Source organism: Neobacillus niacini NBRC 15566, assembly GCF_001591505.1.
Classification (GTDB): Bacteria; Bacillota; Bacilli; order Bacillales; family Cytobacillaceae; genus Neobacillus; species Neobacillus niacini.
Genome location: NZ_BCVA01000006.1, coordinates 57,672 through 115,342, shown reverse-complemented (window position 1 = coordinate 115,342; position 57,671 = coordinate 57,672). Strand labels below are relative to the sequence as shown.

64 protein-coding genes, 1 pseudogene and 3 riboswitches (2 of these 68 cut by a window edge) are annotated in these 57,671 nt (G+C 38.8%); of the genes and pseudogenes, 14 read left to right on the top strand and 51 right to left on the bottom strand.

Annotated features, from left to right (window positions below):
• The 6 genes and pseudogenes from BANA01_RS07810 to BANA01_RS07785 form a co-directional block, all read right to left on the bottom strand.
• A protein-coding gene (locus BANA01_RS07810) for a helix-turn-helix domain-containing protein (protein WP_063252470.1) crosses the window boundary here: on the bottom strand, nt 1–120 show its beginning. The gene continues 654 nt to the left of window position 1, outside the view; only the first 120 of its 774 coding nucleotides appear in the window; its start codon is at nt 118–120; the stop codon falls past the left edge of the window.
• Between the two features lie 738 nt (nt 121–858).
• Nucleotides 859–1,171 (bottom strand): annotated as a pseudogene (locus tag BANA01_RS07805) (GyrI-like domain-containing protein); the annotation flags it as partial.
• Nucleotides 1,170–1,835: an LbetaH domain-containing protein gene (locus tag BANA01_RS07800; protein WP_235847081.1), complete on the bottom strand. Its 666-nt coding sequence runs from the start codon at nt 1,833–1,835 to the stop codon at nt 1,170–1,172. The gene BANA01_RS07800 and the pseudogene BANA01_RS07805, both read right to left, overlap by 2 nt.
• 158 nt (nt 1,836–1,993) lie before the next feature.
• Nucleotides 1,994–2,983, bottom strand: coding sequence for an NHL repeat-containing protein (locus BANA01_RS07795; RefSeq protein WP_034676597.1), 990 nt, complete (start codon nt 2,981–2,983; stop codon nt 1,994–1,996).
• A gap of 286 nt (nt 2,984–3,269) precedes the next feature.
• Nucleotides 3,270–3,767 (bottom strand): hypothetical protein, encoded by a 498-nt coding sequence (locus BANA01_RS07790; protein ID WP_034676595.1) that lies wholly within the window; start codon nt 3,765–3,767, stop codon nt 3,270–3,272.
• A 194-nt stretch (nt 3,768–3,961) separates the two neighbouring features.
• Nucleotides 3,962–4,963: an LLM class flavin-dependent oxidoreductase gene (locus BANA01_RS07785; RefSeq protein WP_034676592.1), complete on the bottom strand. Its 1,002-nt coding sequence runs from the start codon at nt 4,961–4,963 to the stop codon at nt 3,962–3,964.
• A 353-nt stretch (nt 4,964–5,316) separates the two neighbouring features.
• On the opposite strand from BANA01_RS07785, the gene BANA01_RS07780 reads away from it, so the two are divergent.
• Together BANA01_RS07780 and BANA01_RS07775 are read left to right on the top strand one after the other, a co-directional pair.
• Nucleotides 5,317–5,928: a cell wall hydrolase gene (locus tag BANA01_RS07780; RefSeq protein ID WP_034676590.1), complete on the top strand. Its 612-nt coding sequence runs from the start codon at nt 5,317–5,319 to the stop codon at nt 5,926–5,928.
• A 174-nt stretch (nt 5,929–6,102) separates the two neighbouring features.
• Nucleotides 6,103–6,531, top strand: coding sequence for a DUF2383 domain-containing protein (locus BANA01_RS07775; protein ID WP_063252466.1), 429 nt, complete (start codon nt 6,103–6,105; stop codon nt 6,529–6,531).
• Between the two features lie 66 nt (nt 6,532–6,597).
• Here BANA01_RS07775 and BANA01_RS30530 read toward each other — a convergent pair whose 3' ends face one another.
• The 10 genes from BANA01_RS30530 to BANA01_RS07730 form a co-directional block, all read right to left on the bottom strand.
• Nucleotides 6,598–6,729: a hypothetical protein gene (locus BANA01_RS30530; protein ID WP_268875058.1), complete on the bottom strand. Its 132-nt coding sequence runs from the start codon at nt 6,727–6,729 to the stop codon at nt 6,598–6,600.
• Nucleotides 6,730–6,858: 129 nt separating this feature from the next.
• A complete protein-coding gene (locus BANA01_RS07770) occupies nt 6,859–7,689 on the bottom strand; it encodes a GNAT family N-acetyltransferase (protein ID WP_034676528.1) in 831 nt (276 codons plus the stop codon).
• Nucleotides 7,690–7,723: 34 nt separating this feature from the next.
• Nucleotides 7,724–8,341 (bottom strand): nucleotidyltransferase domain-containing protein, encoded by a 618-nt coding sequence (locus BANA01_RS07765; protein WP_034676526.1) that lies wholly within the window; start codon nt 8,339–8,341, stop codon nt 7,724–7,726.
• A 145-nt stretch (nt 8,342–8,486) separates the two neighbouring features.
• Nucleotides 8,487–8,903, bottom strand: coding sequence for a FosM family fosfomycin resistance protein (gene fosM, locus BANA01_RS07760; RefSeq protein ID WP_063252465.1), 417 nt, complete (start codon nt 8,901–8,903; stop codon nt 8,487–8,489).
• A gap of 65 nt (nt 8,904–8,968) precedes the next feature.
• The gene (locus BANA01_RS07755; protein WP_052106428.1) at nt 8,969–10,006 is read right to left on the bottom strand and encodes a DUF3231 family protein; all 1,038 of its coding nucleotides are present in this window, start codon (nt 10,004–10,006) and stop codon (nt 8,969–8,971) included.
• Nucleotides 10,007–10,034: 28 nt separating this feature from the next.
• Nucleotides 10,035–11,072, bottom strand: coding sequence for a DUF3231 family protein (locus BANA01_RS07750; protein WP_063252463.1), 1,038 nt, complete (start codon nt 11,070–11,072; stop codon nt 10,035–10,037).
• Nucleotides 11,073–11,140: 68 nt separating this feature from the next.
• Nucleotides 11,141–11,644: a CBO0543 family protein gene (locus BANA01_RS07745; protein ID WP_235847080.1), complete on the bottom strand. Its 504-nt coding sequence runs from the start codon at nt 11,642–11,644 to the stop codon at nt 11,141–11,143.
• A gap of 244 nt (nt 11,645–11,888) precedes the next feature.
• Nucleotides 11,889–12,305, bottom strand: a complete 417-nt coding sequence (locus BANA01_RS07740) for an NUDIX hydrolase (protein WP_063252459.1) — start codon at nt 12,303–12,305, stop codon at nt 11,889–11,891.
• 55 nt (nt 12,306–12,360) lie between these two features.
• Nucleotides 12,361–12,579 (bottom strand): hypothetical protein, encoded by a 219-nt coding sequence (locus BANA01_RS07735; RefSeq protein ID WP_063252457.1) that lies wholly within the window; start codon nt 12,577–12,579, stop codon nt 12,361–12,363.
• 51 nt (nt 12,580–12,630) lie between these two features.
• The gene (locus tag BANA01_RS07730) at nt 12,631–12,813 is read right to left on the bottom strand and encodes a hypothetical protein (protein ID WP_063252455.1); all 183 of its coding nucleotides are present in this window, start codon (nt 12,811–12,813) and stop codon (nt 12,631–12,633) included.
• A gap of 155 nt (nt 12,814–12,968) precedes the next feature.
• On the opposite strand from BANA01_RS07730, the gene BANA01_RS07725 reads away from it, so the two are divergent.
• Nucleotides 12,969–13,352, top strand: coding sequence for a hypothetical protein (locus BANA01_RS07725; RefSeq protein ID WP_063252453.1), 384 nt, complete (start codon nt 12,969–12,971; stop codon nt 13,350–13,352).
• A gap of 96 nt (nt 13,353–13,448) precedes the next feature.
• Here the strand turns inward: BANA01_RS07725 and BANA01_RS07720 are convergent, their stop codons facing one another.
• From BANA01_RS07720 to BANA01_RS07710, 3 genes are all read right to left on the bottom strand, one after another.
• Complete coding sequence (locus BANA01_RS07720) at nt 13,449–13,916, bottom strand: SRPBCC family protein (protein WP_063252452.1); 468 nt, start codon at nt 13,914–13,916, stop codon at nt 13,449–13,451.
• 113 nt (nt 13,917–14,029) lie between these two features.
• Nucleotides 14,030–14,398, bottom strand: a complete 369-nt coding sequence (locus BANA01_RS07715; protein ID WP_063252550.1) for a VOC family protein — start codon at nt 14,396–14,398, stop codon at nt 14,030–14,032.
• 133 nt (nt 14,399–14,531) lie between these two features.
• Nucleotides 14,532–16,640: a transglycosylase domain-containing protein gene (locus BANA01_RS07710; protein WP_063252548.1), complete on the bottom strand. Its 2,109-nt coding sequence runs from the start codon at nt 16,638–16,640 to the stop codon at nt 14,532–14,534.
• A gap of 230 nt (nt 16,641–16,870) precedes the next feature.
• Here BANA01_RS07710 and BANA01_RS07705 point away from each other — a divergent pair, with 230 nt between their 5' ends.
• Entirely contained in the window at nt 16,871–17,881 is a 1,011-nt protein-coding gene (locus tag BANA01_RS07705; protein WP_063252450.1) for a DUF3231 family protein, read from the top strand.
• 64 nt (nt 17,882–17,945) lie between these two features.
• Here the strand turns inward: BANA01_RS07705 and BANA01_RS07700 are convergent, their stop codons facing one another.
• Nucleotides 17,946–18,146 (bottom strand): Fur-regulated basic protein FbpA, encoded by a 201-nt coding sequence (locus tag BANA01_RS07700; protein ID WP_063252448.1) that lies wholly within the window; start codon nt 18,144–18,146, stop codon nt 17,946–17,948.
• Between the two features lie 181 nt (nt 18,147–18,327).
• On the opposite strand from BANA01_RS07700, the gene BANA01_RS07695 reads away from it, so the two are divergent.
• Nucleotides 18,328–19,446 (top strand): AbrB family transcriptional regulator, encoded by a 1,119-nt coding sequence (locus BANA01_RS07695; protein WP_235847079.1) that lies wholly within the window; start codon nt 18,328–18,330, stop codon nt 19,444–19,446.
• 289 nt (nt 19,447–19,735) lie between these two features.
• On the opposite strand, the gene queE is transcribed toward BANA01_RS07695, so the two are convergent.
• The 3 genes from queE to queC are packed head-to-tail and all read right to left on the bottom strand — an operon-like array spanning nt 19,736 to nt 21,600.
• Entirely contained in the window at nt 19,736–20,464 is a 729-nt protein-coding gene (gene queE / locus BANA01_RS07690; RefSeq protein ID WP_063252447.1) for a 7-carboxy-7-deazaguanine synthase QueE, read from the bottom strand.
• Entirely contained in the window at nt 20,461–20,940 is a 480-nt protein-coding gene (queD, locus tag BANA01_RS07685; protein WP_063252445.1) for a 6-carboxytetrahydropterin synthase QueD, read from the bottom strand. The genes queE and queD overlap by 4 nt, the downstream gene beginning before the upstream one ends.
• A 3-nt stretch (nt 20,941–20,943) precedes the next feature.
• The gene (queC, locus tag BANA01_RS07680; RefSeq protein ID WP_063252443.1) at nt 20,944–21,600 is read right to left on the bottom strand and encodes a 7-cyano-7-deazaguanine synthase QueC; all 657 of its coding nucleotides are present in this window, start codon (nt 21,598–21,600) and stop codon (nt 20,944–20,946) included.
• A gap of 211 nt (nt 21,601–21,811) precedes the next feature.
• A riboswitch (PreQ1 riboswitch) is annotated at nt 21,812–21,858 on the top strand.
• 114 nt (nt 21,859–21,972) lie between these two features.
• On the opposite strand from queC, the gene queF reads away from it, so the two are divergent.
• Nucleotides 21,973–22,473 carry a preQ(1) synthase gene (queF, locus tag BANA01_RS07675; RefSeq protein WP_063252441.1) on the top strand — a complete coding sequence of 167 codons (501 nt, stop codon included), beginning with the start codon at nt 21,973–21,975 and terminating at the stop codon, nt 22,471–22,473.
• Between the two features lie 107 nt (nt 22,474–22,580).
• Nucleotides 22,581–23,111 (top strand): DnaJ domain-containing protein, encoded by a 531-nt coding sequence (locus tag BANA01_RS07670; protein WP_063252439.1) that lies wholly within the window; start codon nt 22,581–22,583, stop codon nt 23,109–23,111.
• Between the two features lie 209 nt (nt 23,112–23,320).
• Here the strand turns inward: BANA01_RS07670 and BANA01_RS07665 are convergent, their stop codons facing one another.
• The 4 genes from BANA01_RS07665 to BANA01_RS07650 all read right to left on the bottom strand — a co-directional run bounded on the left by BANA01_RS07665 (nt 23,321) and on the right by BANA01_RS07650 (nt 26,408).
• On the bottom strand, nt 23,321–23,746 hold the full coding sequence (locus BANA01_RS07665) for an OsmC family protein (protein WP_063252437.1): 426 nt from the start codon (nt 23,744–23,746) through the stop codon (nt 23,321–23,323).
• An 89-nt stretch (nt 23,747–23,835) separates the two neighbouring features.
• A complete protein-coding gene (locus tag BANA01_RS07660; protein ID WP_063252435.1) occupies nt 23,836–24,843 on the bottom strand; it encodes an aliphatic sulfonate ABC transporter substrate-binding protein in 1,008 nt (335 codons plus the stop codon).
• Nucleotides 24,844–24,871: 28 nt separating this feature from the next.
• Nucleotides 24,872–25,633, bottom strand: a complete 762-nt coding sequence (locus tag BANA01_RS07655) for an ABC transporter permease (RefSeq protein ID WP_063252433.1) — start codon at nt 25,631–25,633, stop codon at nt 24,872–24,874.
• Complete coding sequence (locus BANA01_RS07650) at nt 25,566–26,408, bottom strand: ABC transporter ATP-binding protein (protein ID WP_063252431.1); 843 nt, start codon at nt 26,406–26,408, stop codon at nt 25,566–25,568. Before BANA01_RS07650 ends, BANA01_RS07655 begins: the two co-directional genes overlap by 68 nt.
• A gap of 180 nt (nt 26,409–26,588) precedes the next feature.
• On the opposite strand from BANA01_RS07650, the gene cysK reads away from it, so the two are divergent.
• Both cysK and BANA01_RS07640 read left to right on the top strand, forming a co-directional pair.
• The gene (cysK, locus tag BANA01_RS07645) at nt 26,589–27,500 is read left to right on the top strand and encodes a cysteine synthase A (RefSeq protein ID WP_063252429.1); all 912 of its coding nucleotides are present in this window, start codon (nt 26,589–26,591) and stop codon (nt 27,498–27,500) included.
• Nucleotides 27,501–27,758: 258 nt separating this feature from the next.
• Nucleotides 27,759–27,944 (top strand): hypothetical protein, encoded by a 186-nt coding sequence (locus tag BANA01_RS07640; protein ID WP_063252427.1) that lies wholly within the window; start codon nt 27,759–27,761, stop codon nt 27,942–27,944.
• Nucleotides 27,945–28,016: 72 nt separating this feature from the next.
• Here BANA01_RS07640 and BANA01_RS07635 read toward each other — a convergent pair whose 3' ends face one another.
• The 20 genes from BANA01_RS07635 to BANA01_RS07540 form a co-directional block, all read right to left on the bottom strand.
• Entirely contained in the window at nt 28,017–28,292 is a 276-nt protein-coding gene (locus BANA01_RS07635) for an aspartyl-phosphate phosphatase Spo0E family protein (protein WP_063252425.1), read from the bottom strand.
• 200 nt (nt 28,293–28,492) lie between these two features.
• Nucleotides 28,493–30,205, bottom strand: coding sequence for an assimilatory sulfite reductase (NADPH) hemoprotein subunit (cysI, locus tag BANA01_RS07630; RefSeq protein ID WP_063252423.1), 1,713 nt, complete (start codon nt 30,203–30,205; stop codon nt 28,493–28,495).
• A gap of 28 nt (nt 30,206–30,233) precedes the next feature.
• A complete protein-coding gene (locus tag BANA01_RS07625) occupies nt 30,234–32,039 on the bottom strand; it encodes an assimilatory sulfite reductase (NADPH) flavoprotein subunit (RefSeq protein ID WP_063252421.1) in 1,806 nt (601 codons plus the stop codon).
• 100 nt (nt 32,040–32,139) lie between these two features.
• Complete coding sequence (locus BANA01_RS07620) at nt 32,140–32,865, bottom strand: sirohydrochlorin chelatase (RefSeq protein ID WP_063252419.1); 726 nt, start codon at nt 32,863–32,865, stop codon at nt 32,140–32,142.
• A 21-nt stretch (nt 32,866–32,886) separates the two neighbouring features.
• On the bottom strand, nt 32,887–33,663 hold the full coding sequence (cobA, locus tag BANA01_RS07615; protein ID WP_063252417.1) for a uroporphyrinogen-III C-methyltransferase: 777 nt from the start codon (nt 33,661–33,663) through the stop codon (nt 32,887–32,889).
• 30 nt (nt 33,664–33,693) lie between these two features.
• On the bottom strand, nt 33,694–34,293 hold the full coding sequence (gene cysC, locus BANA01_RS07610; protein ID WP_063252415.1) for an adenylyl-sulfate kinase: 600 nt from the start codon (nt 34,291–34,293) through the stop codon (nt 33,694–33,696).
• A gap of 11 nt (nt 34,294–34,304) precedes the next feature.
• Nucleotides 34,305–35,453 carry a sulfate adenylyltransferase gene (gene sat / locus BANA01_RS07605; RefSeq protein ID WP_063252413.1) on the bottom strand — a complete coding sequence of 383 codons (1,149 nt, stop codon included), beginning with the start codon at nt 35,451–35,453 and terminating at the stop codon, nt 34,305–34,307.
• Between the two features lie 144 nt (nt 35,454–35,597).
• A complete protein-coding gene (locus BANA01_RS07600; protein ID WP_063252411.1) occupies nt 35,598–36,656 on the bottom strand; it encodes an inorganic phosphate transporter in 1,059 nt (352 codons plus the stop codon).
• A gap of 15 nt (nt 36,657–36,671) precedes the next feature.
• Nucleotides 36,672–37,388: a phosphoadenylyl-sulfate reductase gene (locus BANA01_RS07595; RefSeq protein WP_063252410.1), complete on the bottom strand. Its 717-nt coding sequence runs from the start codon at nt 37,386–37,388 to the stop codon at nt 36,672–36,674.
• Between the two features lie 72 nt (nt 37,389–37,460).
• A riboswitch (SAM riboswitch) is annotated at nt 37,461–37,562 on the bottom strand.
• Nucleotides 37,563–37,700: 138 nt separating this feature from the next.
• On the bottom strand, nt 37,701–38,750 hold the full coding sequence (locus BANA01_RS07590) for an anthranilate phosphoribosyltransferase (RefSeq protein ID WP_063252408.1): 1,050 nt from the start codon (nt 38,748–38,750) through the stop codon (nt 37,701–37,703).
• Nucleotides 38,734–39,507, bottom strand: coding sequence for a uroporphyrinogen-III C-methyltransferase (cobA, locus tag BANA01_RS07585; RefSeq protein WP_063252406.1), 774 nt, complete (start codon nt 39,505–39,507; stop codon nt 38,734–38,736). The genes BANA01_RS07590 and cobA (BANA01_RS07585) overlap by 17 nt, the downstream gene beginning before the upstream one ends.
• Before the next feature lie 18 nt (nt 39,508–39,525).
• Entirely contained in the window at nt 39,526–40,371 is an 846-nt protein-coding gene (locus tag BANA01_RS07580; RefSeq protein WP_063252404.1) for a formate/nitrite transporter family protein, read from the bottom strand.
• Between the two features lie 93 nt (nt 40,372–40,464).
• Nucleotides 40,465–40,788, bottom strand: a complete 324-nt coding sequence (gene nirD, locus BANA01_RS07575; RefSeq protein ID WP_063252403.1) for a nitrite reductase small subunit NirD — start codon at nt 40,786–40,788, stop codon at nt 40,465–40,467.
• A 19-nt stretch (nt 40,789–40,807) separates the two neighbouring features.
• Nucleotides 40,808–43,201 carry a nitrite reductase large subunit NirB gene (gene nirB / locus BANA01_RS07570; RefSeq protein WP_063252401.1) on the bottom strand — a complete coding sequence of 798 codons (2,394 nt, stop codon included), beginning with the start codon at nt 43,199–43,201 and terminating at the stop codon, nt 40,808–40,810.
• Between the two features lie 216 nt (nt 43,202–43,417).
• Complete coding sequence (locus BANA01_RS07565; RefSeq protein ID WP_063252399.1) at nt 43,418–43,618, bottom strand: CLC_0170 family protein; 201 nt, start codon at nt 43,616–43,618, stop codon at nt 43,418–43,420.
• Between the two features lie 21 nt (nt 43,619–43,639).
• Nucleotides 43,640–44,857, bottom strand: a complete 1,218-nt coding sequence (locus BANA01_RS07560) for a Ger(x)C family spore germination protein (protein ID WP_063252398.1) — start codon at nt 44,855–44,857, stop codon at nt 43,640–43,642.
• Nucleotides 44,838–45,950: a GerAB/ArcD/ProY family transporter gene (locus BANA01_RS07555; RefSeq protein WP_063252396.1), complete on the bottom strand. Its 1,113-nt coding sequence runs from the start codon at nt 45,948–45,950 to the stop codon at nt 44,838–44,840. The genes BANA01_RS07560 and BANA01_RS07555 overlap by 20 nt, the downstream gene beginning before the upstream one ends.
• Nucleotides 45,898–47,565 (bottom strand): spore germination protein, encoded by a 1,668-nt coding sequence (locus BANA01_RS07550; protein WP_411833533.1) that lies wholly within the window; start codon nt 47,563–47,565, stop codon nt 45,898–45,900. Before BANA01_RS07550 ends, BANA01_RS07555 begins: the two co-directional genes overlap by 53 nt.
• Before the next feature lie 147 nt (nt 47,566–47,712).
• Nucleotides 47,713–48,267, bottom strand: a complete 555-nt coding sequence (locus BANA01_RS07545) for a competence protein ComK (protein WP_063252394.1) — start codon at nt 48,265–48,267, stop codon at nt 47,713–47,715.
• Between the two features lie 564 nt (nt 48,268–48,831).
• On the bottom strand, nt 48,832–50,202 hold the full coding sequence (locus BANA01_RS07540) for an MATE family efflux transporter (protein WP_063252392.1): 1,371 nt from the start codon (nt 50,200–50,202) through the stop codon (nt 48,832–48,834).
• A 195-nt stretch (nt 50,203–50,397) separates the two neighbouring features.
• Between BANA01_RS07540 and BANA01_RS07535 the strand changes: the two genes are divergently transcribed.
• Together BANA01_RS07535 and BANA01_RS07530 are read left to right on the top strand one after the other, a co-directional pair.
• Complete coding sequence (locus BANA01_RS07535) at nt 50,398–51,612, top strand: MFS transporter (protein WP_063252390.1); 1,215 nt, start codon at nt 50,398–50,400, stop codon at nt 51,610–51,612.
• A 70-nt stretch (nt 51,613–51,682) separates the two neighbouring features.
• Nucleotides 51,683–51,880, top strand: coding sequence for a hypothetical protein (locus BANA01_RS07530; RefSeq protein WP_063252388.1), 198 nt, complete (start codon nt 51,683–51,685; stop codon nt 51,878–51,880).
• A 65-nt stretch (nt 51,881–51,945) separates the two neighbouring features.
• Here the strand turns inward: BANA01_RS07530 and BANA01_RS07525 are convergent, their stop codons facing one another.
• On the bottom strand, nt 51,946–52,752 hold the full coding sequence (locus BANA01_RS07525) for a histidinol-phosphatase (protein WP_063252542.1): 807 nt from the start codon (nt 52,750–52,752) through the stop codon (nt 51,946–51,948).
• Nucleotides 52,753–52,936: 184 nt separating this feature from the next.
• Between BANA01_RS07525 and BANA01_RS07520 the strand changes: the two genes are divergently transcribed.
• Nucleotides 52,937–53,371, top strand: a complete 435-nt coding sequence (locus tag BANA01_RS07520) for a hypothetical protein (RefSeq protein WP_063252386.1) — start codon at nt 52,937–52,939, stop codon at nt 53,369–53,371.
• A gap of 30 nt (nt 53,372–53,401) precedes the next feature.
• Here the strand turns inward: BANA01_RS07520 and BANA01_RS07515 are convergent, their stop codons facing one another.
• The gene (locus BANA01_RS07515; protein WP_063252384.1) at nt 53,402–55,228 is read right to left on the bottom strand and encodes an APC family permease; all 1,827 of its coding nucleotides are present in this window, start codon (nt 55,226–55,228) and stop codon (nt 53,402–53,404) included.
• Nucleotides 55,229–55,355: 127 nt separating this feature from the next.
• Nucleotides 55,356–55,497: riboswitch (cyclic di-AMP (ydaO/yuaA leader) on the bottom strand.
• An 80-nt stretch (nt 55,498–55,577) separates the two neighbouring features.
• On the opposite strand from BANA01_RS07515, the gene BANA01_RS07510 reads away from it, so the two are divergent.
• Complete coding sequence (locus BANA01_RS07510) at nt 55,578–55,703, top strand: hypothetical protein (protein WP_063252382.1); 126 nt, start codon at nt 55,578–55,580, stop codon at nt 55,701–55,703.
• A 132-nt stretch (nt 55,704–55,835) separates the two neighbouring features.
• Nucleotides 55,836–57,155 (top strand): YheC/YheD family protein, encoded by a 1,320-nt coding sequence (locus BANA01_RS07505; RefSeq protein ID WP_063252381.1) that lies wholly within the window; start codon nt 55,836–55,838, stop codon nt 57,153–57,155.
• Between the two features lie 14 nt (nt 57,156–57,169).
• Here BANA01_RS07505 and BANA01_RS07500 read toward each other — a convergent pair whose 3' ends face one another.
• Entirely contained in the window at nt 57,170–57,415 is a 246-nt protein-coding gene (locus BANA01_RS07500; RefSeq protein WP_063252379.1) for a glutaredoxin family protein, read from the bottom strand.
• A gap of 29 nt (nt 57,416–57,444) precedes the next feature.
• A protein-coding gene (locus BANA01_RS07495; protein WP_063252377.1) for a metallophosphoesterase family protein crosses the window boundary here: on the bottom strand, nt 57,445–57,671 show its end. 262 nt of this gene lie beyond the right edge of the window; the window shows 227 of its 489 coding nt (coding positions 263–489); its start codon lies beyond the right edge, outside the window — the gene reads right to left on this strand; the stop codon is at nt 57,445–57,447.

The window sequence follows — 57,671 nt, the reverse complement described above, 5'->3', positions numbered from 1 at the left end:
TTCTGGGAAAAATTCGTCTAATTCTCCGGTTGTTTTAGGAGATTCTTTAAGGATATCAAGAATTTCCCTGCGGATTGGATGCCCTAGTGCTTTGAATACGCTAGAGAGTTCTTCACTCATTACATCGTCCTTTCAGTATCGATTACAAAACACGTGACTAAAAAGTCACATTTAAATCAAGTGACCAAATAGTAACATGTTTTTCCTTATTACGTCAAGACCAGAGATTTAATCCTTTTAAATTTGCGATAGATCAAAATAAACAACAAAACCCCGTCTATACAAGACGGGGTTTTGTTCATTCAATTATTTTTTTCAACTTAGTTCATCTTTACCTTAAAAAGGTTCAAATTTATGCAATAAATCCTTTACCAATTAAATTAATGTGAGCTTTTTGTCTAAGTAGTCTAATCTTCTGATTTTTGGTTAATCTTCTCCAGATCCTTACTTTGAAATACATAAAAAGCCCTCCCAACTATGATTGGAGCCCCTCCAAATACTTCTACACATTTCTACTTTTTTATCTATTGAACACGAATTTTAATTTTATTGTAGGTATGTTTTTATTCTATCAAACAATTTGTTGATTGAAAATTTAAAAAGGTCGACCAATTCTAACGTAAAACTACAAATTTCACCGTTAATTTCACAGTAACTATATTAAACAATAGAATATTACTAGAAATTCTTCCATTCATGTCGAAATGTATTTTGAATATTATGAAAATATATGTCAATATTGTGAACTTTAAATGAAGAAAAAAAGCCCTTCAGTTGTGTAACTGCGGGCTTATCTCACACTGATACTTGTTATATAAAAGGAAAATCTGTCCATCCGTGCTGAGTTATACTAAATTTCTATTCATTTTTCGAGGTTACCGGCACCCAAATTTCGCTCCGTAAAATGGAGAAGTTACTTCTTTATGTTCGTTTCACAACATTTCTGGACCAACTGCTAGTTGATAGTTCGAGGACGGATACCATTCTGAGTAAATACGCCCCCATACATTCTGCAGCGTATTAGGAAATGGTCCAACCGCTTCAAATACTGCCCAAGTTAAGGCAGGTACTTCCAGTTTCGAGTAAACCCTCAGGGCATTCCTTAGTGGTTGCCACTCCAATATGATGATCTAGCTTCCCCTTTTTCCTCCATTCGTCCTTCTGAAAAGTTAACAGGCTAAGCCGCAGGTACATTTATTTTTTCCAAAAAACAGCGAATATGCCGAAGGAAATTCCTGATTTACTCGTTGTACCTCTTTTGCAAACTCCTCCTCGGTTTTCGGGACGGAAGCTAGAGAATTCGCCTTATCCTGGGTTTCAATGTTCGCTCCAGGCGGTACAAAGCTGTTTGGTTTCAGCTCGACTCCATTGGTAACCACCGCTCCAGATGAAATAAAGCTTCCATCCCCAATGATGGCGTTATATACGATTGCTTTAAAGCCAACGAATACCTCGTTTTCTATTCGGCACGGACCATGGACCAAAGCACCGTGCGCAACAGAAACTTGATTTCCAATGTATATGGAATACTTTATATTGTCTTTCTCAAAATATTTATTTTTTAAGCCATGAAGGATCACACCGTCTTGAAGATTACTATTGCTTCCAATATAAAAAGGAGTTCCTTCATCAGCCCTGATACTGACGAATGGTCCAATGTAGGTATTATTTTGAATGGTTACATCACCGACAACATACGTAAAAGGACTTAAAAATGCTTGATTATGAATAACTGGAAACCGAGGATACGGATTTACCGAAGTTGGCGGATTATAGCCGACATAGTAACTATAGAGATTAAAAGGTCCATTTTGATATCCCTGTTGATTCCACAATCTTATCTCTCCTTTCATTTTGAAGTCGTTAATATGTATGTTGATAATGGTGACATATGAATTAATTTATTTACTATTTATCACCAAGAAGACGGCAACATAGTTGCTGCCCTCTCCTTAGCGATATGAATTGTCCCGTTTCTACTAACTCTCTCCATTTATCCGTGATAAACCAAGGTTGCATGGTCCGTTTTTCTAAATGTTAAGAACCAAGGTACGCCTAATGGTCCGCTATTTAAAAATGGTGGTACGATTTCTACAAACTCTTTTGTATCAATGTCGTACACTCGTACAGACCCTGTAAATTGACCGTTAGGTTCCCCAGTTTCATTATCAATAGGACCATTAATTGGAACATATAGGTTTCCATTTGGTCCGAACAAGATAGCTGCTGCAAAGGCGCGTGCTTGTCCTACTGCATATAAGTCTATTTGGTCGATAAGCTGTCCCATTTGGTTGAAGATTAATATTTTGTCGTTATCGTTCGCGTCTCTACGAAAACTTGTGACGTAAAGATTTCCGTCAGGACCCCAAACTAAACCTTCAGGACGATGAAGATTGTTTTCTTCGCTGGAAGTGATAAATTCTCCAAGGTATTCCCCTGTTACCGGATTAAAACGCAGAACCCAGCCGTCTAGCCCATTAAAAATATTGACGACAGAGACATACAGTAAGCCATCATGCGGACCGATGACTACACCACGAGGAAAGAACGGTGCAAAGAATTCAGGGTGCAAAAGGTTGCGTTGAAATTCGCCAGTACTTCCGTTGTATTCCCTTAACTCGCCTGGCTGATTGTTAATGTCGAGAAAGTCTGCCACAAATAGTGAGTTATTGTTCGAGAGGATAATCCCACGGGGGGCAAATGAAGCAGTAAAACCAACAGAACTGACGAGTTCACCTAAAAACGCACCCGTTTGACCATTGTATTTTAAGATATTCCCAGGTTCATTAACATCAGTTTCAACGTTTTGATTCGAAACAAGTAAATTCCCTTCCGGATTGAATAAAAGTCCACGTGGACCGTTTAGACCGCCGCTGCCTGATGGGACAAATACACCGAGGAACTCCCCAGTCAACGCATCGAATCTCTTAATCGTGTTATCCAAGCCATCACCAATAAAAAGATACTCTCTTCTTAATCCCATAAAAATCCCTCCTTTCTAGTAAAAATATGAGTGAAAATATTTCACTCTATATAGTCTATGGAGATGAGTACATTATTGAATGGGACAAACTACTTGATAAAATAGCATATTTTAATAGAAATAAAATAAAAAGTGAGAATCGCAGACAACTTATAACGCTAATAGCGAAAGATCACACCACCCAACAAATATACAAAACAACTGCATAAATGGGGTATTTATGTATAAATGGTGCCTGTCACCAAACAGTTTCACCACAACAGCTGTCACCACAACAGCCAGAGTCCTATTCGGACTCTGGCTGTTGTGGTTTTGTTTCTCCATCTTTGGTTTGTTGTTGGTTGGTTTTGAAGATGTCTTTTGATAAGGCGTTTAGTTTGTTTACGAATCGGTTGAATCCAAATCCTACGAAGAAGGCGAAGCTTATTTGTGCATATGGGGTATCTTCGAAGTCGACGAATTCGATTAGTAAGATACCACTTTGGATTAAGGTGACTGCTACGATGGCAGTACCTGTTGCGAATATTGGGTAAAAAATGTACATAATCCATTCCCTATAGTCGTTTAATTCATCTTTCATGTAATGAGAACAAAACATATATAAATGTCGCAGCGAGCCTCCAATAGCCCCAGCGAAGAAGTAATATAAAAAGATTTTAATGTCATTAATAAATGGCAATGATTCATCAAGTGCTCCCGTCCATACAATCCCTATTGCTATGAAGCTCCCAAAAAACAACAAAGAAAGATATAGTAAAATACCGGCTTTTAACCAATTATTCACCCAAATCACCCCGCTTGTGTTATTCCATCCTATGTGAAAACGCCTAAGGGCGTGACTCTATAGATTTTTATGAGCGAATGATTGCTATGTTAAAAATTCTACAGAACAAAAAAACTGACGTATGTAACACGTCAGCCTTCTATTTATCATCAATATGTCGGAAAAAATTCCGTGAACCAAAATGATCGGAGAGTTTACTTCCCTTCCACCACTTCTTTAAATATTTCATAAGAACGTTTTTGTTTTTCTGGATCATAAATATACGAAACTGCCATGATTTCATCAACCGCATAGTAATCTTGGAAGCTTGTCAGCTGCTCTCGGATGGTTTCTTTGCTTCCGATTAACGTTACACTGGACATAGACTTTGCCATTTCCTCTTCCATTGGAGTCCAAATTCCATCCATGCTTTCCACAGGTGGCTGCAATGGGTTTCGTGAACCACGGACAACGTTTAGGAAAAACTGATGCATGGTGGTTTGTAAGGTTTTAGCCTCTTGGTCCGTTTCCGCTCCTATGACATTCAAACATACCATCATAAATGGTTTGTCAAGGTACTCAGATGGCTGGAAACGCTCGCGATAAATTTTAATTGCCTCTCCCATGAATTTTGGTGCAAAATGTGAAGCAAATACATAAGGCAGGCCCAAGCTTGCCGCTAAATAAGCCGAATCTGTGGATGATCCGAGAATATAAATTGGAACATTGGTTTCTACACCTGGATAGGCTTTTACATAACCTTGGTGATCTTCTGGTCCAAAATAAGTAAGCAAAGCCTGTACATCTTCAGGAAAAGTATAAACCGAATCATTTTTTGAGCGGCGCAACGCGTTCGCGGTCATCATATCTGTTCCAGGAGCGCGGCCAAGTCCCAGTTCTACTCGATTCGGATAGATGGTTGCCATGGTGCCGAATTGTTCTGCTACGACAAGCGGCGAATGGTTTGGCAGCATAATTCCACCAGATCCTACCTTGATGGTTTTGGTATGCTCTAATGTATGTTTAATTAGGATTGCTGTAGCTGAACTAACAAGTGTTGGAGAGTTATGGTGTTCGGCAATCCAGTAGCGTTCGTAGCCCATTGCCTCAGTTGCTTGGGCTAGATCAACCATTTCCTCAATTGCTTGTTGCGAAGTTCGTCCTTCGCGAATTGGAGCTAGATTTAAAACGGATACAGGTATATTAAATGTTCCCATTATTTATTATTCGTCCTCTCTTTGTAAAGGTATGTTTCTATAGTAACAATAGAAGTAAAAGAAACAAACTCATTTGCTTTCCTTGCTAATGCTAAAATTTTCCTGTGCTTCTTCCAATAAAATAATTCGCGTTGATGAATTCAGACACATCATTTGACCTGATTTCTATAAGCTCGTTTGGCTTTATAGGTCCTTTCAAAGTATCGCCTATTCTACCATTTTGGAATATCCTACCATAAATATCTCCGACTTCTAATTGTCTTCTCTATGTAATTTAACTGTAATACTATTCTATTTTTTCAATTCATAGTAATAGAGTTAAATACATTAAACCAACTTGGAGGACTAAAATAATGAAAAAACTATTCACTTTATTAACTCTTGCCGCTTCACTTCTATTCGCAACCCCCGCATTTGCTTATACGGTTAAACCTGGAGACACAATGTCAAAAATTTCAAGAGAGCATCATATTACCCTTCAGGAATTAGCTGATGAGAATCCTCAAATTTCCAATTTAAATCTCATTTACCCTGGTCAGGAGATCAATACAGATAAAACAATTAAGTCTATTGCACCAAAAACGGTAGAACCTGTGAACGTAAACCTATCAAACGAAGAAATAGATTTGCTTGCACGTTTAGTTAGAGCAGAGGCACAAACAGAGTCTTTAGAGGGAAAGATTGCCGTCGCATGTGTAGTTCTTAACAGAGTCGAAAGTCCTCAATTTCCAAACAGCATAAAAGAGGTCATCTATGCCCCTGGTCAATTTCAACCAGTACAAAATGGTGAAATCAACAAACCGGCTGATGAAGAATCTATTCAAGCTGTTAACGCGGCCCTTTCTCATCAAAGGCAATTAGTTCAGGGGGCATTATTTTTCTACAATCCTGCTATTGCAACCAGCCGTTGGCTTGATTCAAGATCCACCACACATGTAATTGGACAACATGTATTTAAAATGTAATCACATCTTAAATAAACAGAGAAAAAGCACTGCTGCTACAGTACTTTTTCTCTTCTAACATTAAATCGATAACAATTTCTCCACCGACACAGTATTTCTTACATTATGAATAAAATTGGATTATTCGTATACTACAGCCTACAAACTGCATAATAAGTTTGAGGAGCTGATAAAATGACGAATGAGACAGTTATTGAGGAATTAAATACCTTATTAAGAGGTACGTATATGGGGATTCGCTCGTTTGAACACTATATCCAAAAGACTGAAAATAATGAATTAAAAAGTGTCTTTCAAGCTATGCAGCAAGAGGTTAAACTGAATGCTCAAAAACTTGCGGAGCGGATTCAAAACCTTGGCGGTGTTCCAGCTGACGATGAAGGCTTCTCTGGATCGATGCATAGTTTCATGCACAAAGCCATGCTTCCGAATGACACAAAGGAAATGATAGAAGACGCTGTGGAAGGATTAGCTCAATATGGTGTTGAATATTCTGAAGAACTTGTCAGGGGTGACCTTGACCCAGAGAGCAGGCTGCTTGCTGAAGAAGTTATTGACACAAGTCGTAGACAAGTCCAACAACTGCAACATTTACTTCACTAGTATAGAAAATTGACGTGTGTCATCCACACGTCAATTCTTCTAGCTTTATTAGTAGATCTAGTAATCCTAAAACCATATCCTTTTATAATAATCATATTCAAATAAATCCATGTTTTCATCAATATCTCTTTTTGGGGCACACTCTTCGCAAGGTTCTTCTGACTTGTTATGTTCACATTGTTCTACTAAAAGTTCCATGGTTTGTTCCCCTCCCCTAGTTCTTACTATTATTATAATGTAAACGATTACATTTGTCTTCTAATAATTTCTGGAAAATAAAATAATAGTAGAGTAGGGGGTTCACTTTTTAGGGCAGGCCCCCCCTTTTTATTCGGTCACTTTATAGTAATCCTGTGAATGATAGCTTCTAAATCCACATGATTCGTAAAGCCCCAAGGCATGGGCATTTTTAGCCTCCACCTCTAAAAATATCTCGAATCCATTTTCGTCCTGCATTTTTACGACTTTGGATAGGGCTTTTCTGCCGATTCCCTTCCCTTGCAGTTCAGGAAACACAGAAAATCCATATATCCAAGACTCACCATTCATTTCAGACAGTCGCATTTTCCCAGCAATTCTGCCTTCCGCCTCAATAATTAGTCTTTTGTCAGTATCAAGGTCTTTGGTTTCTTGTTTATACTGTCGTGCTTCCTTTTCATTTAACCCAAAGCATTGAACATCAAGCTGGATTTCCGCCTCAAAATCTTCTTCTGAAATAGAAGGTCTTACCGTAACGGTAGGATCATCAAGTAAATCCGATGATTTTTCCCATTTCATTTGATACTCTATCATTGCTAACGTGCATGGTACGTTCTTTAAAAATTCCTTTGCTGATTGAGATTCAGTTGGAGCATTTAATAAAATGGTCCTAGCCTCGCGTTTCTTTGCTTCCTCAAATGCTTCTTTAAGAAGCTTTGAAAAGATTCCTCTTCTGCGGTAATCCGGGTGTACCATTCCGCAAATTTCTACCTTATTACCGAAATAATAGCTCCCAAGGAATCCAACAAGCATCCCATCTTCATAATGGAAAAAGTCTTCCTTACGCTTTTCTGACCTGCTTTCTAGCATATCAAAATTAAGCTTTAACTGAAGCTTTCCTTCTTTTTCACAAAGTTCCTGAAGCGTCTTTATATTTTTCAATTCTTCTTTTGTTAGCATATTTCTACTCCTTTACATTCTAGCTTCATTCAAATTATTTAATTCCCTTTTGTAAATAAGTAACCCAAGGATGTCCTTGTGGGAATTGTTGCAGTAAAGAGCTTGAGAGCCATTCTTTTTCTTGTGATGTTAGGATCGGAAGCATGGTTTGAAGATCATCAAAATCCCTACCACGAATCTTTGATGAACCTCCCTTATACAGAAGCTGGATTTCTGGACTTAAATAAGGAATTCCGTCATATGTTCTTACGATTAATTCGTTCACAGGCTTTTTGATGGACTTTTCTCTTCGATAAATCCAATTCTCGTCTTCAGTATCTACTAACATGATTTGAAAAGCCCAAGATGAGTTATGACTTTTACTAACCCAAACATCAGTTGTGTGTGCTAAGTACTCTCCCTCATTCCAGGGCAAAAGTACTCCACCTTCTGCTTTAAGTACTTTCCATTCCCTGCTTAAAAGCTGGAAGGCAGCTTGATGTTGGTCTCGAAGAATGATTACATCGATATCACTATGTTCCCTGCTCTTTTTACCTAAATGTATATCTAATGCCCAGCCCCCTGCCAAACACCAGGTAATAGGAATTTCAGAAAAAAGGCTTACGATGTTAGAAACATTTAATGGCTTCCAATTCTTAAAATCTGTTCGCATTCCTAACCACCCTAGTTAACTGCGATTTCTATTAATCTTTAATCAAACCATTCTGGTTTGCTGAGGATTAATTCCATTTATCATTATAATTGTTTTATTCTAAATAATGAAACAAAAAAAGTAACTCTGGACGGAGAAAGTCTTATTAATAAAATTCCATATGCTTTTTCTCTTGTTTATAATAATTTAATCTGTCCTGCAATGTACCTGTATGGAATTCAAATTTATGGCCATCTGGATCAGTAAGGTAAATGGATTTTTTATCCTTACTATCTCTTAATCGGCCAGTTAAAATGTTGACTCCTAATGTCTCTAATTTTTTATACATGATTTCAAAATCCTCTTCCTCAATTGAAAACGCAATATGGGTATAGGATTGGCTAATTTCATTACGTGGTATATCTTTTTCAACATTTAACGCGAGCCACATTCCCTTTAAATCAAAATAGGCTGTGCTTCTCCCCTTAACTAACAACTTTGCCTCAAACACATTTTGATAAAACTCTATTGATTTTTCTAAGTCACTTACAGAAAATAAAAAATGATTAATACCTTTTATCATCTCTTTCCCCCTTAATTACCCCATATAAAAAAGGATAGATTTGGAATCTACCCTCCCTTACTAATTTACTTTTCCTGTTTATTATTTTCAATACCTTCTTTTTTCCCTTTGGTTAATGTTCTACGGTCACTTGCTTTCGGTGGTTCTTCCATCCAGCCATTTTCAATCATAAGATTAACACCGTCTTCCGCAAATCGAACGAGTTCTGTGGTCATGGCCATATATTTTTCTGCAATATCCGCTCTGGATGTTACACTTAAAGCGGCACCATAAAAGGAAATGGCAATCTGGGACGATAGTTGGACTTGATACATCATCCACTTATCTGAAAAAGGTGAAGTTGTCGAGTCGGTAATATGGGATTGCCAGGATACAGGACAATTGAGCATTTCCTCACGAAATATTTTATCAAATGCAGTAATATGTTTAGTGGAAATTTCCATGCCCCTTTGAATGTATTGGCGAACCTTCTTTGAAGCAGCCACTTGACTAAAACCAACTTTTAATGCTATATGCATATGCATTTTATTCATATTAAAGGTAATATCGCCTATTTCAATTCCCGTTAACGGTCGACGTTCCCCAAACCAGCCCGTTAAAAAACTTTGATGTTTAATAAAGTCAATATTTTCTGGCGGGGTCAGGACAGGCGGTCGTGAGAATAACCCTTTGGTGAGCAGAGCGTCGATGATTTTTTCAAATAACGCCATCGTTTCCGTATTACAGGTAATAAAATATTGACGCAGATCAGCACGAATAGAAGTACTCACAGAAAGAGCATAACCAGTTAGCCCTTGGAGCGTCATTATGTACATATAGTATAAATAGAAAGGATCTTGGAAAAGTCGTGGTGCATGGATATTTACATCCTCCTCCGTAAAACCCTTTGGAAGCGGATAATTTTCTTCCTTAAAAAACTCCTTCACTTTTTCAACATGTCTTTCTGATAGCTCAAGGGATGTTTTATATATCTCAATAATATCTTCGTCTTCTAAGTGTTCAAGAGCGTATTGTATAAAACAAATCGACATGGTTTCAAACATAAATTGCGTCCATAAACTTGAAATCTCTGGAGCCGTCAAAGCTATTCGGTTTGGTTCCATCTAATTCATCCTTTACTTTTAAAAAGTCTTATTTAGATGCCAATTCATCACGGTCAATGGCTTTTGGAGGCTGTTCCATCCATCCATGTTCAATCAAAATATTTGCTCCGTCCTCGACAAATAAAGAAACCTCAGAAAGTGCCTTCATATACATCAAACCAATATCTCTTCTACCATTTACGGCCATGGAATTGGCAAATGAACGAATTTTAATCGCAAACATATCTACTTTATGGAATACCATGATTCGATCCGAAAAAGGCGAAAAGGTAGACGCAGTAACTAAATGGTCGATTTGGGATGGAAACGGTAGATTTTCCTTATGAAGTTTATCCTGGAATGTCTGGACTTCCCGGTCGGTAATCGCTTTTCCTCTTATAAGGAATTGTCTCACTTTCTCCTTTTTTGCTACTTGGCTAAAACCAATTAATAAGGCTTTACTCGTAATATTGTTTTCTATATTATCATATAGATGAGTAATTTCTAATGCATGTAATTGTCGTACATCGCCAAAAAAGCCATTTAAATAGTTTTCTTTCCTAATAAAGTCTACTTTTTTAGGCACTGGAATGGTTGGCGGCCTCATGATATATCCTTTTTCTATTAAAACATTGTTAATCTGACCCAACAGGATGGTGGTCGTTGAATTACAATGGATGAAAAATTCTCTTACATCCTCTCTCATCACCAACGGAATGGCAATCGCGTATAAACTTAATCCCGCTTTGGCAGCATATTTCAAATAATGCACATAAAATTGGTCTTCGAATAAACGAGGGGCACCGAGATTTACGTCATCTTGAGTAAATCCTACAGGTATTGGAAAGTTTTCTCTTTTTAAAAACTTCTCAATCGTCGTCATAAAGTCAACAGTGAGAGCAAGACCATTTTCTATCAGTGTTTTAATATCCTCGTCTTCCACATTCTTTAGAAAATACAACAAGATCTTGTGAGACATACTATTCCCTACATAGGTAGCCCAAAGCTTACCCATTTCGACAGCAGTAAATGGGTTTTCGGGTGCTAATTTATCTGCTCTAATATTAATTGGTTTCATTAAATCCATGTTTAATCCCCTTAACCTAATTTTTCCTTTAGTTTTTTCTACATTCCGTAATATATTCTCAATTTTTGTTAATATATTGGTATCTTAAAATACATAACAAAGAATAAAATGATTGGTATGGAGAGGATTAATGCTACTATTGGGTATTTATAATGTAGAAGAAGCATAAAAAAAACAATTAAGTTGAAAATAACGGACCAAGCCATTGTCCAGCCGTGATGATGCTCGATTAAGTCAAGATAATGCAAATTTATGTATTCTACTAGTGAGAATAAAGTCACCCAAAATAGTAACCACAAAGCCTTTTTCATTGTCTTTTCTGGTAAATTTCCTAGATAAATCAACACAGATGCAGGATATGCGACAAACATAATTAATAATGAAACAGTTAGATGATTAGGCAAGAGATTTTGACCAAACATCGTCTCCTTGTACTCCCACATTAGATAGTTTTTACAAAGGAAATTATAAAGCAAATCACCAAACCAAAAGAATAATATGGTGGAATGGTATTTAGTCCAGTTCCTCCAATCACCCCATTTCAATCCTGCAATGAGAAACAAGCTATTCAAAAACAAGTGCACCCAATCAGCTCCGTTTTTTCAAGATAATATTCTAAGCCAATTATTTTTGTGTTATTAAATGGTTCGATTAACTCCTGTTACAAACAATCAATTATTTTAATTTATTATTATCTGGAAATTATTTGGATATTCTCTAATTGTGAAATTAAACCTTAGCTCACAAATAAACAAAAAAGCGCTTCTGAATGAAACAGAAACGCTAGCATCAAAGCAACGCCCGATATTAATTCGATTACAACACTTCCGCTTTACGAATGCTATCCTTTAAATAACTAGGTGCTTGCGGATGGTTTAAAATTTCCTCTGTGGACAGCCACCATACATTTTCTATCTCATCTTGACTTTTAGGAAATGCCTCCCCTGTGGAATATTCACAAAGAAAAACAATATTTATAACATGATCACCCTTCTCATTTACAAATGATGTATTATGAACATAGTGGAGCTTGTTTTTCACCGTTATACCAACTTCTTCAGCAATTTCCCTCTTTACACTTCTTTCCAATAAATCTAATGAGTTCCCTTCTTGATCGACTGTCCCACCAACAAGAGAAAGCAGCCCTCCTGCATGTTCCTCTTTTTTGCTTCGTTCTATAATCAGCCACCTATCAGTCTTCCTAATTGCACCTTCTACATTAACAATAAACATTTCTGCTCCTTTCAAAAACTAAATGACTTGCTCTGGTTCCAAACTTGATCCTTCGTTAACCTTTCTGTCTCTTTTGATACGATTCTCCAATAAAAAAAGTAACAATAATCGCTATAATAAATGGGATGACAGAACCACCCGTTGAGAAGGTTGTTGCCGTTTCTTCATAATATTGAAACATTAACCATTTAATCTCAAACCAATTGCCAACGGAAATTAGTAAAAAACTTATCAGAAAAAAAGATATTAAACCCACGATCACTGTTCTTAACAAAACGAATACAGCCCCTCTTTATATTTATAATTTTACTTATGAATCCTAAATTTATTGCAAACTTAATATGAAATACATAAACGAAAAAATAAGGAAGAAAGTTAAAACAGAACCCAAGACTGTTTGATTATGAGTACTTTTTTCTTCTTTTATATTTTTAATAAAAAAAACCAAATTAACAAACCACAATACGCCAAGAAATGGTGTTATAAAAAAAGGTAGAGCTTCTTCCATACCAGCCTGCCTCCCTTTTTGCCATTCTATCAGTTATTCGCTATAAAACTGAATTTTTCCTTTTTCCACCAATTAAAGAATAGACAATGGTATTTAAACTTGATAAGATGTCTAATAACATAATTCATTTTTTATTGAAAAAGGAGCTACACATAATGTTTTTGAATAAGCTTCAACAAGAGGAGAAAGAAGCGTTTCTAGAGTTAGCTTATATAATGGCCACCGTTGATGGGAATTTCTCAATATTTGAAAACCCTGTTATCGCCAAGTATCAGAAGGAAATGGATCTTGAGGACTATAAAATCAAAGGATTAGCGATAGATGATATTCTTAAGGTTTTTAAAGAAGAACGCTCCAAACATATTGTTCTTACAGAAATTCTTCGCCTTGTCTATTCAGACGGAATTGTTCATGAAACAGAACTAAAATCCATTACGTTAATTAAAAAGCACTTTGGTTTCGATGCCAATAAATATGCGAATTTTAAGGATTGGATTGAAGGCATAAAAGAATTAGCTAATTATCCAGAGTATGAATAGGTAAGAACTAAAAAAAGCAACGCTCATGATGTGACCCCAAAAAGTTAGATTTCACTCTAACTTTCGGGGTGAAGTACATCAACGTCGTTGCTTTTCTTATTTTCTACCTTTTCTCATAAGATAAAGGTTTTTCTTTATTTCCTTTTCAACACTCTGGAAAAAGTTTTCTATCCCCTTGTTTGCTCCTCCACTAATGATTCGCTCTGCTATCCCAGAAAGGGTTCCAGTGACATTCACTTCAGCCTGGATATCGAGTAGTGTGCTTCCTGATTGGTCATTCAAGTATAAATGTGCAATTCCGCTGATTTCCCCTAAATTACCTTTTCCCTTTAGAAGCAGATGATAATAAGACGATGGCTGCTCTTTATCCAGCGTAACCTCGAGTGTTAAAACATCTTTTAGTGGTCCTATTTTAATATCGATTTCCGCTTGATATTCTCCATTTGTGTTTTGCAAAAATGTCCTGCAGTTTGGTATGGCCTTCATGAGTACCTTTTCATCCTTGATGTACTTCCAAACCATTTTCCTCGGCAGACTAAAAGTATATTGGTATTCAATTTTCAAAAAATCCCCCCCCCATTTTGAAGGTCTTAAAGATAAAATACCTACTTAACTAATATTCATTTCACAAATGAATATTCAAAGTTTATTTTTATGGTAAAGGGGGGCATTTATTTCTATTTATTCCATTCCAGTATTTCAATACGGTTGCCAAAGGGGTCTGCTGTATAAAAACGATTGGCTCCCGGAAGGTTATGGTCTACAATTACATCTATTCCATTATCCATTAAATGCTTTTTCAACGCTTCAATGTTTTCTACCTCAAAGGCAGGATGTGCTTTTTTCGCTGGTGTAAAAGGTTCCTCTACACCAATATGTATTTGCGTGTTACCAGTTCGAAACCAAACGCCGCCGCGCTTTTTCAATTCTTCAGGTTTTTCCATTTCCTCAAATCCAAGAATATCTATAAAGAACTGCCTCGCTGAATCTTCACAACCTTTAGGAGCTGCTAGTTGAATGTGGTCAATGGCTTTAAAACGATACATAAATCGAAACTCCCTTCTTAATAAATGTTCCATTAACACATTTCGCCGCATCTTCATAAAATTCCTTCTATACCTTTGCAGCATAATGGAAACAAAAAAAATAAGGGCAGGTAACACTGACCCGCCCTTTACTTTATTCATCCTCATCTTCGTCATTTTCATCTTCTTTATCTTTGTCTTTCTGTTTTTCTTTATCTTTCTTTTTTTCTTTTTCCTGATCTCCCTTGTTTTTTTCCTTATTGCTATTTCCTTTATTTTTGTTTCGTTTTTCTTTTTCCTGCTCTTTTCTTACCCTTTCCTCTTTTTCTTTCCTTTTTTTGATTTCAGTTTTGTATTTTTTTTCAATACTTGATAGTTCAAATTTTTCATCAGATAGCTCTGACTTTGCTTTTGAAACTATTTCTTTAAAAATAACGGGTGTGGTTCCACTGCTTGCTGTTGCTAAGTAGTGACTTTCATCGGTTTGATCATAACCGAGCCAAACGGCTCCTACAATGTCAGGCGTATAACCAACAAACCAATGATCCTTTGTTCCCGCCTCGTTAGCAAATGGCAGCTGTGTAGATCCTGTTTTTCCAGCAACATCAACACCATCTATGGAAGCATTCTTCCCAGTCCCTTCTTCCACAACACCTTTAAGCATGTACGTGATTTTTTGAACAATTTCTGGTTTTGTCACAGTAGTGGAATTACTCTTCCATTTAGCAATGACCTTTCCTTCTGCATCCTCGATTTTTTGGATAGAGTGTGCCTCCGTCATGGTTCCATTATTAGCGAAAGTGCTATAGGCTTGTGCCATTATTAATGGTGATGTTCCGTCGTGCATACCACCAAGAGCAATCCCCAGTGAATAGTCTTCTTTTTGTAAAGGAATACCGAATTTCTCCACCGACTTCGTGCCCTTTTCTAAGCCAATCTCATTTAATAACCAAACAGGAGGAACATTGTACGAATTCAGGACAGCATCATACATCGTTACCTGACCTCGATATTGCTTATCAAAATTCTTAGGCTGGTATCCTCCGATATTTACCGGCCTATCTTCTAACAAATCAAAGACGTCATAGCCTTCTTCTAATGCAGGTGTATAAACAGCTAATGGCTTCATGGTCGAACCTGGCTGTCTAATTAATTGCGTGGCCCGGTTATATCCTAAAAAGGTATGCTCACCTCTGCCTCCAACTAATGCCTGAATGCCTCCATTTTTAGGATTGATGAAAATGGCCCCGCTTTGGAGCAGCTGATCCTCTGGACTCGCTGGGAAAAGATTATCATTCTGATAAACTTCCTCTGTCGCCTTTTGAAAAGTCGGATTTAATTCTGTAAAAATATGAAGTCCACCCGAAAGGATTTCATTTTTTGTAAGTTGATATTTCGTCATTGCCTCTTCTATAATATGGTCTACATAATAAGGATATTTTCCATCATACTCATCTTCTACGTTTTCCTCATTTAACACCACTGGCTGTGCTTTAGCTTTTTCAACATCAGAGGCATTAATATATCCTTCCTGCTCCATCAAGGATAAAACTAGATTTCGCCGCTCAATTGATTTTTCCATATTCTTAAATGGTGAGAGTATGGAAGGTGCTTTAATTAATCCAGCAAGCATGGCGGACTCACTTAAGGATAGTTCACTTGCCTCTTTTCCAAAATAAGTTTTAGCCGCCCGTTGGATACCCCATGCGCCCTCACCGAAGTAGATCTGATTTAAGTATCCCTCCATAATTTCGTCTTTGGAATATGTGCGTTCAATCTTTTTCGTAATGATTAGTTCCTTAACCTTTCGAGTATACGTCCGTTCGTGAGTCAAGAATGCATTCTTCGCTAACTGCTGTGTTACCGTACTGCCGCCAGCAACAATGTCACCACTGAACATATTTTTGACGAAAGCCTTTATAATCGCGAAATAATTAATTCCATTATGCTTGTAAAAACGTTGATCTTCTGTAGCAACAACAGCATGAATCATTACTTTCGGAATTTGTTTAATTCCGACACCTTCAATACTGGAGTTGGAAACTTTACTAGCTATCTCTCCTTTTTGATCATAAATAATCGTTGGCTGCGGTGCTGGCTTATTTAATTTGCTCACATCGCTCGTCCAAATAAAGACATTTACGATGAGGAGTCCGCATAGGGCAGCAATCATCCCAATTACAATCATTTTCTTCGCAATACCTTTTGAAAACAATTGTCTCCAATCCCATTTAGACGTTTTTCTTTGCTGTCTTCTTTCCATTCGTCCCACGTCTACTCCACCTCTTAAACCTAAAATTAACTAATTTCTTTTTTCCCCTCAGTCATCATACTCACATAATGAATGTTTTGGATAGGGTCCATTTACATCCTTCGTTTTCACTACTATTCCTTTTGCCCGTACTTTTCAATTTTTTTCACCCAATTTACATACATATATTTTTTTATAATGGAAATGATGGAAAGAGGAATCCCGTAATTGGAGGTCGTACAATGGAAATAGACAAGAGAGTAATGATTACATCCGCTGAATTTGCTCAGCTTTGGTCTCAATACATGAATGACAGCGGCAGTATTTGTGTTCTTACCTTTTTTTTAGAAAAGGTGGAAGACCCGGAAATCAAACCAGTCATTGAATTTGCCTTAAATTTATCAAAGAAGCATATTGAGAAATTAACGACCTTTTTTAATGAGGAGAATTATGCAGTCCCACATGGTTTTAAAATAGAAGAGGATGTGGATCTATCCGCTCCTAAGTTATATACGGACAGCTATGTTCTCCAATTTATTCACCAGATGGCAAAGATTGGTCTCACAAATTATTCAGCAAGTGTCTCTTCAGCGGTACGGTCCGACATTACTGATTTTTATTATGAATGTGTTTCTGAAACCATGCAATTGTACAAAGTTTCAAAGGATCTGTTATTGGAAAAAGGTCTTTATGTGAGATCACCTCATTTACCAATGGAGAAAGTTGAAATTGTCAATAAACAAGCGTTTCTTTTCGATATAATCGGAGAAAAAAGACCATTAATCATAGCAGAGGTAAGCAATCTCTATGCAAACGTCCAGCGAAACATTTTAGGAGTAGCTACTCTTATTGGATTTAGCCAGGTAGCGCAGGATAAGGAAGTTATTCAATTTATGCTAAGAGGAATTGACATTGGTAAGAAACATATTAAATTATTTGGAAAAAAATTAGAGGAATGTAATCTTCCCGTTCCAGCAAATATATCTGCAGAAGTAACAACAAGTACATCGTACACTTTTTCCGATAAATTGATTATGTTCTTTACTGCCGGGTTAATTGGCCTGAGTATTGGCTATTACGGAACTGGTGTGTCTCAAAGTCCTCGAATGGACCTGGGGGTTATGTACAACAGATTATCTTTAGAAATTCAATTATATTCAGAGGATGGCTCTAACATCATGATCAATAATAAATGGATGGAACAACCTCCAATGGCTGTTGATCGTGGCGAGTTAGGTACCGAAAAAATGTAAATAAGTTTTAAATAGGCCGGTCAAATAACCGGCCTTCCTTGCGTTCATCTAAGTATTTACCACATTATTGTTGTAATTGGCTATCTTGGTCTAACTTTCCCTTAGCCAGACTACTGGTTTCTATATATTTGTATTCTTCCTCTAGGTCAGTTAAAGTCCATTCATACAGATGTCGATCTTCTTTTTTAAACACACCCACTTTTAGCAGTTTATCTATAAGGAATTGCCTTCTTCGCTGGACAGCGGTTCGAAGAATATTCTTCATACCTTGTCACCTCCAGATTTTTAGAACTCCTAAGCTCCTCTTCGATTCTAAACGCTTGTAGGTTGTGTGTGTGTCGATTCTTAGCATATTTACCTACTCTTAAAGCAAACTTCATCTTAACTTAATAAAAGAAAATAAATTGTATTTTTATTAATGGTCTACAGTATTAGCAATTTTTGGTATGATAGATAAAAAGATGTTAGCGGGGATGTTTTTGATCAATTATAAAACTAAAAATAATCGTTTTTACATAACAATCTTCATAGCCGCTGCAGGTGGTTTCTTATTTTCACTTTTAGGAATTCCTATTCCATGGCTGCTTGGGCCGATGAGTGCTGTCTTAATTTCTTCTAAAGCAGGGGGATTTGAGGCTTTTTGGCCAAAACCGATCAGGGATGCAGGCTTGGTATTATTGGGATATTCGATTGGATTATCACTGACAAAAGAAGCTGTCATTCAAATAGTTGGAAAACTGCCAATTATGCTGATCCTAACCATTATTCTTATTTCCTTTTGTGCGGGGATTGCTTTTTTTGTATCTAAACTATCCGGTATTGATTACCCTACCGTCCTTACTGGCAGTATTCCAGGAGGACTATCACAGATGATTACTTTTTCAGAAGAGGCAAAGGGGATTGATCTTACGGTTGTTACTTTTCTACAAGTAACTCGCGTGATTATCATAATTTTCTCCGTTCCATTTTTAATTAGCAGCCCATTATTTTATCATTCTTCAGTGGGCTCAAAGCTAGACATTACTGAACAAACGGGATCGCTTTTTCCCAACTTCCTAATTTTTGCGGGATTATGCCTGATATTTGCTTTTATTGGGAAAAAGCTAAATGCTCCTACACCATTTTTATTAGGACCCATTGTTGGAACTGCTGTTTTGACTATTTCCGGTTACAACGGTCCGGAACTGCCCACCTTCCTATTAGATCTATCCCAATTCATGATTGGAAGCCACATTGGTTTAATGTTAAAACCAGAAAAGCTCGAGAATAAAACAAAAATCCTTACTCTTGCGATCGGCAGCGGAATCGTAATGGTATTAGGATCGTTAGGAATGAGCATGCTTCTTGTCCATTTTTACGATATCACTCCTGCCACAAGTTTTTTAAGCCTAACTCCTGGAGGGGCCGATCAAATGGCGATACTGGCACATGAAGTTCAAGCTGATTTATCGATGGTCGCGGGATTCCAATTATTCCGGCTCCTGTTTATCTTTTTTGCTGTACCCCCATTCCTTAGATGGATTTTTAAGAAGAAATTGTTAAAAAATACAGATAAGCCCGCCTAGGTAAATTTAAAGGGAGGAATTCCGCTTATTTAAAAATTATAATAAAAAATGCTTAAACAGACGGAGAGATTCCGCCTATTGACTTGAAAAATTCAAAAATGGCGGATTTTTCTATACATAAGCGGAAAACCTCCCCTTATTTCCCCCAAAACGAGCTTCATTTTGGATTTAACCGAAAAATCTTCGTTTATTCTACTTTTGCTGGTTTGGTTACTTGATTAAGAACAAGACAGCTAATACAACTGGCATTTCGGCATGTATTATAAAAATAGCACCTGGGCTTTATTATTTATACTCCGCGTTTATTCCCCCAAAGCAGGGCATGCAGTTGAGGCAGTACTTTGACATTGTTTAACTGACTGTCTTCGACTACCCGATTGACGAGCCACTCATATTTAATAAGCAGCTTTTGGATTAGCTGTTGATTATTACCATTCGTAAGGTCGTCATTCCCTACCTGCAAATAAAAAGGAATGCCTTCATAACGCTTATGAACCATTCTTGCATATTCGAGATCAACTTCATCGAAAATAACCACTTTTAAACTAACATTATTTTCAAACTGGTTTTCATCTAAATTTATAAAAATAGAATCTAATATTTCAAAATTTGTTTCCATGTTCGAGCTTGGAGGTTTTGGCGAGATCGTTAGTTCATCAATTTTCAAAAACCAGTCCTGCCATCTGCTTCCCTGCGTTTCAATACCAATATTAATCTGCTTTTCTTTTAACAAATCAATCAGTGAATCTAGATTCTTTAAAAGTGCGGGATTCCCCCCTGAGATGGTAACAAAGGAGAAATTGTCCCCGCCAAGGGACTTTAGCTCTGACCATATTTCTTCCGCAGTCATCTGTCTGATATCATCTTTGGCGCTCCCGTCCCACGTGAAGGCTGAATCACACCAGCTGCAGGAATAATCGCAGCCGGCTGTTCGAACAAACATTGTTTTTTGTCCAACCACCATCCCTTCGCCCTGGATTGTCGGGCCAAAAATCTCTAGTACGGGAATTCTCTTCATTCCTCCATCCACTCCCTTCTTGCTTCTGCATAGCAAGTTGGCGTTTCAAAGAGGCGGACAAATTCTACTCTTCCACCGAGGTATTGGTCCTTGTACTCTGCTTTGGTTAATGCTTCTTGCATTTTTTGATAAATCCAGACTACGATATTTTCAGCGGTTGTATTCATCGGCGGCAGCGTTTCATTTAAATAACGGTGATCCAGGTGAATTTCTATTTCATTTTTCCAAATGTCTTTGATATCACCAAAATCCATCATTAACCCTCGGTGATCCACATAGCCGCTAATCCCAAAGACCACTTTATAGGTGTGGCCATGGAGGTTCTTGCACTTTCCTTCATAGCAGTGTAAGTGATGGGCTGCGTCAAAAGTAAATTCTTTACTCACTAAAACACGCTTATTATGATATTTGAGCTCATTAAGCTGGATATCTTCATCTATTTTTTGTAGTTTATCGACGATTCTAAAGCCATACATGTCTTAAAACCTCCCACTTAGAAAATCATCGAGTCCTCGTTTTCTTAACACACATGCAGGACATTCGCCGCAGCCGTCCGAAATCACTCCATTGTAACAGGTTAATGTTTTTTCACGGACAAATTCGAATGCATTTAATTCATCTGCTAATGCCCATGTTTCCGCTTTATTTAGCCACATTAACGGGGTATGGATGACAAAGTTATCATCCATCGAAAGATTTAAGGTAACATTTAGTGATTTGATAAAAATATCGCGGCAATCTGGGTAGCCGCTGAAATCTGTTTCACAAACACCGGTGACTAAATGCTTGGCACCAACCTGACGAGCTAACACACCGGCAAAGGTCAGGAACAATAGGTTTCTTCCAGGTACAAACGTTGATGGAAGTTCTCCCTCTTCTCCGTCTTTGACTTCAATATCTGTGCGTGTTAACGCATTGGGTGCGAGCTGATTCAATAAAGACATATCTAATATATGGTGTCTGACACCGAGTTCATTGGCTATATTTTTGGCACATTCAATTTCTAAACGATGTCGTTGATTGTAGTCAAATGTGACTGCTTCCACCTCTTTAAATTGTTGTAATGCCCAAAATAAACAAGTAGTGCTGTCCTGCCCGCCGCTAAATACGACAATGGCTTTTTCATCTTTTAACATGAATAAGGAAACTCCTTCCAAAATAGAAAAAGCAGTACCCCAAGATAGAAGTACTGCTTCATCTTAGTTTTTTTAACGAGGGGTGCTAGAACCTCTATTGGTTTATGCTGTTAGTATAATATCATAATATAATCGAAAATAGGAATTAAATTTTTTAATTGACGTTTTTGTCGGTCTCCTTTATTATATGGGAAGATATACCCGTACTTAAACGGGAGAGGTTCATAGCTGATACCCTCTATAAAAAACTATGGACACATGACTCTATGCCATGTCCATACCGGACATGGCTTTTTGTTTTTATCCAATTAGTTGTTATAGATTGATTGCTAGGGCTATCTAGAATATACATTTTGACTTGGAGGTTTTTTAATGTCAGGCCGCAGCCACGAAGAAGGATTAAAGGATTTAACATTACTAGGAAATCAAAATACACAATACTCGTTTGAATATGCTCCGGAAGTTTTGGAGGCAGTCGATAATCTTCACCCAGAGCGTGATTATTTCGTAAAATTTAATTGCCCTGAATTTACTAGTCTTTGCCCGCTTACACATCAACCTGATTTTGCAACCATGTATATCTCATACATACCTGATAAAAAAATAGTAGAAAGTAAGTCTTTAAAACTCTATTTATTCAGCTTCAGAAATCATGGTGATTTTCATGAGGATTGCGTTAACATCATTATGAACGATTTAATTAAGCTTTTAGATCCCCGCTATATTGAGGTTTGGGGTAAGTTCACACCACGCGGTGGAATTTCAATTGATCCTTGGTGCAACTATGGCAAGCCAGGTACTAAATTTGAGGAAATGGCATCTTTCCGATTAATGAACCATGACCTTTATCCGGAAAAAGTAGATAATCGTTAATGAAAACTTTTTTTAACAAAAATTAAATAGTCTTGTAAACCTGTAACATTTCCCATGTGATACATTAGTTTAGTAAATACTAGTCGAATGTAGAATGAGTTGATTTTATGTTAAATGTTAAAGAGGTTACAGAACAGCTTCGAGCTGAAGGTATTACAGACAGTGAACAGGCTGTCATCCGCTGGATACTCGATGGAAAATTAAAGGCTAGAAGAACGAAGCACCTTAATCTTGAATACTCTGTAACTCCCGTCGATTTAGCATCCTTTATTTTAGAAAAAAAGATAGAGAATAAAACGAAGCAGTTCGGAGTCGATTATCATCAATGGGAAAAAACGTTTCGTGACAATCAAAAGCTGAAACAAGAAATTGAACAGTTAAGAACCACTATTCGAATTGAACAGGCAAAAAATCGATCGTTAAAAAGAATGCTCCATGCAGAGTATGCAATGTCCGATACAGCTCCTTTGACTCTAACCTCATTATTAGGATTAGATCCTAGGGCAGATAGTGACACGATTAAAAAAGAATACAAGAAACTATTAAAAGCCCTTCATCCGGATCGAGGCGGAGATGAACGGCTGTTTAAAGTATTTTATGATCACTATGACAAAGTAAGGGATTCAGCCAAAAGCTGAATCCTCTTTTTTTACTAGGCTGTGTTAAATTTGGTCTGTTGATTTGCGCTCCAGGGACTTCGCTTTTCCGCGGGCGCGGTCCGGGGGAGCCTCCTTGGTGCTAATGCGCCTATGGGGTCTCCCCCGGCCCCGTCCTCCCGCAGGAGTCTATGTGCCTTCCGCGCAAATCAACAGAGTGCCAAAATAAATTCTAGCATTTACACAGCCTTTTATAAAACTTGATTTCCTTTTACACCATTAATAGAATAACTTGCTACGATGTTTGCACTTAATGAATGGGATACGGAGCAGTATTTGTCTTTTGACAATTGGATTGCACGGACAACTTTGTCTTCTGGCAGATCTCCTTCCACTGAATAGTGAATATGAAAATCGGTAAATTTCTTAGGTTCTGTGTTGGCACGTGTCCCCTCTACTTCCATGGAAAAACCTGTTAACTCTAAACGCATTTTCTTTAAAATCATGACAATATCAATTCCAGTACAACCTGCCAGCGAATAAAGGAGCAGCTCTGTTGGTCTTGGGCCGCTATTTTGGCCGCCAACCTCTGGTGCAGCATCCATCCTTAATTCATGACCTGAAGGTGTAGTTCCCGTAAACGCCATATCCCCTGTCCAAGTAATGGTTGATTTCATTTTTCTCATCCTTCCTCTATGTAATTCCATTCTTATTTTACCTTAAAAAAAGGTTTTGAACTCACAATTGAGTCCAAAACCTTTTATTATTACTTCACTAATGATAAGTCGATTAAACCTTTAATATCACTGCTTGGAATATATCCAGCTTCTTTGCTGATATCAGCCATTTCCTGAATTACTTTTTCGTTCACTTCTGTCGTAACAGCTAAACGGGAAAACGCTGCGTCAACTTCATCTTTATTTAACTCTTTACCAGTAAGATCTTTTAAATGCTTAATGACAATTTCTTTACTCTCTTCTGGATTGTCTTGAATGAATTGTACGGCCTTTTTGTGAGCGTCAAGATATTTTTGTGATAAGTCTTTATTTTTCAAGAAGTCTGCTCTAGCAGCCACTACTGTATTGGTAGATTCCTTACCCCAAGCAAATTTATCCCAGTCTAAAAGCAGTTTACCATTTGCTTGGTTTTCAAGGACATATCCCCAAGGCTCTTGTGTTGCCGCTGCGTCCACTTGTTTTTGGATGAATAAAGAAGCTGTGTCAGCAGGTGCTGCAGCAAATAAATCTACTGTACCGCCGCTAGTTTTTGCTTTTAAATCTGCTTCTTTTAATGCTTTACGTAACATTACATCCTGCGTGCTTCCAATAACCGGAATCGCTACCTTTTTTCCATCTAAATCTTCTAATTTTTCCACTCCGCTGCCTTCTGCTGCAACTAGAACCGCACCGCCATTAACTGCACCTGAGATTAGGTGATACTCCTTATTTTTTACATAAAAGTTAAGTAATGGACCAGGTCCTACTGTACCCACGTCAATCGCTTTTGTTGCCATTGCTTCCATAAATAGTCCGCCATTTGCAACTGTTTTTGTTTCAATTTTTACATCTTTACCGAAAGCTTCTTCAAAATAACCTTTTTCAAGTGCAACAATTGTAGCGATATGAGTTAGGTTTGGAAAATATCCAATCTTAACGGTTTTAACTTCTCCCCCATCGCCTTTGTCTTCATCTTCGTTGGAAGATTGCGCACAACCGCTTAAAAGCCCAATAAATAAAATACTGATAAATAGATATAGCATTGATTTTTTTAACATTTTTTTCTCTCCTGGTAAATTAAATTTATTAAGCTCTTTTTCTAATACCCCATTTTACTTCTACATTGCGTTCAAGTCTTGAAAATACAACATTATCGACAATGGTCCCGATAATGGCAATGATAATCATGACAGAAATAACTAAATCCATTTGACCAAGTGAGCGGCCCATTTCTAGCAGTTGTCCAAGGCCGCCTCCGCCGCCAAGAAGCTCACCGGCCATTAAAGCGCGCCATGAGAATGCCCAAGCAATCCGCAGCCCAGAAATAATTTGCGGTACAGACGCTGGAAGAATCACAGTCCGAAGGAAATGAAAACCGCTTGAACCATACACCTTTGCAACACGCTGATAAAGCTGAGGTACATTTTTGAATCCGCTTGTTGCATTCACCGTCATGGTCCATGTGGCACCAATGGTAACGATAAATAGGATCGAAAAGTCATTTAAACCGAACCAAATGATTGCTAACGGGAACCAAACGATACTTGGTATCGATTGAAGTGCCGTTACCACAAAACCAAGCGTATCTTCAACTAGTTTATATCTCCAGATGAAGTAACCTAGTATTAATCCTACTACGATAGCAATTGTAAAACCAAGGAGGATACGCCCCATACTTTTACCGATTGCCAGTGTGATTTGACCGCTGACTAAGCCGTTAAATAATGTGTCAAGAACTTGAGTCAGGCTTGGAAACATAAAATCTGGAAGGCTGGAAAATCTAGATGTGACTTCCCATATCACCGCTATCGCCGCGATGAAGATGATCCGTCTTAAAGCTGTAGTCATCACCGATTTCCTCCTTCAATACTTTTTCGATTTCTTCTTGTAAAATTGACAAAATCCTTTGTTCCGTATTCAATGTAACACTGTCCGGTGTAACTCCATCCTTCATGGTTGGAACAGAAATAATTTCCTTAATCCTTCCGGGACGAGTGGCAAAAACGACTACTTCTTCTGAAAGAAGAACCGCTTCTCTAATATTGTGGGTAATAAAGAAGATTGTTACTTTTGTCTTCCTCCAAATTTCAAGGAGCTCTTTATGCAGTACCATTCTTGTTTGTTCATCAAGTGCCGAAAAAGGTTCATCCATTAACAGAATGTCTGGCTCCATGACTAACGCTCTGGCGATGGAAACCCTTTGCTTCATTCCTCCAGATAATTCGTGAGGATAGGAATTAACATACTTACTAAGGTGAACCATTTTCAAAACATCCAGTGCCTTCGCTTTTGCCTCTTCTTTTGGCATCTTTTTCAGGTTTAGTCCGTAGATTACATTTTCTAAAACAGTCAGCCAAGGAAACAAGCCTGCTTCTTGGAAAACTACTACTCTTTCTGGGCCTGGTTTTGATACTAAGTCCCCATCAACGCGAATTTCACCGCTATCTGCTTTATCAAGCCCCGCCACAAGGTAAAGCAACGTAGACTTTCCACATCCTGATGGTCCAACAATCGAAACAAAGCTTCCTTTTTTCACATTTAAATTGATCCCATCAAGAACTTTTACGTTTTCTTTTCTATCATTCACAAAACTTTTTTGGATATTATCTATTGTCAAATACATCTATTTTTCACCTCTTTTTTAATCCCCAGTAAAACTATTGGTTTTATTATATTACAACCATTCGTTAAGTCAACTATTATTCTATAAAATAAAAAAAATTTCTCTCACTTCTACATATTTTTAAATTCCCCTACTCTTTGATAAGATAAATGTATAGTTTTTTATGGAGGTAATTATTTTATGAAAGTTGTTAATAATATCACAGAATTAATTGGCGATACACCTGTTGTTCGTTTGAACAAACTTGTTCCTGAAGGTGCCGCAGATGTTTATGTAAAGCTGGAAATGTTTAATCCGTCTGGCAGTGTGAAAGACCGAGCTGCCTATAATATGATAAAAACAGCAGAAGAAAAAGGGTTAATTAAACCTGGAGATACGATTATAGAGCCAACCAGCGGCAATACTGGAATTGGTTTGGCTATGACTGCTGCGGCAAAGGGATACCGAGCGATTCTAATCATGCCGGATAATATGACAAAAGAAAGAATAAATATTTTAAAGGCATATGGCGCCGAGGTTGTGCTGACTCCAAGCGAAAAGAAAATGCCAGGAGCGATTGAAAAGGCACTAGAATTACAAAAATCAATCCCAGGAAGTTATATTCCACAACAGTTTGAAAACTTCTCTAACCCGGACATCCATCGCAGCACAACAGCAATTGAAATATACAATCAAATGGAAGGCAGACTTGATGCCTTTGTGGCGACAGCTGGTACAGGAGGTACGATAACGGGTACAGGGGAAAAGTTAAAAGAATTACTTCCTGATCTTTTTGTGGGTGTTGTCGAACCGAAAGGCTCTCCGGTATTATCCGGCGGGCAGCCTGGTCCGCATAAGCTAGTCGGAACAAGTCCTGGATTCGTACCTTCGATTTTAAACACCAAAGTTTATGATGAGATCTTTCAAATCTCTGATGAAATTGCCGTTGATATGTTCAAACGATTGGCGAAAGAAGAAGGTATCTTTGTTGGACCATCTGCAGCAGCTGCTGTATATACCGCTATTGAAGTGGCCAAGCGATTAGGAACAGGAAAAAGAGTCGTTTGTATTGCACCAGATACTGGAGAACGCTATTTGAGCATGGAGCTATAATTTAAAGAGCTGATACTGAATGTGGTATCAGTTCTTTTTATATTAACTGAATTTTCTTAAATATTTTTCTACAAAGGAATCATGTCGCTGATGGATTCCCGTCGTTATTTGCTAGAAAGTTGCTATTTCTAATAGAATCTGGTGATTCATGTAGACAAGTTTTATACAGTAATGGCAGGAGAAATACCCATTTACCTCTAACTATTAAAGTAGATGAAAAAGCAAGTCTAAGAATTAAGTTGAAAGGTGGTCATAGCTATGAGCCAGGATATTACCCTACAACAAATTGCTGAAGGTGTGCCAAAGACACTATTAAACGCATCTGATAGAGACATTGAAGGCATCCAACGAATTATCGAAGAAACAATCAAACTAAGAGAAGCACATAGAAACTTGCAAAAAATGGTCAAAAGCTTCTCAACTTCTACGATTCAACGAACGTAAAAATTTTATAAAAAAAAGACCCATCTTTTCAAATGGGTGGGTCTAAAAATAACTTATTAGAATACAATGAAATTAATAGAATTTACTACTCTTATAAGGCAGCAATAATTTGTTAGGTCTCACGATCCATTTTAGTAAATGCTGAAAGATGGTCAAAAAGTCGTCTTGAAATATGGTAGAATTAGACCGACCCTGTATAACAGTTAACCGCCTGTAGTCATTAAGAAGTCTATCGAGTTCCTGACTGCAGATTACTGTTTCCTCACTAGAAAGTCCTTTTGCCATTCCCAATTCTATCATTTCAGCTCTTTTCTCATTAATTGCCTCTTCTAAATCTACTTTCCTCATAACAAAAACACACCTCTAAACAATATATTAATTATCTAGTTGCTTTAATATGTTAGTCATGAAAAGTATTATAGCATGGATTTAAATCTATTAAATCGTTTCGCTAAAACAAGTTAAATTGTGACAAAACTAGACGTTATTCAAAATTTCTGAATATTTTACACAAAAAAAGAGACAGGATTACTGTCTCTTTTTCAATATTAAGCGTGGAAATTTGTACCATCTGTCGTAGCTTGGACAATTCCTGCACGAATGACGAAATCACCGAAGTGCTCGTCTTGCTCGCGTTCTTTCGCATAACGGGAAAGAACGACTTTCAGTTCACTCAAAATTTCAGCTTCTCCAATGTTTTCTCGGTACATTTTACTTAAGCGGCTTCCATCATGAGCGGCTCCTAAGTACATATTGTATTTACCTGGCGCCTTACCGATAAACCCGATTTCCCCAAGTGCATGACGTGCACAGCCGTTCGGACATCCTGTCATACGAATGGTTATTTCTTTATCTCGAAGACCGTTTTCGTCCACAATGTTTTCAATCTTATCGATTAGACGCGGCAAATAACGCTCTGCTTCTGCCATTGCTAAACCGCATGTTGGCAGAGCAACACAGGCAATCGAGCTTCGACGGAGCGCTGAAATATGCTCACCATCCGTTAAACCATATTTTTCAATCAATTCACTAATTTTCTTCTTTTTCTGGGCTGATACATTGGCAATGATTATATTCTGATTAGATGTCAGACGGATATCACCTGTATGTATCTTGGCAATTTCCCGTAATCCTGTCTTTAGCTTATAATCATCGAAATCTGCGACACGTCCACCTTCAATAAAAAGTGTTAAATGCCATTTCCCGCCAATGCCCTTCACCCAGCCATAGCGATCGCCATTGTTGTCAAAATGATAAGGCTTTGCTTCATCCAGACTCCATCCAAGACGCTCTTCAAGTTCTTCCTTTACTGTCTCTAGTCCTAAACGGTCAACAGTGTATTTAAAACGTGCATTTTTACGTTCCGAGCGGTTGCCATAATCACGTTGAATGGTAATAACTTTTTCAGCCACATCATAGATTTGCTCTGGTTTAACAAAGCCTATTACCTTAGCAAGCTGTGGGTAGGTTTCTTTGTCTCCATGAGTCATGCCCATTCCGCCGCCAATTGCAACGTTAAAGCCGATAAGCTTCCCTTCTTCCACAATAGCAATTAAACCGAGATCCTGTGAGAAGACGTCAATATCATTAGATGGCGGTACAGCGATACCGATTTTAAATTTACGCGGCAGATAAAGCGGTCCATACATTGGTTCTTCTACTTCCGGTGTACCAGCCACTTTTTCTTCATCAAGCCAAATTTCATGGTAAGCTCTTGTCCGCGGCAAAAGGTCATTGCTCAATTTTTTTGACCATTCGTACACTTCTGCGTGAACCTCAGACTGATAGGGATTCGACGCACACATAACATTACGGTTTACATCTCCGCAAGCTGCAATCGTGTCTAAAAGAGCGGAATGAATTTCCTGAATCGTGCTTTTCATATTCCATTTCAAGATCCCATGCATTTGGAAAGTTTCACGCGTAGTTAGTTTTAACGTACCATTACCATATTTTTCTGCTAAGTCATCCATGACAAGCCATTGTTCGGGAGTAGCAACACCACCTGGCATACGGACACGGAGCATAAACTGGTAAGCAGGCTCTAACTTTTGCTTTTGTCGTTCATTACGAAGGTCACGGTCATCCTGCAAGTAGCTGCCATGGTGCTTCATCAGGCGGTTATCATCGTCTGGAATTCCTGCACTGATTCTATCGAGCATAACTTCTTTCAGTGTACCGCGTAAATAGTTACTTTCTCTTTTTATACGCTCAACATCACTGGGTGCGCCTTCTGGTGCGATTAATTTTTGCTTCACCATTTATGATAAATCTCCTTCCACTTCTGTTTCAATAGACATCGCGCTGGTACCGTTTTTGCTGCTGCATATCAGCTAAGTAGGCTTCGGCCTCTTCTCGGCTCAAGCTTCCTTCTTTTTCAATAATTTCAATTAATGTTTGATGGACATCATGTGCCATATGTTTTTCATCACCGCAAATATATACGGCGGCACCTTCTTGAAGCCACTGGAACAATTCTTTGCTTTGTTCTAGCATACGGTGCTGCACATACACTTTCTCAGCTGTGTCGCGTGAAAAAGCCACATCCATCCTCGTTAATACACCGTCTTTTAACCATTTTTGCCATTCTGTTTGATACAGGAAGTCTGTCACAAAATGCTGGTCTCCGAAGAACATCCAAGACTTACCTTCTGCACCCGTTTCCTCACGCTCTTGCATAAAGGAACGGAATGGTGCTACACCTGTTCCTGGTCCTACCATAATGATTGGTGTTTCAGGACTTTCTGGGAGCTTAAAGTTTTCATTTTGTTGAATGTAAATCGGTACAGTGTCACCCGGCTGTAAACGTTCTGCAGTAAAAATGGAGCAAACACCTTTACGCTCACGACCGTGCGCACTGTAACGGACAGCACCTATCGTTAAATGAACTTCATCTGGGTTGGCAGTTAAGCTGCTGGCAATTGAATATAATCGGGCAGGCATTTTTCTAAGAATCGCAACAAAATCTTGAGGTGCGCTGGTTACTGGTCCAAATTCACGAACCACATCAAGCAAATCATGTCCTTCAAGATAAGATTTTACTTTCTCACTGTCATTCAAAAGATCCTGTAGGTCACTGTTTCCTATAAGTTTAGCTGCTTTTTCAAGAAGCGGTTTTGTTAATGTTGTAATTTCATAATAGGATTTAAGTGCATCTTTTAACGAAAGAACTTCACCTTGTTTATTAATCGTTACACTCTCATCTGGGTTCCATTTTAATTCTTCGAGGAGCAGGTCAACCAGTTCTGGATCATTTTCCGGATAGATTCCTAGACTGTCCCCTGGTTCAAAGCTAAGTCCAGACCCTTCAAGTGACAACTCTAAATGTCGGGTTTCTTTATTCGATCCCCGACCATTTAGGTTCAAATTATCAAGTACTTCTGCTCTAAATGGATTGGTTCTGGAATAGACAGATTCTACTGTTTGAGTAGTTGCTGCCTGAGTTAGTGCAGGAATTCCACCCTTTGCTTCACCTAGGCTGCTGATGATTCCCTCAATCCATTCTGCTGCCGGCTCATCATAATCAAGATCACAATCAAAACGTGGATAAAGTCGGGTACCGCCTAATTCCTCCAAGCGCGCATCAAATTGTTTCCCTGTTTGACAGAAGAACTCATAAGAACTATCACCTAACGATAAGACTGAAAAATTTAAGTCCTCAAGCTTTGGTGCCCGTTTACCATGCAGAAACTCATGGAATGTTAGGGCATTATCCGGTGGATCCCCTTCACCATGTGTACTTACGATAATAAGTAGATTTTTTACTTTCTTAATATTATTAGGTTTAAAATCACTCATCGCGGAAACAGTTACCTGGAACCCTTTCCCTTCAAGCGTTGTGCTGGCCTTTTTAGCAAGACCGCGAGCATTTCCTGTTTGTGAACCGTACAGAATGGTCACTTCTTTTGAAGCTGTCCCTTCTGTGGCTCCTTGCTGGCTTGGTACTCCAAGGACCGAGGCCAATGGCGCAGAAGCTGCTCCCGCAAGATACCCACTCAACCACACTTTTTGTGATTCAGTAAAAGTAGGTAAAAGACGATTTAGGAGTTCCGCCTGCTCCTGATTAAACGGACTGTTCATTACCTGAAGTTGCAACGTTATCCACCTCACTATGGAATATAAACTCTATCATACAGTATTTTTTAGAGGCTGTAAGATTTAAATTAGTTCATTTAATGACTCTGCTTTCGACTATCTACTCCCCAACGGCACGTTCAATTACGATATCCTCGATTACCGTATGGTTGCTTAAGGCAGGAGTGCAAAGGATACTTTGACCTTCTTTTTGTCGAGATCGAACGATTTTGTTTAACTCTGCGAGCAGGAGCCCAGTGAAGAGCATATAAGGAACGACGATGACTCGGCCCTCTGCTCCTTCTGATATAGATTCCAATCCTACACTCAGCTTTGGTTCTGTAGCAGCTAAATAACAAACGGATACCTCCTCAGGTCTAAGTCGATCTCCGAGACCATCTGCTATCTTACCGAAGTTTACGTGAACATCTGGGTCACTGCTGCCGACACCGACAATTAATAATCTGTCTTTTGGTGCCACTTCACCCGCGGAATCCTTTATTAATTCAGCGACCGCATCCAAGATTACTTCCTGTACGCCAAACGGATTCTTTATTTTGACCGGAATACTTGGATATTTGGCAATCAAAGGTGACAAGGCTTCAGGAATATCCCGTTTTATGTGTCCAGCTGCCAAAAGAAACAGTGGAACCACATCTATTTCCGTTGCACCCTGCTCCACACATGTTACAAAGCCTTCTTCAATCAGCGGCTCTGTTAACTCAAGGAAACTGAGTTCCTGAATCGGTACATCAATTCGCGCCTTAACCTTATCGATAAAGGCTCTTATCTCGACCGCTCCTTTTTTTGAGCGAGTACCGTGGCCGATATAAAGAATTGCTTTCATACAATGTGCTCCCTTCTGTTGTTACCGGTTGGCTGCTGGAATATTGGGTACAATTTCTTCCTGGAACCAATTCAATTTCTTGTGTAAATTCACAACCTCACCAATCACTATCATACTTGGATTGGTTATTTGCTCTCTTTCCACCACTTCTTCAATAGTCTCAAGTGATCCGACCACGATCCTTTGGTCGTTCAACGTACCCCAATGGATTAAGGCGATCGGAGTTTGTGGTGATTTACCGTTTACGATTAGATGTTTGGTTATTGTTGGAAGATGTGATACTCCCATATAAACACAAATTGTATCTACAGCCTTTGCCAAATGTGCCCACTGGTGTTCTGCCTCAACATCACCAGCTTGATGGCCGGTGATAAATGCGAAGCTTTTACTCACTGAGCGATGGGTAACAGGAATTCCTGCATATGCAGAAGCGGCGATTCCAGCCGTAATGCCCGGAACCACTTCAAAAGGAACATTATGCTTCATGCATTCCTCTGCTTCTTCTCCCCCGCGTCCGAAAACAAAAGGATCTCCCCCTTTTAAGCGAACTACCTGGTACCCCTTTTTGGCGTATTTCACCAAGAAATGATTAATAGTCTCCTGCTTCATTGTATGATAATGTGGAAGCTTACCGCAATAGACAAGTTGGGCTCCATCTTTGGCATTCTCCAACAGATCAGGATTTACCAGCCGATCATAGAGGATGACATCAGCTTGCTTGAGGCAGCGCAATCCTTTTACTGTAATTAAATCTGGATCTCCTGGACCCGCACCTACTAAATAAACCTTGCCAACCATTGATCAACCATCCTTTCTTATCAACTCATGTTAGAGAACGTTCTTTTCTTGGAGGTAACTTAAAATCTGATTCACTGCCTCTTCTACTGTTAAAAGGTCAGAACGGACCGTGATTTCTGGTAATTCCGGTGCTTCATACGGAGAATCAATTCCAGTGAAATCCTTTATTTCCCCGCGGCGTGCCTTTGCATACAGCTGCTTTGGATCACGCTTCTCGCACTCTTCTATAGGACAATCCACAAAAACTTCAACAAACTCGCCTTCTTCAAAAATGGCTCGGACCTGGTCACGATCGGATCGGAACGGAGAAATGAATGCTGTCGTTACAACGGCACCGCTATCTACAAACAATTTGGCAACTTCGCCAATTCTTCTGATATTCTCTGTCCGGTCATGGTCAGAAAAACCAAGATCTTTGTTTAACCCGTGACGGATATTATCGCCATCAAGAACATATTCATTAATCCCCTGACGGTACAATGCGCTTGATACCGCGTTTGCAATCGTCGATTTACCTGAACCAGAGAGGCCAGTAAACCATAGTACACAGCTTCCATGACCATTTTGAGCATGACGGTCGGATTTGGTTACTGTACTAGCGTGCCATGTAATATTGGTAGCTTTTGTCATGATTTCTCCTCCTAAACGTGCGTTTCTTCTTTCATTCCTTCAATCAACACTTCAACAACCTCTTTACGGCTGAATGTGGATGGAGGAAGCTGTCCTGCACGAAGCAATTCTCTGACTTTTGTTCCGGAAAGGATTACTCTGTCTTCATTGCTATGCGGGCAAGTTTTATCAGAAGCCATGCCTTCACACTTTGTGCAATAAAAGCTATGTTCAAAGAATAATGGTTTAATGCCAAGCTCGCCTTCAGGGAATTCACTAAAGATTAATTGAGCATCGTAAGTACCATAATAATTCCCTACACCTGCGTGGTCACGTCCGACAATAAAATGCGTGCATCCAAAGTTCTTACGAGCAATCGCATGGAAAATCGCTTCTCTTGGTCCTGCATATCTCATTGCCGCTGGGTAAACACCTAATTGTACACGTTCTGCAGGGTAGTAATTTTCAAGCAGAACACGATAGCTTTTTAGACGAACATCAGCTGGGATATCGTCAGACTTTGTTTCTCCAACAAGCGGGTTAACGAATAGTCCATCCACTGTTTCAAGTGCCGCTTTTTGAATGTATTCATGAGCACGGTGTATTGGATTTCTAGTTTGGAAACCTACCACAGTCTTCCAGCCTTTTTCTTCAAACAACGCACGAGTTTCCTTTGGCTCGAACCAAACATCGCCGAAGATTCCTTTTTCCGGTTTTTTAACCAACACTACATCGCCAGCCACATAGACAGGTCCTCTTTCATAAAGACGCTTAACTCCCGGATGAGCGGTTTCTAGTGTTCTATATACCTCAACTGCTTCTTTATCTAAATTCGGTTCATACCATTCTGAAACGGTAATAACCCCATATACCTCTTTATTGTAAATTAGCTTGATTTTCTCCCCAACTTCAAGCGTTGCTGCTGTTTCATAGGAAACAGGAAGTGTAACGGGAATAGACCAAATTGTATTATCTGCAAGACGCATATTCTCCACAACATTTTCATAATCGGCTTTTCCAAGGAAACCAGTTAGTGGACTAAATAAACCAACACCGATCAACTCAAGATCACTTAAGGCAATGGCGTCGATTTGAAGTTCTTTTTCAATGGATGTTACATCATAATTTGGATCAAATGCTTCGATAAGTTTACCTCCATGAGGTGCTGGTAAAAATGACAACTGAATCAAACCTTTCTTAATTGAATTTGCGTTTTTTTAGTAAAGATCCTCTAATTTAGAGATTTATATCAGCGATAAACACTATTAAAAAATAAAAATAATCCTTATCGATGAAATCAAATGTTTTTCATTAAAACTCTCAGACTACTTTTCTACTGCTTCCGCAACTGGTTGATTGGAACGTTTCATCAATGACAATACTCCAAATACAGAGATTAAAACCCCTGCCATTGCTACAATTGGATAAAAGTTATGTTCTATCAGCATTTGGATAAGCGTGTAAGAAAGTACCATGGATAAAACAGGTGACACAATCCAAACCGTTAGAAGCTGAACCACAATACCCTTTTTTAAGACAGACCTGCCATGCTTGGCAAAACCAATTCCGATAATCGAAGATGTTGTAATTTGTGTCAGTGGTACAGGAATGCCAAAAACGGAGGCCGCAGTCACAATCGCTGCACCTGTTCCAGAAATAACACAGCCTTCTTCAAGTCGAAGCGTGGTAATTTTCTTTCCATTTGTTTCTAAAACACGATGTCCTAAAAGAATCGCACCTGCGGCAACAAAAAGCCCGCCCCAGAAAATACCGCTACTCGTCGACATGATGTCTGCTCCGACAAGGGGTCCAACCGCATTGGCGACATTGTTCATCCCTGCTGAGAAAGCTTCAAATAACCCCATGCATACCACAAGCACAGAAAGGATCGGTATGGCTTTCGGTGCTTCCATCCAGCGTTTCAGAGTTTTAATTTTCAATAGATTCGCAGCAAGAATGGCAATTAAGAATGCCGCAAAAGGAGTTAGGAGCCAAAAGACCATAATCCATGCTAACTTACTTACAAATACGGATTGATAAACGATTCCAGCCCCTACCACTGATCCTACAGCTACTTCACTAGTGGAAAGTGGAATCCCGAATATATTTGCTAAGAATAAGGAAAGTGCAGCTGAAGCTAAAACGATTAGCGCGACGGGTACAGTAAACGTGCTGTTTGGTACAATTCCGCTGCCAATTGTTTTTACCACTTCGCCTCCTCCCAGCCAAGCGCCAAAGAAAACGGCAATCCCGCATAGTAACAGTGCCAGCTTTTTCTTAACCACTCCTGCTCCATAAGAAATACCCATTGAAGCGGCCGCACCACTTGCACCAATATTAACTGCAAAAAATAATCCTATCGTCACTGCTATAATTGTGAGCAAACGAAAAGCCCCCTTCTAGGAAGTGTGTAAGCCACACTCCGTTTTGCCGCTTCCCACCCAGCGTCCTGCACGTGAATCACCATCTGCACTAACAGGCTGTGTACAAGGGAAACAGCCGATACTAGGGTAATTTTGATCGTGCAAGCTATTATAAGGGAGATCTTTTTCCTTGATATAGGCCCAAACTTCGTCCCATGTCCAGTGAATGAGCGGACAGATTTTAATGTTCTGAAACTTTACATCTTTATTTAAAAATTGAGTGTTTGCTCTTGTTGGTGATTGTTCTCGCCGAAGCCCTGAAATCCACGCTTGTTTAGCTGTCAGTGTTTCCCTTAATGGTATGACTTTACGGATATTACAGCATTGGTTGGGCTCCCTTTTCCACAGCGCTGAACCATATTGTTCACGCTGTTCATCTAAGGTTAGCTTTGGCAGCTTCCGTTCAATTTTCAATGATGGGAAGCGTCTTTCGATTTTGTTAATTACCTCATAGGTTTCAGGAAAGTGTAAGCCAGTATCTAAGAAAACAATATGAGCATCTGGCTTAACCTGTTGGATAAGGTCGATTAATACAATTGCTTCTGCACCAAAACTGGATGCATAAACGATCTGGTCTTCCGGATAAGAGCTATAAGCCCACTCCAATACCGCTTTTGCTCCTTTGGTTTTATCCTCAATTGAAAATTGATCGGATATCTGGTTCCAATTTTCATACGTAACCGGTGTATTCATTTACTACAATCCTCCTTTTATTTATCAAAAAAACCTTCCCCAAAAAGGAAAGGCATCTCACGATTGTTTAACGCCTTATCTCCCAAAATGGACACCACTTTGCTGGAATTAGCACCTTACACAGCAGGTTGCCGGGCTTCATTGGACCAGTCCCTCAGCCTCTCTTGATAAGTTATGGTAATTGTTGAGATTAATCCTACCATACCAATAGGATTTGTGTAAATAAGTAAAATAAAAATTTTGAAAAATAAATTTTCGACTTTTTTCCAACAAAAAACGCTCTAGACGCATATACGGTCCAGAACGCTTTTGTTAGTAAATACTATTTTCAGGCTGACTTACTTTTTTCCATTTTTCTAATTGACTCAAACCTCGTTGTCCTGTTAGTTGTTGTTTCGCGATCTCTATACCTTCACTAATAGTGTTGACGGCACCAAATAGGTAATACCTAATGCCAGTATTAAAGAGCACTTGATTGTAAAATGGCTGTAATGTTGTAGATTGTTCTCCACTGAGAATTGCCAGTGTCATTTCAGACTGTTCTTGTGCAGATAGTTTACTATCTTTGTCTGGTTCTTTCACCAACAGGCCATATTCCTCAGGTTTTACAATGAAGGATTCAATCTTGTTGTCTGTTATTTTATAAATAAAGCTGTTGCGGTGAACAGGTAAATCCTCTGAGCCTTCCATCCCCTGTACGACATAGACATTTTTAAAGGAAAGCTCTTTAAAAATAGGCGCAATTTTGTTGATCGCTGTCCGGTGATAAGCACCCATCATTAGTGATTCTGCATTCGCGAGGTTCAATAACTTTTCTACTGTATTAAAAAGTGTCCTTACCCCGAGCTCCTTACGAATTCTGCGCAGATTCCCTAAACTAGCGCAATATTCTTCGGTATTTGCGAAGGCAATTCCTGCTTCTTCGATTGTTTTTGCCAGTCCTAGCGGTGTTTGAGTAACATTCAAACCTAGTTCCGATAGGATTTCCATGATTGTTGTGCCATATTTTGGAGGCAGTGAATCACTTCCATGTAAAAATACGGGCATCCCGTATTCAGCCATTAATATGGCAGTTGGTATACTTCCTGTGAAAGAGTTTCTCCCATTATACGGACTGGCTAAATCAATAAGTGACTGGTTTGGCGATGCGAATTTTTTACTAACATCTTGATAGGCATGCACAAATGCGAGCAGTTCCTCTGGCGATTCCGTTTTCAAGCGGAGTGCAATCAGATAGGCTGCAATTTGGGCGTCTGTCGCTTTGCCACTAATTAGAGATTGAGCGACTTCTTTTGTTTGATGGTAATCTAAGTCTTTGGACCCTCTTTTTCCCCTTGCGACTTCTTTAAGCCATTGTTGCATAATTTTCTGCCTTCCCCTCTGGTTCTAGTAAACTTATCTTATCACGGAAGGTGACAACTTCTCCAACAACGATTATTGCAGGATTTTGAATCCCTTCTTTTTCAGCCACACCAACAATTGAACCTAGTGTTCCTGTAACCGTACGCTGATGGTTAGTTGTCCCTTGCTGAATAATCGCGACTGGGGTGCTTTCGTTTTTTCCATGCGTGATTAATTCCTCGCAAATATACGGAAGGTTTGAGATCCCCATATAAATCGCCAGCGTGTCAACCGCAGTTGCCAGGCCCTTCCAATTAATATCCGTTGGTTTCCCTTTCGGCTTATGCCCTGTTACAACAGCAAATGAACTGGCTAATTCCCGATGGGTAATCGGGATACCAGCATAAGCAGGAACTGCTATTCCTGCGGTTATCCCTGGGACCACTTCAACATGAATTCCATTCGCCACCAAGGCTTCCACCTCCTCCGCTCCTCGTCCAAATACGAAAGGATCGCCGCCTTTTAGACGGACCACTGTTTTTCCCTGATTGCTGTATTTAACTAAAAGATGGTTAATCGTATCTTGCTTTATTGGATGATGATTTGGTCGTTTTCCACAATAAATGAGATGGCAATCCCGTTTTGCATCCTTTAATATTTCTGGATTAACCAACCTGTCATATAGAATCACATCTGCCTTTTGGATACATCTTAAGGCCTTAAGTGTTATTAAGTCTGGGTCACCAGGACCTGCGCCCACAATATACGCTTTCCCCATAATAACCATCCCTCCTTCTTAACGCTGCGTACTAGGTACTGCCACTTTTGTTTTCGGCAGCTGCAGATGCGATTTAGAATCAGCTTTCCCATGTGTATAATAGAGGGCCAATCCCGTAAATAAAACACCGCTGATTAAATTGCCAATAAGCACAGGGATTTGATTCCAAAGCCACCAATCAGCCACACTGACTTCTGCCCCCAGAATCATGCCAGCAGGGATAACAAACATATTAACCACGGCATGTTCAAAGCCTTGCGCAAAGAAGATTACTATCGGCAGCCACATGGCAGCAATTTTTCCAATCACAGACTTTGTTGTCAACGCCATTACGGCACCAAGTGTCACCATCCAATTACAAAGCAGCGCTTTTACAAATACGACAAGTAAACCTTCTGAACCAAGACTTTTGTATCCTATTGTTTTGGCTTCTGCCACTGCTAGGATTTTTGCTGCTACTGCATGATTGGTGACCTGCCCAAGCTGAGTGACAGCAATGATATATAGAATGGCATAAATAACTGCTCCTGCCAAATGACCAATGATGACCCACAACCAATTTTTCAACATTTGCGTAACTGAGGTTTTTTTCGCCATGACTGCAACTGGAATTAGTGCGAAACTACCAGTAACTAATTCCAGGCCAAGGAGAATGATAATGACAAATGCAGCTGGAAATAATAATGCCCCGACAATTCCTAGTCCTGTTTGGACCTCTGCCGTAAAAGCTAATGTCGTTCCAAACCCGAGTAAAGCTCCGCCTAGTGCCCCCCTAATGAGCAAATCTTTCACAGATAATTTTGCCTTCATTTCACCTGTTTGAATCATACTATCTACTACTTGATTCGGATTTATAATGGTCATCTTGTCACACCCCTTATTTTACTTAATTTGGATTTACGTCACTTTGAACTATTCTTATGGGTCTTAGTTACTATAAAACTATTCCACTACCTATCATTCTCTGATTAAGACATAGACTTGATCACCCTTAACCTGCACAGGATACGTTTGAACGCACCCCACATCCGGAGCCTGAACCTTGCCATTCTTAACACTAATCTTCCAATCGTGCATGGGGCAAAATACATATTCACCGCTCAATATCCCCTCTGCAAGCACGCCGCCTTTGTGAGGACAGCGGTTCTCAATAGCAGTGATCGTACCGTTCTCCATTTTAAAAACAGCCACTTCCTTCTTGCCGATGGTGACTGTTTTTCCTAACTTTTCCGGCAGGTCACAAACTTCTCCGATAAACACACTGCGTATTGTTTTTTCCATATGCTTCAACTCCTCATCGTCATATTTTTACAGTTTGATATAGGTCTCTTAAGAGAGTCTTATTGTGAATCGCTTCCTTCCATGGATCTTGAACTACAGACAGTGCCTCATCGATTCGTTTATTGAATTCTCTCACCATTAATTCGTCCGATAGTATCTCTCTAATACGGTCTATCCCTAAGCGCTCCACCCACGCTGAAGTCCTTTCTAGGTATTTAGCACTTTCACGATAATATTGAAGAAATGCTCCAATCACCTCGACCAACTCGTCACCTGATTTGAACTTAAACAACAAATCCGCTTCACGCAGATGAGTCCCTCCGTTGCCGCCGACATACATTTCCCAAGCACCTTCTACACCAACAACTCCTACATCCTTAATTCCACTTTCCGCACAGTTACGGGGACAAGCTGACACAGCCATTTTCACTTTATGAGGAGTGTTTAAACCTTCGAACTTCCTTTCTAGTCTGATTCCCATTCCAATTGAATCCTGAGTACCAAACCGGCAGAAATTTTCACCTACACATGTTTTTACAGTGCGAAGTCCTTTTGAGTAAGCTGACCCTGATGGCATATCAAGTTCTCCCCAAATCTTTGGCAGGTCTTCCTTATAGACACCAAGTAAATCAATTCGTTGACCGCCAGTAACCTTAATCATGCCAACCTTATATTTATCGGCAACATCGGCAATTTTTCGTAAGTCATCGGAGGTTGTTACGCCGCCATACATTCTTGGAACAACGGAGTAGGTACCGTCCTTTTGGATATTCGCATGCATTCTTTCATTGACATATCTGGCTTCGCGCTCGTCTTGGTATTTTAACGGGTCAATCATACCTAAGTAATAATTTAATGCAGGTTTACATTTTGAACAGCCGTCTGTTTTCCACCCGAGTACATTCATTACCTCGCGTATATGAGTGAGTCCCTTTTCACGAATTTCTTCCAGCACTTCATCTCTTGATAATGTTGTACAGCCGCAAATTGCTTCCTTTTGATCTGCTTGATAGTGTTCTCCAAGTGTACAAGCTAGTAAATCAGAAACAAGAGATTTGCAGCCTCCACATGAACGTGAAGCGTTCGTACAGCCTTTCACCTGGTCAACTGTAGTTAATCCATTTGCCTTAATTGCCTCTACAATATTTCCCTTCGTGACACCATTGCAGCCGCAAATAAGTTCTTCATCTGACATACTGGCAACTACATTGACCTCAATATTTACACTTTCTGACGACTCTAAATATTCCTCAATTCGTGCTCCTTTTTTAATAAAATCAAATAATTTATTTCCATCCTTTGTATCGCCAAACAACACAGCTCCTGCAATCTTTCCGCCTTCAATTAGGACTTTTTTATACACACCATTCCAATCGTCGTACATTTTATAAACTTTTGTATGTTCATCCTCATTTATTTTTCCAGCTGAGAAAACATCGACGCCGGATACCTTTAATTGGGTTGATAACACAGATCCTTGGTAGCCTTCAGCCTGTATTCCACAGAGTCTTTTCGCTAACACTTGTCCTTGCTGATATAGCGGTGCAACTAATCCATACGCAATACCACGGTGCTCGGCACATTCCCCTACCGCATACACATTAGGGATTTCTGTCTCTAAATAATCATTGACAAGGATTCCACGGTTAACTGGTATTCCCGCTGCTTGTGCCAACGCTACATTGGGTTTAATTCCAACGGCCATAACAACTAAATCGGCTTTAATTCTGCTGCCGTCTGAAAACTTAAGACCAGTGACATGTTTTCTGCCTGTAATTTCGGTGGTGTTTTTTTGTAAAAGAAACTTCATCCCCTGTTTTTCGAGCTCTGCTTGTAATAATTTACCTGCAGTTCGATCTAACTGGCGCTCCATTAAGTAATTATGAATATGGATGACATCCACTTCCATCCCGAGGTTAAGAAGTCCTCTTGCTGCTTCCAAACCAAGTAAACCTCCGCCAATGACCGCAGCTTTCTTGTGATTTTTCGAATATTCAATCATCTCTTCGCAGTCTTTTATATTTCGAAATGCCTTAACTCCTTCTTTATCAGCGCCAGGCAACGGCAGCATGAATGGGTTTGAGCCAGTGGCAATAATTAATTTGTCATAGGATTCTATGCGGCCTTTATTTGTACTAACCGTCTGCGTATTCGTGTTAATGGCTGTTACCGTCTCTCCGGGATAAAAATGGATCTTGTTACCATCGTACCATTCCCAGTCATTTAAGGTGATGTCACTAACTGAAGTACCACCCTGCAGGACCTTTGATAACTGAATTCGGTTATAATTCGGATAAGGCTCCATGCCAAAAATTGTAATTTCAAACCCATTTGGATTGATTTTTAACACTTCTTCAATCGCTCTAACTCCTGCCATACCATTTCCTATCAGAACTAGCTTTTGTTTGATCATGTGCAACACCTTCCTTATTCGATTTGAATTATCTGAATTATTTATAACATCATGACAACTTTATTAACATGAGTTTGGAAGGTTATCTTCCACATTATTTTATCACTTCACTCCACTAAAGCACCTTAAAATCCCCTAGTTCATCAGGGTGTTAACGGATACATTTCTATTAAGAACAAAAAAATGGACTTCAAATATGAAGTCCCAAAAAAACAATCACCACATGAAATGAGAGTATATGAAATCCGCAGTCATTAATCCAAAGCCAATGGAAATATTGACCCATCCTAAAATTTTAGACACTTTCTGTTCTTTTTTTAGCGAAGCATTGTTGTATGCTTTTACATCGGTAAGAAGGATTAATCCCCCTGTCACCCAGCAGATTATGATCACATAATTTAAATAGCCAATATACAAACATGAGTCTCCCTTCACCATTTATTTAGATTTCATTCCAACTCTGTGAATATGGGTATCAACCTTTATATCAAACGTAACATTCTGATAGATTTCATTCCATTTCTCTTTTGTTTTTACATTTTTATTCCAATATTTCGGTAATTTACCTCGAAAATGTTCACCAAAGCCAAAGATATCAGCTTTCTTTTTTTGGGTGCTTTTAATTAATTTTTCAATTGAAGCTTTCACATTTTTAGAAGTTGCTTTCTCAATTTTTTCCAATATAGCTGAATCGGATAGCTGTATGCTTGCACTTTCCTTTTCATCAATTTCACTTTCATACTGAATCTTGATGGAAACATGTGGTTTGCCATTCTTTAGCGTTACTTTCGTTCTCGTTTTTCGACTAACAGCCCGAACTAAAACTGATTCATTTTTGTCAGGTACTTCGACAAATGCACCATACCCTCCTCTTCCAATTCCTCTTACTGCCATAAAGATACCTATTTGCAGCGGATTTGTTTTACCGACCATTTTATCACCATGAAAATAAGCTAGACCGTTAAGTTGTATGGAAGACTTTCCTTTTATTTCTAAGTATGGCAGGTATGGATCTTGCCCTTTACTAGAGTAAATAGTCCAAAAAAGTCCAATGAAGCTTGGTGGAAATTTTCCTAATGAAGATAAATTATCAACCAGGTCTGCTAAATAAAGGGATGGAATACGTTCCAGTTCCGGGACTATTTTCATATATCTTGAAGCTGATTCCTTTGAAATCACTAGAGAGGCTGTTCTTCGAATTTCGGGATTGCGTCTTAGAAAGTCATTAAATCGGTTTGTTCCTGACCTTGCTACTTCCTCACTTAGGACAATAATCCGTAAATGCCCTAGAAACAATTCATCCGCAATTTCCTGCTGCAGATTTAATATGGCATCCTCAAAGGTATGGCCAACAACCTCAATCACCAATACAGGCTTTGCAGAACCCCCTGGCTGCTGTGGACCCAGTGGTATTTCTCCAGGGACTGCAATTTGGGCGGTAACCTTAATCATTTCTTCATCAGGAATCGGAAACTTTTTGCTCAAATGAGAGATTTCATCCTCCTTTTTTCTCTCCTTTTCACTTGCAATATCCACTCCAATCGCCAAAACATTTGCTCTTTGTTCAATCTCTTTACTGTCCCAACACCCAGATAGTAAGGGGATGAGAATACCAAACAACATAGCAACTTTTATTTCACGAAGATTTTGCCACATTTCTTTTCCTCCTCCAGCTCTTGAGGAAATCCATTAGTAAAAGGACTGCTGGATACAAAATCGTAATAAGTAAACCGATTCTTCCAATAAATTGGATGATCTCATACATGTGTAAAATGTTTTGCGGTGCCATCGCCAAAAAAAACACACATGGCAGAATGAAATAAGAAAGTACTTTATGGTCCTTTAGTCTGAAAAGCTCCTTAATCGAATGGATGGTAAAGAAATAACTAGAGAATAAAGTGGTAAAAACAGCCAATACCCAAACCGCCAAAAAGATGATATCCAACCTTTGGAGGATGTTTCCCGGTATTGCTGTGGTCCGAGCCAATTCTAACGTCGGCCAAAAGATTTGTTTAATCTCTTCTGGGCCAAAAATTGCCACCGTAGCAATTACAATTAATAGGTATAAACCTCCTGAAATAAGAATGCCCCAAAAACTAGCCTTTATCGCTTTTTTTGGCGATTTCATTGAGGGAATGATCATCGTAATAATAAAGGACCCCTGAAAAAGCGCTGCAACAGTCAGCATACCTCCGGCCATATTCCAAAGATCACTTCCGAAAAATATCGGACGTAAATATAAGGGATTGGCATTCTTTAATGAGAATGCTACAACAATTAAAACAGGAGCCAATATCATCGGTACATAAAGATTATGGATATAGGCAAAAACATTGATATTGTTCCGACAGCTAATGGAGGCTAATAAAAGCATTACGATAACGGTTACCTCCAATGGTGTTTCTCTTAGTACTCCCGTTACGACAACCGCACCGAATTCCCTTGCAGTAAGACTGGTCAATATTAAAAAGAAGATGATAACAAGTATACTAAAAATTCTTCCTAGCCATTTCCCAATTATATCTTGACTATAGGTAATAATCGTTTTTTGTGGGTGGCGAATCCCAAGAGAGGTTATAAATACTAAACCAATCGCCGCCAAAAACATACCAGTTAATGTGACAAATGGAGCACTTGTTTCACCTGCTCTGACAGCAAACAATGGCAGTGGAAGAACGCCTACTCCAATAATGGTACTAATTAAGATTGTTGTTGCCTGAAGTGTTGTGATCTCCTTCGGATCCCCCATTGCTTGTGCCCTCCCGCTGATCATTTCCAACTTTATTATGTTCTAATACCTTATTATCTTTTTCCGTAAGTCTAGATTGGTTAGCTGGATGAAGGAAGTCTGGCCTTTTTGGCATCCACCATAATGGACTTCGTATCACAACATCTTTCATCCCTTGATAATCTGACGGAGAAACAGGTGCCATATATGGCACACCAAATGATTTTAAAGAGAGCATGTGATTAAAAATAAAGATAATACCTATCATTACCCCGTATAGTCCAAAAATACCAGCCAATATCATAATCGGAAATCTGAGCATTCTTAATGCAAACGCTGCTGTATAGGTAGGCGTGGCAAACGAACCAATCGTGGTTAAGGCGATAACCACTACTGTAATTGGGCTGGATAATCCCGCTTCAACGGCCGCCTGTCCAATTACCAGCACCCCCACAATCGATAGGGCGCCGCCGACTTGTTTTGGTAGCCGGACGGTTGCTTCTCGTAATATTTCCATCGCGATTTCAATAATCAACACTTCGATAACAGCTGGATAAGGAACACCTGCCCGGCCGCCCGCAACGGCTACTGCAAATTCTGTTGGCAGTAGTTCCGGATTAAAGGAGATAAGGGATACATATAATGACGGAAAAATAAGTGAAAACACTAATGCCAATATCCGGGCCAGTCGAACAAAACTTCCCATTAGGAACCTTGATGAATAATCTTCAGTGGTTTGGTAGAACTGATTAAAAACTACTGGAACAAGTAATGAAAATGGTGAACCATCGACAAGGATAGCCACGCGACCCTCTATTAAATTTGCGACCGTCTTATCTGGCCGCTCAGTTGATTGGGTCTGTGGAAATGGTGAAAAAGGATTATCTTCAATAAATTGTTCTAAATATCCCACGTCGAGGATGGCATCTATATCAATCTCGGACAGCCTTTTTTCCACCTCTTTAATCACCGTTTCATTTGCGATGCCTTTAAGGTAACAAATGGCTACCGTTGATTTTGTCAGACGACCAATTTTCATCGTTTTCACTTGAAAGTCTGGTGTCGGCAGTCTGTATCTTAATAACGCAACATTGGTAGCAATATTTTCAATAAAACCTTCCCGCGGTCCTAGAATGACTTGTTCTGTTTCTGGTTGGGCAATTGCTCTTTTGTCAACTTTTCGCGTTCCGATATGAATGGCTTCCTTCAGACCGTCCATTATAATCACGGTTTCACCGCGAAGCATGAACTCAATTAAATCGTCCAGACATCCTCCAACCTTAGCCTCACCATGATATAGAGTTTCGGTTAGGATGATATCGATTAATTGGGCAAGTGGTTTTTCTTTTCCGATTAAGTGTTCAGGTTCATACATGAGGGGTCTTAAGATATCTTTATTTATGGAATCCTTATTCACTAAACTTGAAAAATACACACAGGCCGCCGAGAAGCTGCCAAAAATTTTAAAATGCTTTATCTTTAAATCTCCGTTATTTCCGAGAATTTCTTTTATCTGCTGCTCAGTCTCATCTAATGAGCTAGAAGTTGGTGTGTTTTCCTTTTGGTGAACTAATTTACTCGGAGTCAACAATTGTGGTTTTTTATAGGTACGTTTCTTCGGTCGTAATAAGGACACACTCCCACCTCCTAACTAATAATTTTTACCAGTTCATCAATTTTATTCCTCCCTGCCCATTGCATATCGTATTTAGAGATAATAGACCTAGACGAAGTCTGCCAAATGATAAGAGCAGCATCCATTATAGGGACGCTGCTCTTCTTTTTATTTTTTCTCAAGGAAATAATTATACTCTTTTGGACTTTTACTTATATAATACCCGTTCTTTGGTTCCACATAGAAGTTTAAAGGGCAATTTAGATTATGGGTAATAGCTTCCTGAAGCTGCATCGCTTTTAGCCGCCTGTTATTAAAGGCCCTTTCCGACATATCGAGTAAGATGGTGTGACCAAAGCTTGTTAACACTTCAATTTGATGGATCCCAACCGAATTTGTAGTTTTTACATGAATAAGTGATAACCATATATTGCGATGGCACTCCCTATTCATTGTAGGAAAAAATAAAATGCTCAGCTGCGGAATCACACATATCGGTTGCATTCTGGTTGGTGAAAGTAGATTATGTGCACGGCGTCGGGCTCCAAAAAATTTTGACCCCGCATGTAATAAGGTTTCCTCGATTATCGTAATTGGACTTTGTTTTACAAGGAACGTTTCTTTCCCTTCAATCACCCTTGACCATACTTCTCCTCGAACATTGTACTCGCCTGTTAGTAATACCGTCTTTTCATTAAGCAGGTGTTTATCTCTTATGTCCATAAAGTAGTCACCCTCTTTTCTAGTATTAATGGTTGATTATTTTAAGAATAAGAGTATACTAACATAAAGTTGGTATACTCAACTTGCCTTGCCCTTGGGTTTGGGTCCGCCAAGATCATTACTCAAGGGTGATTATTTTTACTATGTTTCCATCATACTTTTCCACATCATTCCTCCTCAAAAATAGTATATTTTACTAGAAGATATAAAGTAAATCTGTTGTAATTAAATAATTTTTTTGCTCCTCCAAACATACTTTTCGATCCTGGTTACCCATATTGACGAACGTTTACTTTGGACGTATAATGATTATTTATTTATTTTCGACATATACAATTCTTCAAAAAGACATGGTTCGACATTTACTATTTGTCGTCCATTTCATCTATTTTGCTATTTTTAGCAGAGTTTATGCTCAATTCTAATTAAACTTCCAATCTGTTAACTGAAAATTCATAAATACACAGAAAATACATATTTGTTTATTACTCTTACAAAAAAATCTTACCCTATTATAGAGTAAGATTTTTAAGTTTACATAATATATTTATATGAACCTATCGTTTATACTGCTTCTAATGTTTGTGTGTCGATGAATTTTCTTTTTTGGATGTAGGTTAGCCTCCACGATAATGCTATTCCGGCTGCTAACAAACCTGCAGTAAGTCCGAGCCAATAGCCGGTTGCCCCCAATCCCGTAAAGTTTGCAAGTACGTAGCCCACCGGGAGGCAGATTAACCAGTATGCGATTAAAGTCATGATAAAAGCAAGATTAACATCTTTATATCCCCGTAAGGCAGCCTGTGCCGTTACTTGAATGGCGTCACTTATTTGGAAGAACAATGCAAAAATCAAGAAATGTGCCGTTAAATTAATGACTTCTGCTTCATTCGAGTAAAATCCAGCTACTTGATAACGGAATAGAACGACGAGTACGCCTGTAATCAAGGCTATTAAGATAGCAAGATAAATGCCTAGCCAGCTGTAGCTCTTTGCGTCCTTGTATCTTCGTGCCCCTACTTCGTAGCTTACAAGAACCGTCTGTGCCATCGATATGCTTATCGGAATCATGTAAAGGAAAGAAACGATGTTTAATGCTGATTGATAGGCAGCAATCGTTGTAACATTAAATTTACTTAATAGAATGGTTACAACTGCAAACATACTTGTTTCAAAAAAGGTTGATAGTCCCATTGGTACACCAATTTTCAGGATTTCCTTACACTCTGCGAAGGAGAATTTCTTCAAATTCTCAAACACGGGGAAATTTGAGTATGGTTGCTGCGTTTTTACAATGAAGACCGTCATTCCAGTTATTACCCATTCTGTGATAGAGGTTGCATAACCAGCACCTGCACCTCCAAGTTCCGGGAACCCCCAATATCCAAAGATCAACACATAATTCAAAAAGAAATTGATGGGTAATGACAAGAGTAGGATATACATTACAACCCTTGTTTTTCCTAATGCATAAATAAATGACCTTAGCACGTTAAAAATAAATAACGGAAGAATCCCGTAGCTAAGACCAATCAAGTAGTCAAAAGCTGTTTTTTGTACGTCACTTGGGAGATTCATTTTATCTAAAAGTGGATCTAAAAAAAATACACCAAGAATAATCACCACTATCGTAATCATAACGGAAATGTAGAGTCCGTGTCTGACAACCGAAGCCACTTCACTGCTCCTCTTTTCCCCAAAGCGTTGAGCTGCAATTGGAGAAACCGCAAGCAAAATTCCACTGATGCCAGTAAATATAGGGTTCCAGATGGACGAACCAATCGCAACCGCGGCTAAGTCAGAAGAGCTATATTTTCCTGACATAATCGTATTAAAAAACACCATCGAAAACATACCAAGTTGAGTGATTAAAATTGGTATTAGCATAACAAAAATTTGCTTTGTCTTTTCCTTTAATGTAAACGTCTGATTCATATGAAAAAACTCCTAGAAATCTGTAATATGAAAGCCAAAGATTCATTATACTGGATTTCAGCTAACTTGAGTATTATTTGTTATGCAAAACTGTAACTTTTTTGCTAAATAATTTTAAAAAGTATTATATAGAAATTTCGGATACCGTAGTATAATAGTATCGTTATTGATTAATAGAGAAACTGGTGAAGAATCGTGCGTACATATAATGAAAAGATTAGTATCTATCATGGAATGGTTTCTACCATTGCTATCAACCTTGCAGGCAACTTTTATCCCATCTTTGCGATCTCGATTCTTGGAGCAACCAATTATCAAGTTGGATTAATAAGTTCTCTTCCACCTTTAATTGCCCTGTTGATGACCATTCCTGCTGCCATACTGTTAAATCGTTTGGAAACCCAGAAAAAAACGGTGGCCATGTCCGTTTTAGGGGCTCGGTTATTATTTTTACTTCTCATCGGAGTTGTTTATATCTCCACCTCCTACCAGGCATGGGTATTCTTAATCATTATTGCGTTTATGAATGTACCCGCAACCATTGCGAACATTGGCTGGCAGACATTAATTAGCGGGATGATTAAGGACGAACGAAGGGGTTCTTTTTTTAGTGATCGTAACCGCTTATTGACGATTGCAGGAATGATTTCCACATTAATTATCGGCATTATCATGAAGAACCAAACAAATAACGAAACAGCCTATCAGTGGTTATTTTTCACAGCCTTACTTTTCGGATTACTTGAAGTGTTTTTCCTAATGAAACATAAAGAGACAGTCCAAGCGATTTCCACTGCCAAAAAGTCATCGATGGATTGGGCGATTTTTAAAGATCATGGTTACAAATGGTTCCTGATTGCGGCACTCTGTTTTAACTTTACTTGGCAGATGTCCTGGGGTATATTCAATATTTATCATGTGAGAATTGCAGAAGCGACGATACTTTGGATTAGTATCTTTTCGGTGGCATGTCAATTGGTGCAAATCTTTACATTCCCTATGTGGAAAAAATGGGCGGAGGTAAAATCGAATACCCTCATGCTGGTATGGGCTGCGCTAGGAATGGCACTTGTTCCCTTTCTAACCGTCTTATCTACCAATCTGTTTTATTTGACTTGTGTCCAAGCTCTATCTGGATTTTTCATTTCCGGGGTTGTGCTCTTATTGTTCAACCTTCTGCTGGAGCAATCACCCGCCGAAACGAGAACATATTGTATTACTACCTATAATGTCCTCCTTTCATTTGTCGCCTTCATAGCCCCTCAGCTTGGTATTTTGCTACTAGAGGGATTAGGTATACAAACAGCAATGGAATTAAACTCTATATTGAGGATAGGAAGTGCCTTTGTATTCCTCCTTATGTATTCACGCACCAGAAGATTTACAAAAGCTATGTTAGTAAAAAACTAGCAATTTTTCCTAGTAAATTAGCATTTTCTGTATGACTCAGTTGATATACTAGTCTTATGGAGGTGGTCCTTTGCCAAAAGGAAGTCAGGAAACAAAGTCTCATACAACTACCAACAACAATAAAAACACAGTACATGTAAACAACAACTTCAATCTAACCATTAACCTTGGAGATTCATTAAACCTACTAGCGCTAATTGGTGGTATCTACCTAATTAGAACCTTATCTAAAAAGCGCAATCAAAAACAACAGCAAGAAAAAATGTAATGGACTGCAGCTTCCATTACATTTTTTTTGGTTCCTTTGGTGCCTGTCACCATTTATGCAGTTATTCATAGTTTAACTGCATATCGCTTTCTTGCTTTAAAGTACACCCATTCTTTGAAGCCTATTTCTTTGAGGCGGGCTTGGACGATGTCAAATTCGTCTCCGACTCGCTCTGGGTCATGGGCGTCTGAGCCAAAGGTGACTTTCACTCCGTGGTGGAGGGCCATTTCTAATATGTCATCGGCGGGATACCAGCCTCCCACGTATTTGGTTTTTCCTGAGGTGTTGATTTCGATCGCGATATCGCATTCGGCTATCACCTTTAGGGTGTGTTCCACTGCGGCAGTTTGTATGTGAGAAAAGTCAGGATAGAAGCCTTTCATCGCATCAATATGACCAAGAATTTGAAACATGCCGCTAGCGGCGGATTGTTCAATTAATGAATAATAGGTTTCCTTCGTACGTATTTGTTCTTTTGTACTCAATCCTTCCCAGCGCTCTTTCTTAAAAATGCTCACCCCATCAACATGATGAACAGAACCAATAATATAATCAAATGGATATCGTTCAAAGTACGTTCTATAGGTATTGACATGTTCGGGAAAGAAATCTGCCTCAATTCCTAATAGGACATCAATTTTTCCAGCATACTCTTGTTTTAACTTTAGGACTTCCTCTACGTATTCAGGAAATTGACTTGTTGCCATGGTTATGTGTGGGAAGGGATGATCCTCTTTACTTGAAAAATAGGGGGTATGATCAGAGATTCCGATTATATTCAAACCCTTTTCTACTCCGGCTTCGATATAATCACGTATACTGCCCCTTGCATGCCCACACCGGTCATGGTGTGTATGTAAATCAAATTTCACCATTTGTTTATCACCTCTCCATATTTTCCCATACTCTGGTCCTTTCAATCAAATCCATAATACTATAAAACTTTACAGTAAAACGAATCGTATATAGTCTTTTCCATTTTACTCCATTCCTTGTCCAATCCAAAAGGCAAGCTTTTTCATATATATAAGTAATATTGTGAATGAGAGGTGTTTTATGGAAAGTTGTAACTGTCGTAGAAACGTATCGGCAACGGCCGTTCCAGTCGAAACCTTAATTAATCGTTTCCCTTCTTGCGGCATTATTACTGTATCTGCACGAATTTGTGATGTTGATTGTAAAGCCAATAATAGTTTTATTTCCATTCTTTATGGTGACGATATAAATCAAAACAATAGCTTTGTTTTTACATCCGCTGCTCCTGGTTTACCAACCTATGAACACGTATCCGGCGGCGGTATCGGTATGATTTTAACAGCGGCAGGACAGGCCTCAGGAGTCAATTTTTATGAACATGCCGTTCTATCAAACATACATTTCCTGCATGAGACGATTATCGGTAATGCTATCTGTTCGATTATCTTAACTTCGAATGGTCGGACGTTTGAAGTTCCAGGATGTATCTTCACCAATCTAGAAAACAAAAATTAAGCAGCTCCCAAAACGGAAGCTGCTCTTTGATTATTTTTTCAAATGATATGGTACTGTTGTAATAATAACATTTCTTTTATATAGCAGGTATGCTTTGATTAATAAACTGGATTGATTGTGCAGGATATTGTGCCAGCCTTTTTTTGGTATGAATTGTGGTATGACGACTGTTACTCTGTAATTAGCCTCACCAGCTTTATGCTGGACAGTATCTACAAATTTGGTCAGTGGCTGAATGATACTCCTATAATAGGAATGCAGTGTGACAAGTCTTACATCCGGCTGCCACTTATTCCATTTTTCCTCGAATTTCTTTTCATCGTCCCTTTCAAAGGAAACATAGACTGCAAGTACTTGGTCGGCACCTAGGGATTTTGCATAATTCAATGAGTTTTCAACCACTTGCGTAATCCCTGCGACAGGAACAATAATTACGTTCCCTTCTATTGGTATTGCTGGCTCCTCACAATTTAATCTAAGCTGCTCTCCCACTGCTTCATAATGCTTTCTAATTCGGTAAAAGACAAAAACAATCACTGGTAAGAAAACTAATACAGGCCAAACCTGTGCAAATTTAGTTAAAAAGAACATAATGGTTACGACAAAGCAGATAATAGCACCCATGGTATTAATAATAAGCTTAGACACCCAGCCTTGAGGCTTTTCACGAAGCCATTTTATCATCATCCCCGATTGAGACAAAGTAAACGGAATGAAGACTCCAATCGCATAAAGTGGAATTAAGTGCTCCGTTTGGCCTTTGAAAAAGATGATTAACAAGATGGAAGCTAGACCTAATGTGAGAATTCCATTCGAATACCCTAATCGATCGCCTCTTATCTTGAACATTCTTGGAATAAATTTATCATTCGCAAGATTGACTGCTAACAATGGGAAAGCTGTATACCCTGTATTTGCCGCAAGTATTAAAATTAAGGCAGTTGTACCTTGTATAAAGAAATACATAAAATTACGTCCAAATGTTTGCTCCGCAATCTGAGAGACAACCGTAACCTTTTCATTGGGAGTAATGCCATAATAATAAGCTAACATTACAATCCCCGAAAATAAGATTGCCAGTAGTCCTCCCATTGCCGCCAACGTTTTAGCAGCATTATTTGGCGCTGGATCTTTAAAGTTCGGAATGGCATTCGAAATCGCCTCAACTCCGGTAAGGGCTGAACTGCCTGAGGCAAAGGCCCTTAAGAGCAGAAATAAAGATATACCAGCAATAGGTGTTCCCACTGGAGTATGCAATTCTGCTGGAACCTGCCCTGTTAAAATATTGAATATTCCTACACCAATCATAATAAATAAAGCGAGCACGAATAAATATACAGGATATGCTAAAATAGATGCAGACTCTGTTACCCCTCTCAGGTTTAAAGTAGTAATAAATATGACAAAAATAATCGCAATACCCACGTTATGGTCATGCAGGGCTGGAAAGGCTGAAGTAATAGCATCGGTCCCAGCAGATACACTAACAGCTACCGTTAAAATATAGTCAACCAGTAATGACCCACCCGATATTAGCCCATAATTGATACCTAAGTTTTCCTTTGATACTACATAAGCTCCTCCACCATGCGGGTAGGCAAAAATAATTTGTCGATACGATAAAATTAGTGCTGCCAGTAAAACCAACACACCGATTGCAATTGGAATCGAATACCAAAAGGCTGCCGCACTAACGGTTACGAGGACAATTAGGATTTGCTCTGGACCATAGGCCACAGATGATAATGCGTCAGATGAAAGAATGGCCAACGCTTTTGTTTTATTTAGCTTTTGTTCCCCTAATTCTGTTGACTTTAAAGGTCTGCCGATTAATAATCTTTTGACCGAAGATACCATATGCTCTGCACCACCGAGTTTTCTATTAAGTTTCTTTTCTTATCTTGCTAAAAAAACACAAAAAAATGCCTGCAAGTCAAAGTTAAATAGACCTGCAGACATAATAATTTTGTCTCACAAGCTCCACCTTCCTTCTCATTAACGCTTACGAGGTTAGCTGTCGGATTCGGGCCATTGAGTAGCCCTACCTATTAAAGGATTCACCCCTTGGATATACTATCCATATGAATGGTTCCCCCGCACCAATTTGGTCTCAGCGATTTAGAAATATGAAACTGTGATTATCATACTCCTGTGTTTCTCAAATGTAAATCAAAATTTTTAATAAATAAAGATTGGAGAAATATAAATGTCTAAAAAGAAAAAGCCTCTTTTGACTGATGAATTTTTAGATGAACTGGCAAATGAAATCAATGAGCTATATGGACGCCCTGTAGAAGAAAACGAAGAAAGCAAACATGAGCAAGCTGAGTAAGCCGTCCAACTATATTTCACAATAACAATGGTACACTTGTCCAAATTGTAAGAATCTCCCCCATTTTTAAGACAATCTTTATTATTGGTACATATAATAACTTATCCAATAATATGGTTTGGGGGAATAAAAATGAATAATGTTATTCTGCTATCAAGAAACACCTCTAACAGTGGGATATTAACCTTACATCCCGTTTTAGCAGAATCAATGGGAATCACTCAAATTACGGCAAGAAAAATCAGGTTTGGAGCAAAAACCTATCAATCAATTGTAGACACCTCTGATGAACTGCCGACAAATGGGGCAAGCCTATCTGATGATATTTTGGACATGCTTAATATACCACAGTATTGCAGTCTTGAAATGAAGCAGAATGGCAACGAAATACACATTGGACCCTTTATCGGCTTACTTGCAGGATATTATCAAAGCTCGATTAAAAAATATCTTGATCATCTTCGTGATTATGTTTTACTTTATCATGAAATCAAGGGTGCCATCCTCGTCTTTTCTCTTGACCGTGTGGATAAAGTCAATCAGCTGGTCGAAGGTTATCTTTATAATCCACGAACAAAACAATGGGATGAAGGAACCTACCCATACCCAGCCTCTATTTTTGTGATGACATCTTCCGTGAGCACTGCCTGGATACAACATTTCAAAACGATTATCGGAAATGTCGTTTTTAATGATTTTTATCTTAATCGATGGAGTATTCACAAAAAATTGGCTAATTCAATCGGAGTAAAATGTTATCTTCCTGACACCAATCTTTATGGCTCACCTCAAGATCTATACTATTTTTTAAAGAAGTTTCCTAATTTAACGGTCAAACCGCTTAACAGTTCCAATCGGCAGGCATATAGAGTTTTACTAAAAGATTCAAACTCACTTGTAATAACAAATTTAACAAATTGGGAAACAAAGAATTATAGATTTAATAACCGTGATCAAGCCTATTCAATCTTTAGTAAATATTTTAAAGAGGGAGAAAACCTCATACAAGAATCCATTGATGTAACTGGTTATCGTACCATCACCATTCGGTTTATTACGGTAAAAGACGATACAGGTCAATGGCAGGTTATGGGTTCGTTTACGAGAGGCGATCAATCTGTAAAAAACGATGGTAAATTACTGCCATTGGTCAAATTTGAAAAGGAAATTGTAAAAGATTTCTTGCAGCAAAGTGATTTGCATGCTTCCTTGACCTATGAAGAATTAAACAATATTGCGATTGATACGGTAAATGAAATAGAAGATATGGGCGTACATTTTGCAAACGCAGCTGTTGATATTACGGTTGGAGAATTAGGTGATATCTGGATTTCAGAGATTGACCACTGCAACCCATCACATGATATTGCCTTAGTAGCTGGATACCCAGACCTTTACTATGAAATTTTAAAAACCAATATGCTTTATGCCAAGAAACTTGCAGGTTTTTAACAGTAAAAAAAGAGCTAATTAGCTCTTTTTGCTGTTTCAATAATTTCCTTTAATTCATTAGTAAAACCTTTCACTGCTTTATTGCCTAACACCGTTACGGGAACGCCTAGAAATCCGTACTTCTCCACTTCAAGTTGATATTCGGGATTTATTGAGATATCTCTCACTTCATGTGGAATGCCTTCCTCAGTAAGTACTTTTTTCACCATTGTGCATTCAATACAGTCGTTAGTTGTATAGACGATAACTCCTTTTTCCATTGCTTCCTCCCCTTCCACCTGTTGCTACTCTACTTAAAAAATATATGTTCTGCCGTTATTCTATCACTAATGGTGAAGACCCCAAAGGAAAACATCTTTTGTTTTCTTTTGTCAGTTGGGGAACCTGGGTTAAAAATTAAAATGTCCCCTTCATACCGCTTAACAGGAATATGTGAATGTCCAAAGATAATACAGTCAACCTCTTCTCCCTTGAATGCTTCAATGGCACGTTTCTCAGTTGTTTTTCCTTTTCCGT

Coding starts and splice junctions, on each gene's coding strand:
- BANA01_RS07780 (WP_034676590.1), top strand. CDS start 5,317: ATGAAAAAACTATTCACTTTATTAACTCTTGCCGCTTCACTTCTATTC.
- BANA01_RS07730 (WP_063252455.1), bottom strand. CDS start 12,813: ATGGAAGAAGCTCTACCTTTTTTTATAACACCATTTCTTGGCGTATTG.
- fosM (WP_063252465.1), bottom strand. CDS start 8,903: ATGATAAAAGGTATTAATCATTTTTTATTTTCTGTAAGTGACTTAGAA.
- BANA01_RS07715 (WP_063252550.1), bottom strand. CDS start 14,398: ATGTATCGTTTTAAAGCCATTGACCACATTCAACTAGCAGCTCCTAAA.
- BANA01_RS07520 (WP_063252386.1), top strand. CDS start 52,937: ATGGAAAGTTGTAACTGTCGTAGAAACGTATCGGCAACGGCCGTTCCA.
- BANA01_RS07505 (WP_063252381.1), top strand. CDS start 55,836: ATGAATAATGTTATTCTGCTATCAAGAAACACCTCTAACAGTGGGATA.
- nirB (WP_063252401.1), bottom strand. CDS start 43,201: ATGATCAAACAAAAGCTAGTTCTGATAGGAAATGGTATGGCAGGAGTT.
- cysK (WP_063252429.1), top strand. CDS start 26,589: ATGAAAGTTGTTAATAATATCACAGAATTAATTGGCGATACACCTGTT.
- BANA01_RS07540 (WP_063252392.1), bottom strand. CDS start 50,202: ATGAATCAGACGTTTACATTAAAGGAAAAGACAAAGCAAATTTTTGTT.
- nirD (WP_063252403.1), bottom strand. CDS start 40,788: ATGGAAAAAACAATACGCAGTGTGTTTATCGGAGAAGTTTGTGACCTG.
- BANA01_RS07595 (WP_063252410.1), bottom strand. CDS start 37,388: ATGAATACACCGGTTACGTATGAAAATTGGAACCAGATATCCGATCAA.
- queF (WP_063252441.1), top strand. CDS start 21,973: ATGTCAGGCCGCAGCCACGAAGAAGGATTAAAGGATTTAACATTACTA.
- queC (WP_063252443.1), bottom strand. CDS start 21,600: ATGTTAAAAGATGAAAAAGCCATTGTCGTATTTAGCGGCGGGCAGGAC.
- BANA01_RS07710 (WP_063252548.1), bottom strand. CDS start 16,640: ATGGAAAGAAGACAGCAAAGAAAAACGTCTAAATGGGATTGGAGACAA.
- BANA01_RS07665 (WP_063252437.1), bottom strand. CDS start 23,746: ATGAAATCAACCATTACTTGGACAGGGGATATGGCGTTTACGGGAACT.
- BANA01_RS07750 (WP_063252463.1), bottom strand. CDS start 11,072: ATGGATTTAATGAAACCAATTAATATTAGAGCAGATAAATTAGCACCC.
- BANA01_RS07650 (WP_063252431.1), bottom strand. CDS start 26,408: ATGTATTTGACAATAGATAATATCCAAAAAAGTTTTGTGAATGATAGA.
- queE (WP_063252447.1), bottom strand. CDS start 20,464: ATGAAGAGAATTCCCGTACTAGAGATTTTTGGCCCGACAATCCAGGGC.
- queD (WP_063252445.1), bottom strand. CDS start 20,940: ATGTATGGCTTTAGAATCGTCGATAAACTACAAAAAATAGATGAAGAT.
- cobA (WP_063252417.1), bottom strand. CDS start 33,663: ATGGTTGGCAAGGTTTATTTAGTAGGTGCGGGTCCAGGAGATCCAGAT.
- BANA01_RS30530 (WP_268875058.1), bottom strand. CDS start 6,729: ATGGAACTTTTAGTAGAACAATGTGAACATAACAAGTCAGAAGAACCT.
- BANA01_RS07590 (WP_063252408.1), bottom strand. CDS start 38,750: ATGCAACAATGGCTTAAAGAAGTCGCAAGGGGAAAAAGAGGGTCCAAA.
- BANA01_RS07765 (WP_034676526.1), bottom strand. CDS start 8,341: ATGCGAACAGATTTTAAGAATTGGAAGCCATTAAATGTTTCTAACATC.
- BANA01_RS07670 (WP_063252439.1), top strand. CDS start 22,581: ATGTTAAATGTTAAAGAGGTTACAGAACAGCTTCGAGCTGAAGGTATT.
- BANA01_RS07795 (WP_034676597.1), bottom strand. CDS start 2,983: ATGGGATTAAGAAGAGAGTATCTTTTTATTGGTGATGGCTTGGATAAC.
- BANA01_RS07515 (WP_063252384.1), bottom strand. CDS start 55,228: ATGGTATCTTCGGTCAAAAGATTATTAATCGGCAGACCTTTAAAGTCA.
- BANA01_RS07635 (WP_063252425.1), bottom strand. CDS start 28,292: ATGAGGAAAGTAGATTTAGAAGAGGCAATTAATGAGAAAAGAGCTGAA.
- BANA01_RS07775 (WP_063252466.1), top strand. CDS start 6,103: ATGACGAATGAGACAGTTATTGAGGAATTAAATACCTTATTAAGAGGT.
- BANA01_RS07770 (WP_034676528.1), bottom strand. CDS start 7,689: ATGCTAACAAAAGAAGAATTGAAAAATATAAAGACGCTTCAGGAACTT.
- BANA01_RS07695 (WP_235847079.1), top strand. CDS start 18,328: ATGATAGATAAAAAGATGTTAGCGGGGATGTTTTTGATCAATTATAAA.
- BANA01_RS07620 (WP_063252419.1), bottom strand. CDS start 32,865: ATGAAAGCAATTCTTTATATCGGCCACGGTACTCGCTCAAAAAAAGGA.
- BANA01_RS07560 (WP_063252398.1), bottom strand. CDS start 44,857: ATGTGGCAAAATCTTCGTGAAATAAAAGTTGCTATGTTGTTTGGTATT.
- BANA01_RS07705 (WP_063252450.1), top strand. CDS start 16,871: ATGGAAATAGACAAGAGAGTAATGATTACATCCGCTGAATTTGCTCAG.
- BANA01_RS07755 (WP_052106428.1), bottom strand. CDS start 10,006: ATGGAACCAAACCGAATAGCTTTGACGGCTCCAGAGATTTCAAGTTTA.
- cobA (WP_063252406.1), bottom strand. CDS start 39,507: ATGGGGAAAGCGTATATTGTGGGCGCAGGTCCTGGTGACCCAGACTTA.
- BANA01_RS07700 (WP_063252448.1), bottom strand. CDS start 18,146: ATGAAGAATATTCTTCGAACCGCTGTCCAGCGAAGAAGGCAATTCCTT.
- BANA01_RS07500 (WP_063252379.1), bottom strand. CDS start 57,415: ATGGAAAAAGGAGTTATCGTCTATACAACTAACGACTGTATTGAATGC.
- BANA01_RS07725 (WP_063252453.1), top strand. CDS start 12,969: ATGTTTTTGAATAAGCTTCAACAAGAGGAGAAAGAAGCGTTTCTAGAG.
- BANA01_RS07510 (WP_063252382.1), top strand. CDS start 55,578: ATGTCTAAAAAGAAAAAGCCTCTTTTGACTGATGAATTTTTAGATGAA.
- BANA01_RS07660 (WP_063252435.1), bottom strand. CDS start 24,843: ATGTTAAAAAAATCAATGCTATATCTATTTATCAGTATTTTATTTATT.
- BANA01_RS07555 (WP_063252396.1), bottom strand. CDS start 45,950: ATGGGGGATCCGAAGGAGATCACAACACTTCAGGCAACAACAATCTTA.
- BANA01_RS07580 (WP_063252404.1), bottom strand. CDS start 40,371: ATGACCATTATAAATCCGAATCAAGTAGTAGATAGTATGATTCAAACA.
- BANA01_RS07545 (WP_063252394.1), bottom strand. CDS start 48,267: ATGGACATAAGAGATAAACACCTGCTTAATGAAAAGACGGTATTACTA.
- cysI (WP_063252423.1), bottom strand. CDS start 30,205: ATGGTGAAGCAAAAATTAATCGCACCAGAAGGCGCACCCAGTGATGTT.
- BANA01_RS07640 (WP_063252427.1), top strand. CDS start 27,759: ATGAGCCAGGATATTACCCTACAACAAATTGCTGAAGGTGTGCCAAAG.
- BANA01_RS07655 (WP_063252433.1), bottom strand. CDS start 25,633: ATGACTACAGCTTTAAGACGGATCATCTTCATCGCGGCGATAGCGGTG.
- cysC (WP_063252415.1), bottom strand. CDS start 34,293: ATGACAAAAGCTACCAATATTACATGGCACGCTAGTACAGTAACCAAA.
- BANA01_RS07740 (WP_063252459.1), bottom strand. CDS start 12,305: ATGTTTATTGTTAATGTAGAAGGTGCAATTAGGAAGACTGATAGGTGG.
- BANA01_RS07785 (WP_034676592.1), bottom strand. CDS start 4,963: ATGGGAACATTTAATATACCTGTATCCGTTTTAAATCTAGCTCCAATT.